This is a genomic window from Umezawaea sp. NPDC059074 (genome assembly GCF_042738955.1).
Lineage (GTDB): Bacteria > Actinomycetota > Actinomycetes > Mycobacteriales > Pseudonocardiaceae > Umezawaea.
Window position 1 is genome coordinate 55,222 of record NZ_JBHYHC010000019.1, and the last position, 47,396, is coordinate 102,617.

Below are 47,396 nucleotides of genomic sequence, written 5' to 3' on the forward strand. Positions count from 1 at the left end.
CGGACATGGCGACCAAGGGCAACCTCAAGAGCTTCACCCTCGGCTTCGTCACCGCCTGGGGCTGCAAGGCGAGCTGGTTCGGCGCCTACGACCCGCGCACCGGCTGGCAGGCCGAGGAGATCGCGAAGATCCGCGCGGCGGGCGGCGACGTCAAGGTCTCCTTCGGCGGCGCGAGCGGCATCGAGCTGGCCCAGAACTGCACCACGGTCACCACCCTCGCGAACGAGTACGACGCCGTCGTCAAGGCCTACAAGCTGAACTACATCGACCTCGACATCGAGGGCGCGGCAGTAGCCGACCCCACCTCGGTCACCCGCCGCTCCCAAGCCTTGGCGATCGTCCAACAACGCAACCCAGGTCTGAAGATCTCCCTCACCCTGCCGGTACTGCCGGAAGGCTTGGACGCCAACGGCCTCAACGTCGTCAAGGCAGCGAAGACAGCAGGCGTCACCCTGGACCTGGTCAACATCATGGCCATGGACTACTATGCGGGCCCCAAGGACCAGGGCGACCAGGCCATCAAGGCCGCGAAATCAACCCAGGCCCAGATCAAGACCCTCTACGGCCTCTCGGACGCCGCAGCCTGGAAGAAGATCGGCGTCACCCCGATGCTCGGAGTCAACGACTCCCGCAACGAAATCTTCTACACCTCGGACGCCACCCAACTCGTCACCTTCGCCAAGTCGGTACACCTGGGCATGCTCTCGTTCTGGGAAATGACCCGCGACCGCAACGCCTGCAACGGCAGCCTCGTCAACTGCACCAACGTCCCGCAAACCGCCTACCAGTTCTCAAAAATCTTCGCGGGCTACACCGGCTGACCACACCTGCTGTGTGACTGCCTGACCGAGCACACACCTGCTGTATGACTGCCTACCGGCGCACGCCTGCTGTTGAGAGGCCGGCTTTACTTGGGGGATTTGAGCCTTAAAATTAGTCGGGCTTCCGGCTTCTCCACCTGCCGTTTTGGCCCGACCAAGGCTCAAATCTAGGGGCCCCAAGTCAAGCCGGCCGTCGCCAACACCCTTCCAACGATGCCGCAGCCCAGACCCTTCCAACATTCCGGGAGCAGGACCCCAAGCCCCCTCACCCCACGTGAACCCAAAACTACGCTGGGCCACCTGGCGGGTGCTCCCTCGTCTTGTCGGTGCAACGTGGTTCCATCATTCCCGTGGTCGCCAACTCTTCCCCCTTGCTGGTGCGCCGGTCCCCCGAGACCAGCCCCCGCCCGGAGTGGGACGACCCCGCCCGCAAGGTCTTCTCCCACCCCTCCGGCTTCCTCCGCGTCCTAGGAGGCCCAGGCACCGGCAAGACCACCCTCCTCGCCGAAGTAGCAGCCCAAAGGGTCCTCACCCAAGGCGCGGACCCCGAGAACATCCTCGTCCTCACCGCCAACCGCCAAGCCGCGGTCACCATGCGAGCCAGGATCACCCGCCTCCTCACCGAGGCGAACCCCACCGACACCACCCTCCGCACCGTCCGGGAACCCCTCGTCCGCACGGTCCACTCCTACGCCTTCGCCGTCCTCCGCTCCCAAGCCGTCCTCGCGGGCGACCCCCCACCCCGCCTCCTCTCCGGCCCGGAACAGGACGCCCTGGTGAGGGAACTCCTCGCGGGCGACATCGAAGACGGCGCCCTCAAGTGGCCCGAACGCCTCCGCCCCGCCATCGGCCTCCCCGGCTTCACCGCCGAACTCCGCGACCTCCTCCTCCGCGCCACCGAACGCGGCCTCGGCCCGGAGGACCTCCTGGAACTCGGCTACGCCCAGGGCCGCGACGAGTGGATCGCCGCGGGCCTGTTCGGCAGGCAGTACGAGGAGGTCCTGCTCCTCATGGGCGGCGACTCCTCCCCGAACCTCGCCCCCGCCCTGGACGCCGCCGAACTCGTCGACAGCGCCCTCCTCGCCTTCCACGCCGACCCCGAACTCCTGGAGGCCGAACGCCGCCGGGTCCGCCACCTGTTCGTCGACGACGCCCAGCACCTCGACCCCCAGCAGTTCGAACTCCTCAGGCGGATCGGCGACACGGCTCACGAGTTCCTCCTCGCGGGCGACCCGGACCAGGCCGTCTTCTCGTTCCGCGGCGCGGACCCCGACCTCCTCGCCGACGCCGACCCCGAGGACCGCGCCACGGTCGTCCTGACCCAGGGCCACCGGATGACCCCCGAGGTCCGGGCCGCCGTGCACGGCTTGGCCGCCCGCCTGCCCGGCCGGTCGCCTGCCCGTGAGGTCCTGGGCACGAAGGGCGAGGGCACCGTCCAGGTCCGCCTGCTGGCGTCCGCGGCCCAGGAGGCGAGCTGGGTGGCCGACCAGCTCCGCCGCGCGCACCTGATCGACGAGGTCCCGTGGTCGGAGATGGCCGTGATCGCCCGCTCGGCGACCAGGTCGCTCCCCGTCCTGCAACGCGCCCTGCTCGCGGCGGGCGTCCCGGTGGCCGTCCCCGGCGACGAACTCCCGCTGGCGCAGCAGCCCGCGGTCCGCCCGCTGCTGGCCGTCCTGCGCTGCGCCGCCGCTCCCGGCACCCTCGACGAGGACACCGCCGCGATGCTGCTCTCGTCGGCGCTCGGCGGCGCGGACCCGTTGGCCCTGCGTCGCCTGCGCCGCGGCCTCCGCCGTCTGGAGATGGCGGCGGGTGGCGACCGTCCTAGCGGTGAACTCCTGGTGGAGGTCATCGAGTCCAACGACCGCCTGGCCGCGCTGGAGGACGCCGAGGCGGCCCCGGCCCGGCGGATCGCCGGACTCATCACCGAGGCCCGCAAGGACATCGCCGCCCACCGCAGCGTCGAGGTGGTCCTCTGGAACCTCTGGCAGAACTGCCACCTGGAGTCCCGCTGGGTGGCGCAGTCGTCCCGCCGGGGCACCCCCGGCATGCAGGCGGACCGCGACCTGGACGCGATCGTCGGCCTGTTCGAAGCGGCGGCGAAGTACGTGGACCGCCTCCCCGGCTCCACCGTGGAGGGGTTCGCCGACTACCTGGCGGCGCAGCAGATCGCGGGCGACTCCCTCGCCGCGTCCGCTCCGGTCGGCGAAGCCGTGTCCGTCCTCACCGCGCACGGCTCGGCCGGTCGCGAGTGGACGGTCGTCGCCATCCCCGGCGTGCAGGAGGGGAGTTGGCCGGACCTCCGGCTCCGCGGCTCGATCCTCGGCGTGGAACGGCTCGTCGACCTCGTCGGCGGCATGGACCCGGCGGACAAGGTGTCGGCCGTGGCCCCGCTGCTGGCCGAGGAGCGACGGCTCCTGCTCGTGGCGGCCAGCCGAGCCCGCCGCACCCTCATGGTCAGCGCCGTCCGAGGTGAGGACGAACAACCCTCCCGCTTCCTCGACGAACTCGACGACCTCACCACCGACGCCGTCGAACGCCCGACCTTCACCCCGGAACGCGGTCTCGTCCTGGCCGAGCTGGTGGGCGAACTCCGGCGCGTCCTCTGCGACGACGACACCGAACCCGAGCGCCGCCAACGCGCGGCCGTCCAACTCGCGCGCCTGGCCGAAGCGGGCGTGCCGGGAGCGCACCCGGACTCCTGGTACGGCCTGCCGGACGTGACCACCGGCGTTCCACTGTGGACGGAGGACCACACCGTCAGCGTCTCGCCGTCCACCATCGAGGTGTTGGCCAAGTGCCCGCTGCGCTGGGTGGTCGAGCGCCACGGCGGCCAGGACCCGGCCGAACTCGCCTCCATCACCGGCACTCTCGTCCACGCCCTCGCGCAGGCGGCGGCCAGCGGCGCGGACGAGAAGGAGCTGCGCGTCAAGCTCGACGAGGCCTGGAACGCGGTCGACGCGGGCGCCCCCTGGTTCTCCCGGCGGGAGCGCATCCGGGTCGAGAAGATGCTGGACACCTTCCTCGACTGGCTCACCTCCAGCCGCACGCAGCTCACGCAGGTGGCCGTGGAGGAGGAGATGCTCGTCGACGTCCCCAAGCAGGAAGGCGGGCCCTGGCTGAAGGTCCGGGGCCGCGTGGACCGCCTGGAGACCGACGACGAGGGCCGCCCGGTGGTCGTGGACCTGAAGACCGGCAAGCAGCCCGTCTCCAAGGACGACGCCCAGGCCCACCCCCAGCTCGCCGTCTACCAGCTCGCCACCTCCCTCGGCGGCTTCACCCACCTCGGCCTGGGCACCGAGCCCGGCGGCGCGCGGCTGCTGTACGTCGCCAAGGAGGACAAGAAGACCGGCGCCGTCGAACGCTCCCAGGCCCCGCTGGACGAGCAGGGCGTCCTGGTCTGGCTGGAGGCCGTGCAGGACGCGGCGGGCTCCAGCGTCGGCCCGGACTACACGGCCAGGGAGAACGTGGACTGCGACCGCTGCCCGGCCCGGACGGCGTGCCCGGTGCACTCGTCGGGCAGACAGGTGGGACAGTGACGTCCGTGGACGTCGACCTCCGGACCAGGGCATGAGCTTCGCCAGCCCGTTCGAGGTGGCAGCCGCTCTCGGCCTGCCCAAACCCACCCCAGAGCAGGCCGCGGTGGTCGCGGCTCCGGTCGAACCGGCACTGGTCGTCGCGGGCGCGGGAGCGGGCAAGACGGAGACGATGGCCGCACGGGTCGTGTGGCTGGTCGCCAACGGCATCGTGACCCCGGACCAGGTTCTGGGCCTGACGTTCACCCGCAAGGCCGCCCGCCAGCTCGCCGAGCGCATCCGCCTGCGCCTGCGCCGCCTCGCGGGCTCGGGCCTGCTGGACGAACTCGACCCCAGCGGCGAGCGCCGAGCCGCGGTGCTGACCGCCGAACCGGTCGTCCTGACCTACCACGCCTACGCGGGCCGCCTGGTGACCGAGCACGGCCTCCGGCTCCCGGTGGAGCCCGGTGTCCGCCTGCTCACCGAGACGTCGTCGTGGCAGCTCGCGCACCGCGTGGTGTCGACGTGGACCGAGGACCTGGACACCGACAAGATCCCCGCGACGATCACCGGCTACCTCCTGGCCCTGGCGGGCGAACTTGGTGAGCACCTGGTCCAGCCGGAGGCGCTCAAGGAGCACGCCGAACGCCTGATCGCGCTGATCGAGAACGCCCCCAAGACGGCCCGGCAGAAGGACGGCCTGCCGGAGAAGCTGCGCGACATCATCGCCGCCCAGCGCCTGCGGGTGAACCTGCTGCCGCTGCTGGAGGCCTACCAGCAGCGCAAACGCCGGGAAGCGGCGATGGACTTCGCCGACCAGATGAGCCTCGCCGCCCGTCTCGCCAGCGAGCACCCGGAGGTCGCGCAGGGCGAGCGCGAGCGGTACCGGGCCGTGCTGCTGGACGAGTACCAGGACACCGGGCACGCCCAGCGCGTGCTGCTGCGGTCCCTGTTCGGCCGGGGCGAGCCGATGCCCGTCACGTCCGTCGGCGACCCGGCGCAGGCGATCTACGGCTGGCGCGGGGCGAGCGCGGCGAACCTGCCCCGGTTCACCACGGACTTCCCGGCGGGGGAGGACAAGCCCGCCACGAAGTACGGGCTGCTGACCAGTTTCCGCAACCCGCCCGAGGTGCTGACGCTGGCCAACGCCGCCTCCGCGCCGCTGCGCGCGGCGGGCCTGGACGTCGACGAGCTGCGGGCCCGCGACGGGGCCGGGCCGGGCGACGTGCGGCTCGCGCTGCTCCCGGACGTGCGGCAGGAGCTGGACTGGCTGGCCGACTCCGTCGCGGAGCTGTGGGAGGAGCACAAGAACGAGGAGGACACCCCGCCCACGGCCGCCGTGCTGGTGCGGCGGCGGGCGGACATGGGCGCCATCGCGGCGGCGCTGCGGGAGCGCGGCCTGCCGGTCGAGGTCGTCGGCCTCGGCGGCCTGCTGGACGAACCCGAGGTGCGCGACCTGACGAGCGCCCTGCGCGTGCTGGTGAACCCCCTGGCGGGCACCGCCGCCGCTCGGCTGCTGACCGGATCCCGGTGGCGCGTAGCGGCTTTCGACCTCGCCGCCCTCTGGCAGCGCGCCCGTGAACTGGCAGGCGCCCCCAGCCGCCAGTCCGTTGTGGACGATCCGCTGTCGGTCCTCGCGGACGCCCTGCCCGGCGAGCACGCCGAACAGGCGGGCCTGGCCGACGCCCTGGACGATCCGGGCGACCCGGCCGCGTACTCGCCCGAGGGCTACCGGCGCGTCCGCAGGCTGGGCGGCGAGCTGGCGATGCTGCGGCGCAGGCTCGACCAGCCGCTGTCGGAACTCGTCGCGGACGTGGAGCGCACGCTGCTGCTGGACATCGAGTCGATGGCCCGCCCCGGCGGCGTCGGCCGCGCGCACCTGGACGCGTTCGCCGACGTGGTCTCGGACTTCGCCGCCGCCAGCCCGTCGGCGACCCTGCCGTCGCTGCTGGACTACCTGTACACGGCCGAGCACGCCGAGGACGGCCTGGAGCCCGGCGAGGTCGAGGTCGCCGAGAACCGCGTGCAGATCCTGACCATGCACTCCGCCAAGGGCCTGGAGTGGCACATCGTCGCCGTCCCGCACATCGTGAAGGACGTCTTCCCCGGCCGCCGCAAGACGTCCTGCTGGCTCAAGGCCGTCGCCGAGCTGCCCGCCGACCTGCGCGGCGACGCGGCGGACCTGCCGAAGCTGCGGATCCCCGGCGGGGCGAACCGCAAGGAGGTCGAGGACGCCCTCACCCTGCACGCGGAGGAGTTCGAGGAGCGGCGGCTGGTCGAGGAGCGCCGGCTCCTCTACGTGGCGCTGACCCGGTCCGAGCACAGCCTCCTGGTGTCCGGGCACTGGTGGGGCGAGACCGGCGAGAAGGTCAAGGGCCCATCGCCGTTCCTGGTCGAGATCCACGAGGTGCTCAAGACCGCGGACCCGTCACCCGGCGACATCGTCACGTGGGCCGACCCGCCCGCCGAGAACGAGTCGAACCCGCTGACCGGCGAGGTGAAGACGGCCGAGTGGCCCGCCGACCCGCTCGGCAAGCGGCGCGTGGCCGTCGCGGCGGGCGCCGAGATGGTGCTGGCCGCGCTGGACCTGCGGGTCGAGTCCGCCCGCCAGGCCCGGTACGAGCCGCCCGTCGACGACGACGCGCCACCGCCCGAGGACCCGCCGGACTTCGAGCCGCCCCCGGACGACGAGTACGACCTGCCGGAGCCGCCCGAGTTCGACGACGGCCCGCCGCCCGAGGACGAGCCCGAACCCGACTTCGACGTCCCCGAACCCGCCCCCGCCCCGGTCGTGGCCGACGTCGAGGCTGAAGCCGTCGAGGAGCAGCCGGAACCCGAGCCCGTGGTCGTGGACGAGCTGGACGAGGTCGCGCCGCTCGACGAGGAGGACGACCTCGACCCCGAGGGCTGGTCGCGGGACGTGGACGTGCTGCTCGCCGAACGCGCCGCGGCGGCCAACCGGCGTGAGCGCGTGGTCATGCCCGAGCACCTGTCGGTGAGCCAGCTCGTCGAACTGGCCGCGGACCCGGACCAGCTGGCCCGCAGGCTGCGCAGGCCGCTGCCGTTCCCGCCCAACCCGATGGCCCGCCGCGGCACGGCGTTCCACACGTGGCTGGAGAAGCGGTTCGGCGCGAGCAGGCTCCTGGACATCGACGAACTGCCCGGCGCCGCCGACGACGGCGCGGCACCGGACACCGAGCTGGAACGCCTCCAGCGCGCGTTCCTGGCCAGCGAGTGGGCCGACCGGATGCCGCACGACGTCGAGGTGCCGTTCGAGGCCGAGGTCGACGGGATGTCCGTGCGCGGCCGGATGGACGCCGTGTTCGCCGACCCGGACGGCGGCTGGACCGTCGTCGACTGGAAGACCGGGGCCGTGCCGGACGCCGACAAGCTGCCCGCGCTGTCCGTCCAGCTGGCCGCCTACCGGCTCGCGTGGGCGTCGCTGGCGGGCGCGGACGTGGACAGCGTGCGGGCGGCGTTCCACTACGTGCAGCACGACCACACGCTGCGGCCGACGGACCTGCTGGACGCGGACGGCCTGCGAGCCCTGATCCGGTCCGTGCCGGACGGCTCTAGGACGTGACGCGGGAGGCCGGGACCTCTTTGAGCACCCGGTCGTAGAGGACCTCGAGCAGCCAGCGGCCGAACAGCGACGGGCCGAACTCGGTCGAGCGGTCCTCCGGCGGCACGAGCAGCTCGGCCGCGCCCGATTCCTCGACGGCCACGACACCGATGCCGTAGTAGTCGAGTTCGATGAGGGGCCACGACTCGCGCCCCTGCGGGCCCGGCAGGACGACCGCGCACGGCGCGAGCGTCATCAGCGTCCCGCACGACTGGAGGGCGCGGTCGACGGTGGACTCGCCGACGAGGACGCCGACCAGTTCCACGGCCGACACCGGCAGCTGGTCGTGCACGGTCGGCTCGAACCAGGAGCGGAACCACGACGGGTCCGCCTGGGGCGGCCAGCCGTTCGCGGTCCGCCACTCGTGCACGTCGTCGCGCACCCGCACGACAGCCGACACCTGGTGGCCGAGCACGGCCACGTCGGGTACGACGATGCCGCGCCAACCAAGTGCCGTCGCGGCTTGGTGGAGGAGCGGTTGCACTCGGGCATCCTATGGGTCGTTGCGGGGTCAAGGACAGTGGTCAACAGCTGTGAGTGCTTCCCCCACAGCCGAGTGTGATCAGATCACACCCATAGGCGTTCCGGCGGTGCCGAGTGGCAGCGGTCTCATACCGCCGAACGGCGTACCCGGAGCGCCCAAATGATCAAGGGAACCTGGAGCGGCAGCCTTCCCCACGCGATCGCCTTCGCCTTCGGGGCCTTGTCGCGGTAGTCGAGGGCCATCTTCACGTTGGCCGGGAACACCACCGCGAACAGCCCCGCCGCGAGCAGTCCGCCGAGCTTGCGGGTCTTCGGCGCGGCCACCGCGGCCGCCACCGCCAGCTCCGCGACCCCGGACGCGTAAGTCCAGGTCCGGGGCTCGCCGGGCAGCGCGCGGGGCACGATCGCGTCGTACGGCCGCGGCTTGGCGAAGTGCGTCACCCCGGCGGCGCCGAGGAACGCGGCCAGCGCGAGCGCGGACCGCGAACGGGACTGGGTGCCATCCATGCCGCAACACTGTCACGACGCCCGTCCCGCCGCGCGAACGGGGGTTTATTCTTCGCGATCGTGACCGCTGATCCCGTGAATCACGAACCGCCGGAGCGCGCGGCGGTCGCCGCCCTCGCCGAGGAATTCCTCGTTTCCCTCCGGGAGTGGATCGCCATCCCCTCGATCGGCGCGGACCCGGCGCACCACGGCGACGTGGCCCGCTCGGCGCACTGGCTCGCCGACGCCCTGCGCGCGGACGGGTGGCCGGAGGTCGCGGTCTGGGACGAGGGACCCGCCCTGCCCGCCGTGTACGCGTGCTGGCCCGCGGAGGACCCGGCCGCGCCGACGGTGCTGGTCTACGGGCACCACGACGTGCAGCCGGTCGACCCGCTGGAGGCGTGGGAGCACCCGCCGTTCGCCGGGGTCGTCGTCGGCGAGGAGCTGATCGGGCGCGGGGCCAGCGACGACAAGGGGCAGGTGGCGATGCACCTGCTCGGCGTGCGCGCCCACTTGGCGGCGACCGGGGCGACGGCGCCCGCCGTGACGCTGAAGTTCTTCGTCGAGGGCGAGGAGGAGTCCGGGTCGCCGCACCTGGCCGACCTGCTCGCCGGGCACACCGCGGACCTCGCCTGCGACCTCGTGGTGTTCACCGACACCCCGCTCTACGCGCGGGACGCGCCGACCGTGAACACCGGCCAGCGCGGGGTCCTGGGCGCGGAGGTCGTGTTCACCGGCGGCACGTCCGACGTCCACTCCGGCCGCGTCGGCGGCGGCATCCCGAACCCGGCCACGGCCATCGCCCGACTCGTCGCCGCCCTGCACGACGCCGACGGCCGTGTCCAGCTCCCCGGCTTCTACGCCGACGTGGTCGAGCCGACCGCCGTCGAACGGGCGGACTACGCGGCCCTCCCGTTCGACGAGGCCGACTGGCTCGCGGCCACCGCGGGCGGGGCGCGGGCTGTGGCGGGGGAGAAGGGGTGGTCGACGTTGGAGCGGGTCTGGACGCGGCCGACGGCCGAGGTCAACGGCATCAGCGGCGGCTACACCGGGCCGGGGCTCAAGACCATCGTGCCGCGCGACGCGTCGGTGAAGCTGTCGTTCCGGCTCGTGCCCGACCAGCAGCCCGCCCGCATCGCGTCGGCTCTGCGGGAGTTCGTCGCCGCCCACACCCCCGAGGGCGTCACCGCCGAGGTCCGGTTGCGCGGCGACGGCGTGCCGCCCTACGCGGTCGACGTGACCCACCCCGCGAACGTGGCCCTGTACGACGCCGTCCAGCAGGCCTTCGACCAGCCCGTTCGGTACAGCCGCACGGGCGGCTCCGGACCCGCCGCCGTCCTGCACGACGTCCTCGGCGTGCCCGTCGTCTACCTCGGCGCCACCTTGCCGGATGATCGCATCCACGCTCCGAACGAGCGGGTAGTCCTGCCCCTGCTGCTACGAGGCGCCGAAGCCGCCGCCCGGTTGTGGCGATCACTCCCTGAGAGGCTGTCATGATTCGGCGGCTCAACCCTGCCGACCGGCTCACCGACCGGCCCGACCACTCGTTGGTCGGCGTCATCCGGATGCCGGACGCACCGGAAAGCCCAGCCCGCGCCATCATCAAACGGGTCGTCGGCGCCACCGCCGCCCTGTTCGTGGCCGTGCTGATCGTCTACCTCGACCGCGACGGCTACCGCGACGTGAACGGCGACGGCCTGTCCTTCCTGGACGCCGTCTACTACGCCACGGTCTCCCTCTCCACCACCGGCTACGGCGACATCGCCCCGGCCAGCTCCTCGGCGCGCCTGGTGAACGTCCTGGTCATCACCCCCCTGCGGGTGCTGTTCCTCATCGTCCTGGTCGGCACGACCCTCGAAGTCCTCACCGAGCGCTCTCGGCAGGCTTTTCGCATTCAGAAGTGGAGGACCAAGGTGCGCAACCACGTGGTCGTGGTCGGGTACGGGACCAAGGGCCGCTCCGCGGTCAGCGCGCTGCTCGGCGACGGCGTGTCCCCCAGCCACATCGTGGTCGTCGACACGGTCCAGGAGTCCCTCGACTCGGCGTCCTCGATCGGCCTGGTGACCGTGCACGGCTCCGGCACGCGCAACGACGTCCTGCGGGTCGCCGGGGTGCCGAACGCGCGGGCCGTGGTCGTCGCCGCGAACCGCGACGACACGGCCGTCCTGGTGACGTTGACGGCCCGTGAGCTTGCCCCGAAGGCCCAGATCGTGGCGTCGGTGCGGGAACGGGAGAACGAGCACCTGCTCCGGCAGTCCGGCGCGGACTCCGTCGTGGTGTCGAGCGAGACCGCTGGCCGCCTGCTGGGCATGGCCACGTCCACGCCGTCGGTCGTGGACATGGTCGAGGACCTGCTCACCCCGGACGCGGGCCTGGCCATCGCCGAACGCGACGTCGAACCGTCGGAGATCGGCGGCTCCCCCCGCCACCTGCCGGACATCGTGCTCGGCGTGGTCCGCAACGGCACCCTCTACCGCGTCGACGCCTCGGCGGCCGACGCCATCGAGGCCGGGGACCGCCTGCTGTACATCAAGAAGGTGACCCCGCCGGACGAGTCGTGAGCGTCAGCGGGCGCTGAGCGGCAGGGACAGCACGAAGGCCGCTCCCGGCTCGCCGGGGTCGGGGGCGGCGCACGTGAGGTCGCCCCCGTGGGCTCGGGCGACGCCGCGGGCGATCGCCAGGCCCAGGCCCGAGCCGCCGTGGCGGCGGTCGCGGGCCTCGTCGAGTCGGGTCAGGCGGTCGAAGATGCGTTCCCGGTCGGCGAACCCGACGCCGGGGCCGTTGTCCTTCACGGTGATCGTCGCGCGGCCCGCGAAGACGCCCACGTGCAGGCGCACCTTGCCCTCCGGGCCGGTGGCCTGGCGGGCGTTGTCGGAGAGGTTGACCAGCACCTGCGCCAGGCGTTGCGGGTCGCCCACCACGGACACCGCGATGCCCTCGGCCTCGATGTCGAGGTCCGGGGCGAGCAGCCTGCTGCGGGACACCTCGGCCTCGGCCAGCGCCAGCAGGTCCACGGATTCGAGCTGCAACTCCAGGCCCGCGTCGATGCGGGCCAACGCGAGCAGGTCGTCGACGAGCCGCCCCGCACGGCGGGATTCGCGCACCAGCAGGAGGTTCATCCGGTCGCGCTCCTCCGCGCCCGCCTCGTCCAGACCGGTCTGCATCAGGGCCTCGGCGACGGCCTGCACGCCCGCGATCGGGGTGCGCAGCTCGTGCGCGGCGTCCGCGACGAACCGCTTCGTCCGCTCCTCCGACGCCCGCGCGGTCGTCTCCGCGCCCTCCAGCGAGTCGAGCATGTCGTCGAACGCGGCGGCCGTGCGACCCAGCTCGTTGTTGGTGCGCAACGGGTTCAGCCGCCTGCCGCGGTGGCCGCCGGTGATCGAGCGGGCCAGCGTCGTCATCGCGTCCAGCGGCGCCAGCGCGCGCTGCACCACGAAGATGAGGGCGCCCGCCGTGACCGCGAGCGCGCCGAGGCCGACGGCCAGCAGCAGGTTCCGCAGCCGGATCTGGGCGGCGGACAGGACCGACGTGTCGCCGTAGAGCTTGATCGTCGACCCGTCCGGCAGGGCGCGCGTCACGGACCGGAAGCGGTCGCCGTTGTCCGGCTCGCCGCCGAACGTCGTGCCGTCCTGCATGGTCAGCAGCACCTGCACGCCCATGCCGTCGACCTTGTGCACCAACTGGTTCCCGGAGTACTTCTGCGTCTTCGCCAACTGCTGCGCGGTGCGCGCCCGGTCCAGCAGGACGGTCTCGATGTCGCGGCTGGACTGCGACGCGAACAGCGCGTCCACGGTGAACACCAGCGTCACCATGACCGCGAACAGCACGATCATCACCGACAGCGTCACCCGCCGCCGCAGCGAGACCGTCTTCAGCCTGCTCACGGCTCGTCGGCCCGCAGCACGTACCCCAGGCCGCGCACGGTGTGCAGCAGGCGGGGACCGTTCTCCTCCAGCTTCCGCCGCAACGCGCTCACGTGCACCTCAACCAGGTTCGGGTCGTAGTCCTCGTAGCCCCACACGGCCGTGAGGATCTGGGTCTTGCCGACGACGCGCCCGCGCTGCGCCGCCAGGTAGCGGAGCAGCCGCAGTTCCGTCGCCGTCAGCTCGACCGGCTCGGCCCCGCGCAGCACGACGCCGGAATCGGCGTCCACCACCAGGTCGCCGATCTGCACCGTCGACGGCGTACGACCCAGCCTACGCAGCACCGCGCTCACCCTGGCCACGAGTTCGGCCAGCACGAACGGCTTCACCAGGTAGTCGTCCGCCCCGCGGTCGAGCCCGCGCAACCGGTCCGCCACCCCGTCCCGCGCCGTCAGCATCACCACGCCCGCGCCGCTGGACCGCCGCACGACCTCCAGCAGCGCGAACCCGTCGCGCCCCGGCAGCATCACGTCCAGCACCACCAGGTCCGGCCGGAACCGCGCGAGGTCCGCCTCCAGTTCCCGGCCGTCCGCCCGGACCTGCACCTGGTACCCGGCGTCGCGCAGCGCGGACCCCACGGCGGCGCCGATCGCCTCGGCGTCCTCGATGACCAGCACCCGCGCAGCAGTAGACACCTCTGCATTCTGCTGCCACGGACCGGTCGCGCGCTCAGGGAACGGTTCGGCTTCAGCTACCGCTCAGTTGATCATCAACTGCCGGGCGGGGTTACCGGGGAACGGCCGGTCTGCGACGATCCTCCGCGTGGCGGTGAGGCGTAGCCCGGTGACCTGGGGGCTGGTCCTGCTGGTCATCGCGCTGGTGGGACTTGGCACAGCGGTCGCCGTGTGGTGGCCGCTCTCCGGCGCGGGCGAAAACGCTGGTCAACGCGTCGAGGCCACGGTCGTGAAGCCCGCGTCCTGCGGCGCGAGGGACCTCGACCGGATCGAGGTCACCGTCGACGGCAAGGTCCGCCAGGCGAAGCTCGACGGCTGCGGCCACCGCGAGGGCGAGAAGCTCGACGTCCTGCTCCCGTCGGACACCGCCGGCGACTTCACCGCGCAGACCGCGGGCGCGGTGTCGGACAGCGCGCCGTTGTCGAAGCGCCTGGAAACGCTGATGCTGTGCCTGAGCGGGTTGGCGGGCGGGTTCTACGTGTACCTGATCAGCCGCCCGGTGCCCCGGCTGCGGTCGGCGACGGCGGGCTAGCCGACTTCGGCGGCGGGGGCGGCGTAGGTGTTGCAGGCGTCGGTGGTGTTGGCGTCGAAACCGCTGAGCGCCCAGTTGCCCTGGTTGACGGGGCTGCCGTGGGCGTTCTTGTCGGGGGCCTCCTCCATCGCGTACTGGAAGTCCTCCTCGGCGCGGTTGGCCAGCTCGCGGCTGATGGAGCCCTTGCCCGCGGCCGCGCCGAGGAACATGCCCGCGAAGCAGTTCGCCTGGAGCTCGATGCGCCGGGACATCTCCAGGCCCGCCGGGGTCTTCTCGCCCGCGTTGACGATCTTCACGTCGGCCGCGCGCAGCATGCCGGACATGGCCTGGACGTGGTGGCCGTACTCGTGGGCGAGGGTGGCGAGGTGGGTGGCCGGGCGGTCGCCGCCGCCGTTCTCGCGCAGCCTGCCGGTCGGCATGTAGATCATCCGGTTGCGGCCGCAGTAGTACGCGACGGCGTCCTCGGAGGCCGGGGCCGCGCCGCACGGGCCGTCGGACAGCTCGGGGGAGGCGTCCAGCGACGGCGGGTCGAACGGCAGGTTCGCGTCCTTGAGCACCGGTCCCCACGCGGCGTCCAGGCACTTCACGCCCGCGGCGTAGTAGGCGGCGAGCTGGTCGTCGGAGGTGCCGAACTTGGGCAGGTCGCAGGTGATCTCGGGCAACGACCGGGGGGTGACCAGCAGCGGGTGGTCCTCCAGGCGTTGCACGGCCCGCGGGCGGACGGGCTCGGTGCTCGCCGACGACGGGGTCGCGGCGACCGGGGCCGCCACGGCGCGCCCCGCGACCGGCTTCGCGCTGTCGATACCGCTGATCAGGCCCAGCCCGAGCACCGAGCACAGGACCATCGTGAGCACACCGGTCAGCACGGCCGGGTTGTTCTTCTGCTTGGCGGTCACCTTCGCGGGAGCGGGGACGACCGGCGGTTCGTCCAGCTCACCCAGGTCCAGCACGCCCGCGAACACCACGGTGTCGGCGTCGTCCGGATCGCGCACCACCGGCGGCACGGCCGGTTCGGCATCGGGCTCGGTCTCGGCAGCCGGTTCAGGCGCGCTCAGGAACTCGGTCGGCTCGGCCGCGCGGAAGATCTCCGGCACCCCGAACGTCGAGGCCACGGGCGCGGCCACCGAAGGCTCCACGGCCTCGGACGACTCCGCGACCTTCGCCTCGGCCGCCGGGACGGCGAAGAACTCCATCGCCTCGGCCGTCAGGAACGTCTCGGGCTGCTCCTCGGGCTTCTCCTCGGGCACGGAGGCCGCCACGGGCGACGCGAAGAACTTGGTCGCCTCGGGATCGCCGTCACCGGAGGGCTTGCCGTCCTCGACCTCGACGGGCGCGAAGAACTCGGTGGGCTCCGGAGCCTCAGCCGAGGGCGCGTCGTTCTCGGTCGACCGGGGCTCGGGGGCGGGCTCCTGGTCCTCCGGCTCGACCGGCGCGAAGAACTCGGTCACCGCGGGCTCGGGGGCTTCGGCGGGCGGCTTGTCGTCGGACTCGGCCCGCGCGAAGAACTCGGTCACCTCAGGCTCGAGAGCTTCGGCCGACGGCTTTTCGACCTCGATCGGTGCGAAGAACTCGGTCGCCGCGGGAGCGTCGGGGGAGGGCTTGTCGTCCTCGGCCGACCGGGGTTCGGGAGTGGGCTCGTCGGTGTCCGGAACCGGTTCCGCGGAAACCTCGGCCTCCACCGGGGTCTCGGTCTCCGGCGTCACGACGTCGTCGGTCCCGCCAGCCGACGCCACGGGTTCGTCCGTCCCCGACCCAGCCTCCACAGCCACCCCGCCGTCACCCTCGACCAACCCGTCCAGGTCCCCGCCAGCCCCACACTCGACCACACCGCGGCCGCCCCCACCCGCCGAAACGCCGAAGACCCGACTAGCTGACGCTCTGCGGATCCGCCAGCCACGTGTTGCAGGCGCTCGTCTCGTTGTTCGTGAAGCCGTTCATCACCCATTCCGCGTTGCGCTCGGGGGCGCCGTGGTCGCGGTTGGGGTACACGGGGTAGTCGCCCCTGGTGCTCGCGTCGCGCAGCGCCACGTCGATCACGTCCCTCGGGATCGCGCCGTGCGAGAGGGGCGCGAGGCTCATCCCGCCGAAGCAGGTGGCCTGCAACTCCTTGCGCCGGTTCAGCTCGAGGCCCGCCGGGGTGTCCCAGCCGCCCTTGTCGTACTGCGCCTCGCCCGAGGCCCGCAGGATCCCGGACAACCACTGGATGTGGTGACCGTACTCGTGCGCGAGCTGCCCGAGGTACTTGCCGGGGTGGTTCGGGTTGTTCGCGCCCTGCTCACCGGCGTAGTAGTTGGCCGTCCAGTAGATCGTCCCGTCGCAGTACATGGCGGTCCGGTCCGGGCCCATCTGGCCGCACGGGTTGGTGATGGCGGACGTGACGATGACCAGCTCGACCGGCTGGTACGGCAGGTTGGCCTTGGTGAACGACGGCTTCCACATGTTCTCGATGCACGGCAGCGCCGCGCGCAGGAAGGTGTCCTGGCCCGCGGGGGAGTAGTCCATGCCCGGCAGGGCGCAGCCGTCGATGTCGAACGCCCCGAGCCCGGCCTTGTGGATCGGGTTGTCGCCGAGCTTGATCACGGCCTTGGGGCCCGCGGGCTTGGAGGAGGTGCCCGACGCCGTCGGGGCCTTGCTCGTGCTGGCGCGCGCGCCGGTCGTCGTCGCGACGGTGGTCGTGGTCGTCGGCTGGGGCGTGTAGCTGTACGTCGAGTACCCGGAGTAGCCGGCGTCGCTGGCGCGGTTGGGCGTGCCGGTGGCGGCGACCACGCCGATGAGCGCGATCCCGAGGATCGCGACGGCGAACAGGACACCCGCGACCAGCGGGCCGTTGTTCTTCTTAGGAGGGTAGGGCGGGTACTGCGGGTACGGGCTCCAGCCGAGGCCGCCGGGAGGGCCGGGAGGGGTGGGGCCCTGCGGGGCGCCGAGGGGGGCTTGGAACCGCGCGGGCTGCTGGCCCCACGCGCTGGGAGGGGTCGAGGCGATCGGGGGCGGCATGACCGGCCGCGGCGGGGGCAGCGGGGGCCCGGCCTGCCTCGGGCCGTGGCGCAGACCGGGCCACTGGGACTGCGGGGGGCCTTGGCCGGGCGGCGGTTGCCGGGGGTGCAATGGCGCGGGCACCGGAGGCGGCCCTACCGGTCGGGGCGGCGGCCAGCCACCCGGCGGCGGTGGTTGCGTCATTGGTTGAGGTTCCCCCATTATCGCTTCTACCCGAATCAGCACAAGAGCATAGGCGGACTCCGCTATTGTCCGCGGCCGTGTTGAAAAACTGGGGAGTCGCGTTGATCGGCGCGGTCGCGTTGTGCGGTTTCGCGGGTCCGGCGATCGCCCAACCCTCCAGTGGCCAGGCGCTTCCCGGCGCGTTCGGCACCGACGTGCGGCTGAAGTTGGAACGCGACGGCACCGTCACCGTCACCGAAGTCGTCACCGTGCCGGAAGGCAGGTCCGCCCACCGCGCGGTGCCGCTGCGGATCGCCGTCGGCGACAACCGCGACCGGGTGTTCGAGATCAAGGACGCCTCCGTCGAGGGCTCTGGCTCGGCGTCCGCGAACGCCGAGGAGTTCACCGTCTCGGTGAACTCCGGCACCTCCACTATTCACTACGTGCTGGTGGGCGCGGTCGCTCAAATCGGCGACACTTTGGAGTTGCGCTGGCAGCCCGCCAGCGGGTGGGACACGACCCTCGACTCGGTGTCGATGTCGGTCATCGCGCCGGATGCGCCCAGGTCGGTGACGTGCCTGGCCGGTCCGCCCGGCTCGTCGTCGCCGTGCACGACCGCCGAACTCGGCGACGGCCGCGGGGTGCGCGCGAAGGAGATCGCGCTCGCGCCCGGCGACCGGGTCGACATCGCCGTCGGCCTCCAGGACGGGGCAGCTCCCGCCAACGCCAGGGTCGTCGAGAGCACCGGACTGGCCGCCGCGTTCGCGCTCACCCCGTCCAGCGCCATCGCGCTGGTGGCGCTCGTGCTGCTGCTCGCGGGCGGGTTCACCCTGCTCTGGTTCCTGCGCGGCCGCGACGCCCGCGCGCTGGCCGCCGACGTCGGCCAGGTCAACGTGCTGGTCGCGGGCTCCGACGGCGGGGTCGCGTTCGCGTCGCCGGACGGCGTGCTGCCCGGCCAGGTCGGCACGGTCGTGGACGAGCACGTCGACGTGGTGGACGTGACCGCCACGATCATCGACCTCGCCGTCCGCAACTACCTGTGGATCTCCGAGGTCGGCTCCCCCGGCGGGGTGCTGGACTGGACGCTGGTCCGGCGCAACCCGGTCGACGCGTCGCTGTCGGGCTACGAGCGGGCCGTGTTCGAGGCGCTGCTGCCCGACGGCGTGGACTCGGTGCTGGTCTCCGAGCTGCGCAACCGCAAGATCGACCTCGCCGAGGTCCGCGACCGCCTCTACACCGACGTGGTCGACAAGAACTGGTTCACCCGCCGCCCGGACGCCGTCCGCGGCCGGTGGTCGCTCTACGGCGTGGCGCTCGCCGTCGCCGGGGTCGGCCTCACGGTCGGGCTCGCGCTCAGCGGCGGCGCGGCCCTGCTCGGCCTGGTCGTCGTGGTCGCGGGCCTCGCCCTCACGTTCGGCGCCCGCTCGATGCCCGCCCGCACCAAGCGCGGCAGCGTGCTGCTGGAGCACGTCCGGGGCCTGCGCGGCTACCTGCACGCGGTCACGCCCGGTGACATCCCCGAGGCCGACCGCGAAATGGTCTTCTCCCGCTCCCTGCCCTACGCGGTGGTGCTGGGCGCCACGGACCGCTGGCTCGGCACGTTCGCGCCACTCGCGTCCGGGGCGGGCGGCACGCCGGGGCTGTACTGGTTCGGCGAGTCCGAGGGCAGCCCTGACCTCGGTCGCTTCGCCCGGCACTTCCCGGCGTTCCTCGGCGCGCTCGACGGTGTGCTCGCCCAGGCGGGGCACCTCCGATCACTCCGGGGTCAGAAGCCGTAGGCTGCTTTCATGGCGCTACCCGAACTGCACAGGTTCACGCTTCCCAACGGACTGCGGGTGGTGCTCGCCCCCGATACGAGTGCCCCGGTGGTCGGCGTGAGCGTGCACTACGACGTCGGCTTCCGGTCCGAGCCCGAGGGGCGCACCGGCTTCGCGCACCTGTTCGAGCACTTGATGTTCCAGGGCAGCGAGAGCCTGGAGAAGCTCGCGCACTTCCGGCACGTGCAGTCCTCCGGCGGCACGTTCAACGGATCGACGCACCCCGACTACACCGACTACTACGAGGTGCTGCCGTCGGCGGCACTGGAGCGCGCGCTGTTCCTCGAAGCGGACCGCATGCGCGCCCCGAAGATCACCCAGGAGAACCTCAACAACCAGATCGACGTGGTGAAGGAGGAGATCCGCCTCAACGTGCTGAACCGGCCGTACGGCGGTTTCCCCTGGATCCTGCTGCCGCCCGTGCTGTTCAAGACGTTCCCGAACGCCCACAACGGCTACGGCGACTTCACCGACCTGGAGAACGCCACCGTCGAGGACTGCGCGGCCTTCTTCGACACCTACTACGCGCCCGGCAACGCCGTGCTGACCGTGGCGGGCGACTTCACCGTCGAGGGCGCGACCGCGCTGGTCGAGAAGCACTTCGGCGACGTGCCCGCGCGCACGGTGCCGGAGCGCCCGTCGTTCGCCGAGGACGCGCCCAAGGGCGAGATCCGCTCCGAGCACACCGACCCGCACGCGCCGTTCCCGGCCGTGGCGATCGGCTACCGCGTCCCGAACCCGGTGACCGAGCTGGACGCCTACCTCGCCTACCTGGTGCTGGCGGGCGTGCTGACCGACGGCGACGGCTCCCGCCTCCAGCAGCGGCTGGTGCACCGCGACGCCATCGTCACGGACATCAACGCGGGCTGCGGCCTGTTCGGCCCGCTGGAAGCGCGGGACCCGGACAGCTTCACCATCACCGCGATCCACGCCCCGGACGTGCCCGTGGAGCGGGTCATCGCCGCGCTGGACGAGGAGCTCCAGCTCATCGCCGAGCAGCCCCCGACCGCGGAGGAGCTGGCGAAGGTGACCGCCCGCTGGGCGTCCACCATGCACCGCGAGCACGACCGGCTCACGAACCGCACCCTGGGCCTCGGCTCGGCGGAGCTGCTGTTCGGCCGCGCCGAGCTGATCCACGAGCTGCCCGAGCGCATCGCCGCCGTGACCGTCGACGAGGTCGCCGCCGCCGCGAAGGCCCTGCGCCCCGACTCGCGCGCCATCCTGATCGTCAACCCCGCCGGAGGTACCGAGTGAGCGCCCCAGTGTCGCACCGCAGCGCCGAGCAGATCGGCCGCACGGAGCAGGGGCCCCGCCCGCTTCCGGAGCTGAGCGAGCAGCGCGCGCCCGCCGACCTGTCCACTGTGGACACGACGATCGCCAACGGCCTCCGGGTGGTCGCGGTCCGCCGCGCGTCCGTGCCGATGGTCGAGGTCCGCCTGCGGATCCCGTTCGCCGACCCGGCGGCGACCAGCGTCGGCTCGCAGCACTCGGCGTGGGGCGAGGTGCTGGCGAACACGATCCTCACCGGCACCGCGACCCGCGACCGGATCGCGATCGACACCGAGCTGGCGCTGGTCGGCTCGGAGCTGGACGCGGTCGTCGACCCGGAGCGGCTGAGCATCTCCGGCAGCGTCCTGGCGACCGGCCTGGACACCGTGCTCGACGTGATCCGCGACGTGCTGACCGGCGCGACCTACCCGGCCGACGAGGTGGACCGCGAACGCGACCGCCTCGTGGAGCGGATCGCGCTGGCCCGCTCGCAGCCGAACGTGATCGCCCGCGAGGCCCTCCAGAAGCACCTCTACGGCGACCACCCGTTCGCCAAGGAGATGCCGGAGGCCGACGAGGTCGCGCGGGTCACCCGCGACGAGGTCGCCGCGCTGCACACCAGGGCCGTGCTGCCCAAGGGTTCGGTGCTGGTGCTGGTCGGCGACATCGACCCGGACGCCATCGTCGGCACGGTCGAGTCCGTGCTGGCCGGGTGGACCGGCGAGGGCACCGCCGTCACGATCAGCCCGCTGCCCGAGGTCACCCCCGGCGACGTGCGGCTGATCCACCGGCCCGGCGCCGTGCAGTCGCAGATCCGGCTGGCCGCCCGCGCGGTCGAGCGGACCGACCCGAAGTACCCGGCGCTCCAGATCGCGAACCTGGTGTACGGCGGCTTCTTCTCGTCGCGCCTGGTGGAGAACATCCGCGAGGACAAGGGCTACACCTACAGCGCCCGCTCGCACCCGGAGTTCACCCCGCACGGCGCGAGCCTGATGATCGACGCGGACACCGCGAGCGACGTCACGGCCGCCGCCCTGCTGGAGACCCGCTACGAGCTGGCCCGCCTGGGTCTCGTGCCGCCGTCGGCGGACGAGGTGGACGTGGCCCGCCGGTACGCCATCGGCTCGCTGCTGACCGCGACCTCGTCGCAGGGCGGCCTCGCGTCGTTCCTGGTGAGCCTGGCCGGTCTGGGCCTCGACCTCGACTGGTTCGTGGCGCACCCGGAGCGGCTGGCGAAGGTCACCGTGGAAGAGGTCGCGGCGGCCGCGCTGGAGTTCTTCGCCCCCACCGCGTTCACCGGCGTCCTCGTCGGCGACGCGGACAAGCTGGCGCCGCAGCTGAAGGCGCTGGGTGGAGTGACCCTGCCGTGACCGGTCCGTTCGAACTGCTGGACCTCCCGGCGCTCTCCCGGTTCACCGTGGACCGCCGGGAGCCCCTGCGAGCCGACGCGGAACGCCTGACCGCCCTGTGGCCGAAGGCACGGGTGATCGCCGTGGACAAGCGCGGCCGCACGATGGTGGCGGACAAGGGCACCCGGATCGTCGACCAGTCCGCACTGGAGTTCGGCGACAACCCGCCGGCGGACGCCGTGCTGCTCGGCGAGCAGGACGGCGTCGCCTACTGGGGCGTCCCCCTGCCGGACGACCCGACGGAAACCCAGATCAGCCCGGCCAGGGCCTGGCAGTTCCCGGACCTGACCGACGACCCGCAACTGCTGGACCTGCGGGCCGTGGGCGCGCTCCTGGACGACACCGGGGCGGGCCTGCTGACCTCGGCGGTGGCGGCCTTCGCGTGGCACCGCAACGCGAAGTTCTGCGCCCGCTGCGGCTCACCGACGGAGTCGGTCAAATCCGGCTGGGCCCGCGTCTGCACGAAGTGCTCCCACGAGGAGTACCCCCGCACCGACGCGGCCGTCATCTGCCTGGTCCACGACGGCGTGGGCGGCAACGGCGAGAACGTCCTGCTGGCCAGGGGAGCGGGCTGGCCGGAAGGCCGCTACTCGGTCCTCGCGGGCTTCGTCGAGGCGGGCGAATCCCTGGAAGCCTGCGTGGCAAGGGAAATCGTCGAAGAGGTCGGCGTGACGGTCACCTCCATCCGCTACCTGGGCAGCCAACCGTGGCCGTTCCCCAGGTCGCTGATGGTCGGCTTCACCGCCATCGCCGACCCGGCGGAACCACTGGTGCCAGCGGACGGCGAGATCGCCCAAGCCAAGTGGGTCAGCCGTGACCTGGTCCGCCAGGCCTTGGCCGAACCGGGCAGCGTAGAAGACCTCCTGCTGGCACCAGGCGCGTCGATCGCCTACCGGATGATCTCCTCCTGGGCCGCGGCCACCTGAGCAAGTCACCGGTGCGGTGGTGTCGACCACCGCACCGGTGAACCGCCGTCAGTGGCGGTGACCGTAGGTCTTCGCGCGGCTCATCATGTCCCGCAGGTTCGCGGGCGCGTTGTAGCCGAAGGTCTGCTCGAAGGACTGGTAGCCCTCGATCGAGGACGCGGCACTGCGCGGCACCATCTGCTCGGCAAAGGCCGTGAACGCCGCCTCGACATCCCCGCGAGAGTCCACGATCGCCAGCGCGAGCTGCGCGCCGTCGTAGAGCGCCCAGTTGGCCCCATCACCGTCCGGCGGGGTGAGGTGCGCGGCGTCGCCGATCAACATGACACCGGGAACGCGGTCCCACGTGTGCCCCAACGGCAGCCCCCAGATCGGCCGCGCGACCGGCGTGGTCTCACCCCTGGTCACCAGCTCCAGCAACTCCGGAGCCCACCCCGGCCCGAGCTGCCGGGCGACTTCCCCGAGTGCCTGTTCACGGTCGGAGAAGTCGACAGTCCGCATCCACTCCAGGGGCTTCTTCAACACGACGTAGGTGTGGATGACGTCGTTGGCCTCGCGGTGGCCGAAGATCCCCCTTCCCGGCTCCATCGCCAGCATCGCCCCACTGCCGACCAGGGCCGCACTGCGCTGGTGGCGCACCTCGACGTCGTGGAGGAACGTCTCCACCCACACGGTCCCCAGGTACTCGGGCGAGGCCCCGTTGAGGTGGTCCCGAACCCGCGACCAGGCCCCGTCAGCGCCGACCAGCACATCGGTCTCCGTCGACGACCCGTCGGCGAAGGTGACCGTGTGCCGTTCGCCGGACGAGATGGACACGGTCTTGTGACCCCACTTGATGGTGCCGGGCGGCAACGACTCGACGAGAATCCGCCGCAACTCCCCGCGCAGCACTTCCGGATTGCCCAACTCCCCGTCGTCAGGAATCTCCCCGACAACCTCTCCGTCGGACCCGAGGAACCGCATGGCCTCACCCCCCATGTTGACGATCGACCGGAACTCCTCAAGCAGCCCGCACTCCCGCAGAGCGACCTGCCCGTTGAAGTCGTGGATGTCGAGCTGCCCACCCTGAGCACGCCCGGTGGGCGAGGCCTCAGCCTCGTAGACGGTCGAGGCGATGCCGTGGACGTGCAGCACACGAGCGAGGACCAGCCCCGCCAGCCCGGCCCCGATGATGGTGATCGATCCGTTCACTGCACTGGCTCCTCGCGTCAGGTGATGGGTCTCCCATCATCATGCCGCAAAGTTATTTTGTCGCAAAACTATGATGCGTCACATAGGATCCCACGGGACGGAGAGGAGGTCGGCCATGCCTGAAGCCGAGCCGAACGGGCCGAGCGAGCAGTACGAGCACGTGCTGCGCAGCCTCACGGCCTTCAGCGCCACACGGAAGGAACTGGCACGGGTCTTCGCCAAAAGCGTGCGCATCCACACCACGGACGCCGACGCGGTAGTGCTGATCATCGAGGCCGAAGACAGAGGCGCACCACTGACCCCGGCACGCCTGGCCGAACGCGTAGGCCTATCCCCAGGCGCAACCTCAATCCTGCTAGGACGCCTCGAGCAAGCAGGACACATCGAACGCACCAGGGAAGAAACCGACCGACGAATCGTGACCCTGCGCTCGACAACAACAATCAACGCCAAAGCAGACGCCTTCTTCGAACCACTGCAACAACAACTTGATCAGGCACTAGGCGAATTCACCAAGGAACAACTAGCCCTAGTAGCCCGCGCAGCCGACAACCTCCGCACCACCATGGAGACCTACCTCCGCGACAGCGACACCACCCCATAGACCCGACTGCCCATCTGCCAGAGCTCGCAGAGCCGATTGCCTACCTGCTGGGGCTGGCTGGTTGGTACGTGTCCGATTTTATTTGGGGGATTTGCCCCTTAAAATTGGAGATCGGGCAGGGCTTTGGGGCACTGCCTTTTGGCCCGATCAAGGGGCAAATCTAGGGGCCCCAAATCAAATCGGACACAGCGGGCTGGAAAACGAAGCCGCCAGGCGACCAAGCTGGAAGCCGAAGCCGCAGTTCACCCCTCCCGCAGCAACTCACCCCACGGCATCCCCGCCACCACATCGGCATACCGCGTCCAAGTGATCTCCGGCAACGCGGGAACCGCCACGTCCAACCCCACCTCACTGAAGTACCGGAACATCAACGCCAAATCCATCGAATGCCGCTCCACCACCTCCATCGGCGGCCGATGATGCCGAATCGGCGACCCGATGGCCGCCGTCAACACCGAAGCCATCGCCGCAGGCGTAGTCACCTCTCCCGCCAAATCCATCCGCACCCGGTCAAACCGCCCAGGCTGCTCCAACGCCAACACAGCCACAGCGGCGATATCGGCAACAGCCACCAGGTGCATCGGAGCATCGGAAGGCATCGGCAACCCGAGCACCCCCCGCCGCAGCCCGCTCAACGACCACTCACCGAACTTGTCATCCACGAACGCGGCGGGTCCGAGCACCGTCCACCGCACAGACCCAGCCGCCAAGTGCTCCTCAATCCGCTGCTTGCTGTCGAAGTGCGGAATCCCCGTGCCCCGGTCCGCATTGGCGGCCGACGTGAACACGATGTGATCCACACCCGCCGCCGCATCGACCAACGCGATCCCCTGCCGAGTCTCGGTGGCCGGATCAGTCCCGAACGGCGTGGTCACCGCGAACACAGACCCAACACCGACCAACGCGGCCGACAGCGACGCCGGATCGTCAAAATCCCCTCCAACCACCTCCGCCCCCGCCGCCCGCAACCGCCCGGCGGCAGCACCGCCGGGATCCCGCGTAAGAGCACGCACAACATGCCCACGAGCAAGCAGCAATCGAGCAACAGCGCCGCCCTGAGCGCCAGTGGCACCAGTAACCAAAGTTGTCATGCGAAAAGATTGACACTGAAAACGTCCCGGCGTCAAACGAATTGCTAGGATGACCGCCATGACCGAGCCGAGCGACGCCCTGCTGGCCTGGCTGTACGCCCACCAGGGCGTGGAGGCGTCCCAGTCGGCGATGAGCGACCGCATGGAAGCCGTAGCGGGCTGCTCGCTGCTCGAGCACTCGGCCCTCTACCGGCTGAAGATGAACGGCGGCAGACTCCGCATGCTGGACCTGTCCGATCTGCTCTCGGTGAGCCCGAGCGGCGTGACGCGCCTGGTCGAACGCCTGGTGAAACGCGGCTGGGTAGCCCGCGAACAGCCGCCGGACAACCGCAGACTGGTCTACGCCGTCCTGACCGAGCAGGGCAGGCGGATGGTCGAGGACGTCACGGCCGCCGCCTACCGCGACACCGTGGCCGCCGCCTTCTCCGACCACCTGGACGACCGCGACATCGCCGACCTCAAACGCGTCGGCCGCAAACTCCTGGAAGCCCACGGCCGCTGGGACGAACAGCGCTTCGCGACGGACTGAGAAAACGGACCGGGAAACGGAGAAGGGGGCAGGAGGTCCGCCAACCCCCTGCCCCCTTCAGCCCTGGCGTGCTACGCCGTCACGGTCCACTTCTGGTTGGCCGCACCCGTGCAGGCCCAGATCTGGGCCAGGGTGCCGTTCGCCGAGGAGTTGCCGGTCGCGTCCAAGCACTTGTTCGTGGCCGGGTTCACGATGTCGCGGGACGACGTGACGTTCCACTTCTGGTTGTTGCCGCCCGCGCAGTCCCAGATCTGGAGTTTGGCGCCGTCGGCGACGCTGTTGTCCTTGATGTCCAGGCACTTGCCGAGCACGCGGATCGTGCCGTCGGTGCCCACGGTCCACTTCTGCGCGGTGCTGCCGTTGCAGTCGTAGAGCTGCACCGCGGTGCCGTTGGTGCTGCTCGCGCCCGCGACGTCGAGGCACTTGCCGCCCAGGCCGGTGATCGTGCCGCCGGTGGCGGGCGGGGTGCCGCCCTGCGTGCCGTTCCAGGTGAACGTGGCGGTCGTGCGGGCGGGCAGGCTGTAGTTGAACGACGAGTTGCCCCAGTTCACCTTGACGTTCTGGGTGCTGCCGGTCGTGTTGTACGCGATGAGGGCCTTCGAGCCGTCGGTGTTGCGCCACGCGACGTTCTTGACCGACCCGTTGTCGTTGGACTCGATGCGCTGCGCGCCCGGCTTCACGAACTTGGTCAGGTGGCCCATCGTGTAGTACTCGACGTTGTAGGTGACCTGGCCGCGCTTGCCGTCGTTGTTGTGCACGGTGATGAAGCCGGTGCAGGTGCCGCAGCCGCCGTTGTGCGGGTTCATCTGCTCGTCGAGCGCGAGGCTCCACTTGACGACCGAGCTGCCCCAGTTGCGGGTGTAGTCGATGATGTTGAACATGTCCTCGCGGTGCTGGTCGCCGATCCAGGTGCCGCCGGAGTGCTCGGTGTCGAACGCCTTGACGTTCGGGAACTCGTTGTGCGCGGTGGTCTGCGCGGAGACGTCACCGACGTAGCCGTGCCACGCGATGCCGCCGAACAACGGGTCGTTCACGATCGCCGGGTCTTGGAGCTGCGGCTTGACCCACGTGTTGTAGCCGTCCCAGTTCCAGTCGTAGATCAGCACCTTGGTGTTGATCCCGGCCGCCCGGAACGCGGGGTAGATGCCGTTCTTGGTGAAGTTGATCAGGCCCGCGGTGTTCCACTGCATCGACGGGTAGCCGGGGCAGCAGCCCGGCTCGTTCTGCGGCGTCACGTAGTCGATCGGGATGCCCCGCGACTGGTAGGCCTGCACGTACTTGGCGAAGTACTGGCCGTAGGTGCCGTAGTACTCGGCCTTCAGCCAGCCCTGGCGCATGGAGTTGTTGTCCTTCATCCACGCGGGCGCGCTCCACGGGGACGCCATCACGCGCAGCGCCGGGTTCAGCTCCTTGGCGCGCTTGGTCAGCGGCAGCACGTCGGCGAGGTCGTGGTCGATCTTGAAGTCGTTGACGTCGCAGCACGTGTCGTCGTAGGAGTAGTCGAACCGCGCGAGGTCCGTCGACGCCATCGGGTTGCGGGTCATCGACAGGCCGATGCCGTTGACCGGGTCGAACAGCTTCTTCATCGTGTCTTCGCGGGTGGCGGCGCTGAGGTAGCCGCTGCTGTTCATCAGCCACGCGGCGCTGTCGGTGAACGACGCGCCACCGCCCTCGAACGTCTGGTAGCGGGTGTTCTCGTTGACCGTGATGGTCTGGCCGCCGGTGCCCGTGCCCGCCGCGAAGGTGACCGGGGTCTGCGGCTGGAGACCCCTCGTCACCTGCGTCCCGCGGTCGGCGCTGGTGGTGGTCGTCAGCCACACGTTGACCTGTTCGCCCGCGGCCTGCGCGGGCGCGTTCGGCACGGCGACCACGGCTGCCGCCAGCAGCGTGGCGCCGAGGGCGGAGAGTAGGGACCTTCGAGGCTTCGGCATGGCAGGGTTCCTCGTTCCGTACTGGACAGCTGAGCAGGGCAGCTGGGGCGTGGTGGCGACCTTGCGTTACCGGGTTCAGGGATCGGCTGGCATAGTCGGGGTGTCCGGCATCACGCCTTATTTCAAGATGTGATTTAACCCATGTGACCTCAGGGCGTCAAGGCTTGGCAAAGGGGAGTGCAGTGCAGCGGAGCAAGCGGACGATGCGCGACTTGAGGACGAGCAACCGCGCCCGCGTGTTGCGCAGGCTGTACTTCGACGGCCAGTTCAGCCGCCACGAGCTCGCGGGCGCGACCGGGCTGAGCCAGGCGTCGGTCAGCAACGTCGTCGGCGAGCTGGTCGAGGACCAGGTCGTGGTCGAGGCGGGTCTGGTCGGCTCCGACGGCGGCAGGCCCCGCGTGCTGCTCCGCGTCAACCCCGACCACGCGTGCGTGGTGGGCGTCGACGTCGGCGAGACGCACGTGCTGGTCGAGGTCTTCGACCTCACCCTGCGGCGGCTCGCCATGAGCACGTTCCAGATGGACACGATCGCCAACCGGGGCGAGGCCGTGGTCGAGCGCGTGCTCGCGGGCCTCGCCCAGTGCGTCGAGGACAGCGGCGTGGACCCCGGCCGGATCCTCGGGGTGGGCGTCGGCGTTCCCGGTCTCGTCGAGCGCGGGTCGGAGCTGCTGGTCCACGCCCAGACCGTCGGGTGGAACGGCGTGCCCCTGGAGCGGATGCTGCGCGCCGGGACGGACCTGCCGCTGTTCATCGACAACGGCGCGAACACGCTGGGTCAAGCGGAGATGTGGTTCGGCGCGGGCCGGGGCGCGCGCAACGCCGTGATCGCCCTCATCGGCTCCGGCGTCGGCGCGAGCGTCATCGCCGACGGCGTGCCGTACCGCGGCGCTTCGGGCGGCGCGGGCGAGTGGGGCCACACGACGCTGTCGCTGGACGGCAGGCCCTGCCGGTGCGGCGCGCACGGCTGCCTGGAGGCGTACATCGGCGCGAAGGGCGTGCTGAGCAGGCACCGCGAGGCCGCGGGGCTGCCGCAGGAGATCGAGGACGAGGAAGTGGCGCTGCGCGACCTGCTCGCCGAGGACTCGCAGGCGGCGCGGGAGGTGCTGAACGAGACCGCCCGCTACGCCGGGGCGGGCATCGGCAACCTGATCAACATCTTCAACCCCGAGCGGGTGATAGTGGGCGGCTGGGCCGGCCTGCTGCTGGGTGAGCGGCTGCTGCCCGCCATCCGCGAGGTGGCCGCGAAGCACTCCCTGCACCACCCGTACCAGCAGGCGAAGATCAAGCTGTGCGAGCTGGGCACCGAGTCGGTCGCGATGGGCGCGGCGACGCTGCCCGTGGCGGAGTTCCTGGGCGCGGGCGGCGTGCGGTCATCCGCCCTGATGAGGCCCACCGGCTAGGGCCAGCGCGCGTTCGGCGACCTTCCGCACGACCGGATCGGCCTCGGGCCACGCCCCTCCGGCGAGGACGGCCGTCAGCACCTCGTCGGCGCGTGCGACGACGCCGTCGAACTCCTCGGCGGGAATGCCGTCGTACCGGCGGACCTGGGCGAGCCACTGGGACCGCCACGACATCTGGCCGGGCGGCACCAGCACGGGCCGCCCGTGCACCACCCGCAGCACCTCCGGCAACGACGTTCCGTCCACCCGGAGGTGCTCGTCCAACCGCACCACCGACAGCTGCCGCCGGGCCGGGGCGGCGACGTCCTTGTGCAGCACGGCGCTCAAGCCGCGGGCCATGTCCTCGTCGACGACCTGGAGGCTGAACGCGGAGCGCCCGCCTTCCAGCGTCTCCAGCGCCACGCGCCACAGCTCGGCCAGTCCGGGGAGGTCGTAGCGGTCGCGGAGGTCGTCGTCCAGCACCCGCCAACCCTAACGCCGCTGCCCGCTCGGGCACCGCCCGGTCTACCGCCTGGTTGAGCGATCAACGAATTGGCCGGACCGGACCGCCATATCACCCCGGTCCGCTCCCGACAAACGGCGGAGGTTCATCCGGGAAGCCGGGGAAGGTGGGTTCGGGCAGCCTTTGTTGATCATTATTGACCCGCCTGGATCAGCCGTGGTCAAGTCGTGCCCGAAGGTTATGCAGAGATTAAGGGTCCGGTGTTCGTGCTGGTGCCCGTCCCGACAGCGGGGAGGTCCCCAATGCGCTGGTGGCTTGCTCCCGCTTCTGCGACAGGACATTCACATGTGTGACCTGCTCGACGGCCCGAGACGCCCGGAACGATTCCGCGCGCGGAATACCGCGAACTCCGCGAATGCGTCAGCCGTGAAACACGGCGGCTACCACTACGGCGCCACCAGGCCCAACGCCGCCCCGGCCCAGGTCGTCTGGGTCCAGGCCACCCCAGGCCCCCTGCACGACCGCCGCCTCTGACCCGCCCGCCTGCCGCGCCTTCCCGACCCGACTCGTGACCGCTTGACCGATCACGAGGCTCGGCCGGTTCAGCCGCCCACGAGGCCACGCGGATCCAGCACGGTCCTTCGCCGCCCACGCCGAACCACCGGCCTGGCTCGCGGTGCTCACGAACCAGGCCCGCCGGCCACTACGGGTCCACTCGGTCCAGGGCCGCGCCGTCCCAGGTGGTTTGGGTGCAGGCCACGCCGCGGCCGTTGCGGGGGCGGAGGACGTCGTAGATGTGCATCCTCGGGATCTTGTCGGAGACGCCCCAGCCGCTCGGCCAGGTGATCACCCAGTCCATGTCGAGGTCCACCAGCAGCCCCAGCATGCGGGCGATGGTGGGGTCGTCGAGGCGCTCGAACGCCTCGTCCAGCAGCACCAGGCGGAGCGGGTCGAACGAGTCCGCGCCGCTGCTCACCGCGTCGTAGAACGACGCCGCCGCGGCGAACAGGGTCACGTACGAGATCAGGCGGGTCTCGCCGGACGACAGCTGCTTCAACCGCCGTTCCCGCGGGCCGCCGTCCGGGCCGGTGTCGCCGACGGTCACGGTGAACTGGTGCCACGTGCGGTAGTCCAGCGCCCGTGACAGGACCTCGGCGTAGTTGCCCGAGTCGGCGTCGCGTTCGGTCTCGATCCGCTCGGTGAACACCCGCCGCAGCGCCTCGTCCTGTTCGGGCGTGCGGTTGGCGAACGGTTCCCGCACCAGCGCGAGCGAGGTCCGCGTCTCCTCGTCCAGCGCGGACGACGGCTTCCACGACAGCTTCACGTGCACGCCCTGGCTCGACCGGGCCTTGCTCAGCACGTCGTTCATCCGCTTGCACAGGTCCTCGGCGACGGCGACCTGCCCGCGCAGCCACTCGGCCAGGTCGCGGATCAGGTAGTCGGCGAACACGCCCTGGTACTGCTCGTTGAGGAACCCGCGCTGGTCGGCCAGCTTCGCCGTCACCTGCCGCGCGGCCACGGCCACCGGCCGGGTGCCCTCCTCGCCGGTCACGGTCACCGTCAGCAGTCCCGCGTGCTGTTCGGCGGCGATGTCGTGGCTGCCCGCGAGCGAGGTCTGCAACGCCTGGAGCTTGGTGATCACCGTGGCCTCGCCCGCGCCCCGACGGTCGCCCGCCGCGGTGATGGCCTCCCGGATCGCGTCCAGGTCGCCGTCCACGTCCGGCAGCGCGGCGACCAGGATGCCGGGGGCCGCCACGGTCGCCTTGAACTGCTCGGCGACCCGCGTCCGCTCGCCCGAGGCGTCCTCCAGGGACGAGCGCGCCCCCTCCAACTGCGCTTCGAGCTTCGCGGCCTGCTCACGGGCCGACGCGACCTCCTCGCGCTTGGACTTGAGGTCCTCGCGGTACTTGCGCCGCGCCGACTCCAACGAGCCGAGCTGGTCCGCGATCTCGCGCGCCTCGCCGCCGATGGCCTCGGTCAGCTCCGCCAACGTCGTGGCCTGCGTCGTGTGGTCGACGCAGCGGGCCTCGGCGTCCGCTTCCGCCGCGGCCCGGTCCTCGCCCGCCGCGTGGTAGCGGCGGGTGGCGTCGGTCAGGTCCGTCACAGCTCCCTGGCACCCCCGCCGCAGCAGGTCGCCGAGCCGGTCGGCGGTCCGCTGCGCGTCGCCCGCGGCCTGCTGCGACTGCCGCAGCCCCTCGGTCTCCGCGGGCAGCCCCGCCTCACCGGCCTGCCGCACCAACTCGCCACGTGCCGCCTCGCCGCGGGCCTGGGCCTCCTCCAACGACGCCCGCAGCTCGCGCGCCTTGGCCTCGGCGCGGTCCGCCGACTCGCGGGCCGCCTGTTCCCGGCTGTGCTTGGCGATCAGGTCGCCGTCGGACGGGAACCCGTCCAGGTGCGCCTCCCACCGCGTCACGTGGTCGCGCGCGCCCGCCAGCTCGTCCTCGGCCGACCCGAGCTCGCCGCGCAGCTCCGCCAGCTCGTCCTCCAGCACCTCGATCCGCCGCCGCCGCGCGGACTCCCGCGCTCCCGCGCCGATGAACTCCGCGGCGGGCTTGCGCCACGCGCCGCCGAGCACCCCGGCCCGCCAGCGGCCGTCGGTCGACAGCGCCAGCCCGGCCCCGTCGTCCAGCGACACCGCCGCGAGCAGCCCCGCGACCACCTCGGCGGACACCACGGACCCCGGCTCCACGGCCGGGACCAGCACCGACGCCAGCGACGGCCCGGTCACGGCCTCCCGCGGCACCGCGGTCACGTCGTCGGTCAACGCCGACCCGTCGCCCGTCACCCACGCGTCCAGCAACCCGCTGGCCTGCAACGCCGACTCGAGCCCGGCTCGCCCGTCCTCGTTCACGGCGGCCTGGAAGTCGACCAGCCGGTAGAACGGCGTCCCCGTCCGAGGATCACGCGACGCGGACACGTACCGACCCGGTTCGGGCACCCGTTCCTTGCCCGACCGCAGACCGGCCAACTCGGCGTCGAGCTGGTTGATCCGCCCGCGCAAGTCCTTCTGCCGCACCACGAACGCCTGCGCCGCGTCCCGCGCCGACCGGACCAGGGGAGCGGTCCACTCGCGCGCCGCGGCCGTCACGGTCCGCGCCACCTCCGGGTCCACGGCCTCCGGCAGCTCGAACGCCTGGTTCGGCAGCCCGTCCGCCAACGGCCCCGCGCCGCACCAGCGCTCGACCTCGTCCAGCCACGTCCGCGCGACGACCGCCAGCTCCTGGCTCTCCTGGTGGCGCAGCGCGGAGGCCTCGGTCGCGCCGTGCTGCGCGTCCTTCGCCTTCTGCCGCAACGCCTCCACCTGCTGCTGCTCGCGGTCCAGCTCCCCGGCCCGCTGGTGCAGCGCGAGGGCGAGCGCGCCGCGCTGCCGGGCCGTCGACGCGATCTGCGCCGTCGCCGCCGCGGCCGTCTCCAACCCCGTCAGCACGGTGTCCGTCGCCGCCGTCGGCGGCACCCGCCGCTCGGTCGGCAGCGGGTCCGCCTCCGGGTCGGGCTTCGCCCGCACCAGGTGCGTCGTCACGGACGCCTCGGCGTGCGGCACCCGCGGCACGGCCGGTGCGAGCGACGAGTCCAGCCCGGCCGCGCGCAACTGCTGGCGCAGCGGCTCGGTCAGCTCGTCGGCCGACCCCAGCTCCTCGTGCAGCCTGCGCACGGACCGCAGCACGGCGTCGACCGCGCCGTCCTCCTGCTGCCGCTGCTTGGTCGCCATCTCCAGCGCCGCGATCGCCGACGACCGCTTCTCCGCCACCAGCTTCTCGCGGGTCTGGAGGTCCTGGAGGTCGCGGAACGCGGGGAGTTCCTTCAGCGCCGCGATCGTCTCCTCGGCCTGCCCCTCGCCGGTCTCCAACGCCGTCTGCGCGGACTCCGCCTCGGCCCGCGCCGTGCGCGTGCGCTCCAGGTTGCCGTCCAGCCGCGCGCACTCGCGCTCCAGCTTGCGCACGGCGTCCTCGGCCCCGCGCAGCCGTTCCGCCGACGACCGCAGCCCGCCGAACGCGTAGTCGGAGTACGTCTTGAGGAACGTGCCGAGCGCCGCGTCCGCCGACGACAGCCGGGTGATGTTCTCCCGGATCGACTCCAGGTCGTCGAACGACGTCGCCAGCTGCTCGACCATCGTCTGGTCCAGCGGCGGCAGCGCGTCCGACAGGATCTGCTCCAGCTGCCCCTCCAGCACCTTCAACCCGACGTCCGGGTTGCGCAGCGTCCGCTGGAGGTGCAGCAGGTCGCCGTACCGGGCGGCGGGCACGCCGTAGACCGTCTCGGCGATCTTCGCCCGGAACGCGGCGTCCTCCAGCACGCAGTCCGCGCCGATCGCCTCCCGCAGGTGCGCCGGGCCCAGCGGGATCCGCTCGTGCCCCGCCAGCTGGAGGTCACGGCCGACCCGCGCGGACGTGATGAACCGCCAGGAGTCGGTGATCGCCTGCGACGTCTTGGACGCCTTCACCCCGAGCCCGCAGGTCAGGAACTCCTCGACCCCGTCCACGACCCGGCGCAGCTCGATCCACGCGTAGCCGATCCGGTTCGGGCCGCCGTTGTAGTCGTCCAGCATCAGCCGCCGCAGGCTGACCGTGTCGAACCCCTTCGACCCGACCTGCCGCAGGTCGCCGTCCAGGCACAGCGGCAGCAGCAGCTCCAGCGTCCGCGACTTGCCGGACCCGTTGGTGCCCTGGAAGATCGCCCGCCCGCCGGAGAAGTCGAACGTCTGCTCGGTGTACTGCCACACGTTGACGATGCCGCCGCGGTGCAGCCGCCACCTGTCCCGCTCCTGCGTCACGACACGTTCTCCTCGTCGAACAGCGACCAGCTCGGCACTTCCGGCTCGATCGGGGCGGGGGCGGCGACCTCGCGCTCGGGGTCGCCGTCGGGTTCGGGTATCCACCGGTGAGCGGCCGGGTTGAGCAGCCAGCCCTCGTCGCACGGGACGGCGAGTCCCATGCGCCGCAACAACTTCGTGACCTGGACGACGAGCTTGTCCTGGTCTTCCACGATCTGCTTCGACCACGCGGCCGGGTAGTCCTCGACCAGCTGGTCGAGCACCTCGCGCAACCGCGCGGGCGACACCAGGTGCCGCCCGTCCGCGCGCGTGATCGGCTCGTCGTCCTCGTCGTACTCCAGTTCCAGCAACGACGGCAGCGCGAGCAACGCCAGCCGCGCGACCGTCGAGGAACCGGGGAAGTACATGTCCGTCAGGTAGTCCTCGGGGTCCGCCGCCAGCACGCCCTCCAGGCGCGACTCGGTGAACAGCCCGAAGCACTTCTCCAGCAGCACGGACTCCTTGCGCTGGTTGCGCCGCAACCAGTCCGCCTGCTCGGGCGGCAGGTCCGCGTACAGCACCAGCGGCGTCTCCACCAGCTTGCGCCGCACCGCGTGCTCGACCCCGCGCGGCCCCGGCCGGGCCGCCAGTGCCACCAAGCGCTCAGGCGAGTCCGCCTCCGCCACCGGCCCGGTCAGCAGCTGCCCCAGCAGGTCCGTGTCGATCGTGATCAGCGCCTCCGTCTGGAGGTCCGCGCCGACCTGGCCCTCGGTCTCGTGCAGCACGCCCAGCGACACCAGGTGCCGCAGCGCCGCCGTCAGCGCCCGCCGGTCCACCACGTCGTCCACGACGTCGATCCCGGCCTCCCCGGCCGCCGCCCGCACGTCCGACACCAAGCGGGACAACAACGTCTGCCGCCCCACCCCGGTCAGCACGCCCAACGTCAGCGCCAGGTACGCGTACCCGCGCGGCGACATCCCCGGCACCCCGCGCGTGTCGTCCACGCCGGGCCCGGACTTGTACAGCCGCGCGAACCGCCGCTCCACCACCAGCCGGTAGCCGAGCAGCCCCGCGAACAGGTCCTGCAACGCGAACCGGTGCCGGTAGACGAGCGTCAGCAGCTCCCCGTCCGGCCCGTCGCCGCGCAGCAGCGGCCTGCGCAGCAGCGTCCGCGCGCAGCGCACCACGTTCGCCGCGTCGATGTCCGGGAGGTCGTCCAGCGGCGTGCTCATTCGCTCAACGCCAGTCGCGCGTCGTGCAGGGTCAACGTCCCGGCCTTCGAGGTGATCTTCGTGGTCTCGCCCGGCGCGTGGTCCACGGTCACCCGCAGCCCGCGCACGGGGTCCGCGGCCGACCCGGAGTCGACCGCGCTCTCGCGCTGCGCCATCGCCAGCGTCAGCAGCTCGCACAGCACGCCCAGCGCGTCGCCCGACAGCGTCGTCGACGCCAGCCGAGGCGCGGCCGACGCCAGCTCGGCGACCGACGCGGCCCGGTGCTCGTCCGCCTCGCGGGCCGCCGCCAGCAACGACTGCTCGGTGATCGGGTCGTCCAGGATCCGCGACGTCCGGCCGCGCGCGCCCCGGTCGCCCCGGCTGCGGACGCTGACCGTCACGTCCCGCACCGGCCCGTCGCGCCACGCCGTCCGCTCGTTGTCGCTGTCGTGCTCCGGTGCGGGCAGCACGTGCCGCGCCGAGTACAGCCCGAACGCCGCCGCGTACAGCTCGTGGCCCTGCTCGCGGGTGCCCGAGTCGAACCACGCGGCCAGTTTCAGCAGTTCCGCGCGCCGCCCCGGCAGCAGCCCGCCGCCGGAGGTCGCGCGCTTCACCGACGCCAGCAGCGACCCGATGGCCCGCGCGGTCGCCTCGCGCAGCGCCGTCACCTGGCTCGGGTGGCCGGGCCGGTCCACGAACCAGCCCGCCAGCTCCTGCCAGTCCGCCGCGGACCGGCCGCGCGCCCGTTCGACCTCGCCGCCCAGCCCGTCCGTGCCGCCGAGCAGCCGCAGCAGCTCGCCGCGCGCCTTCGCGAGACCCGCGAGGGCGTCCGCGATGGCCGGGGTGTGCCGCAGCACGTCCTCCACGACCATCTGGATGTACTCGACCAGCAGGTTGCGGAACCCGGAGATCTCCTCGGGCGCCAGGTGGTGCCGCGTCACGACCTGCCCGAGGTACGCGTAGAAGTCACGGACCGTGGCCGCCAGCTCGGCGTGCTGGAGGAACACCGTCGTCACCCGCTCGGCCAGCACCTCGCGCGACCGCCTGCCCTCGCCGGTCACCAGCGCCTCGGACAGCGCGCCGCCCAGCTCGCTCAGCCCGCGCTCGATCGCGGGCAGCAGCTCCCGCGACACCTCGCGCGCGCCCTCGGGCACCCGCAGCAGCTGGTCCACGTCCCGCTGCACCCGCACGGCGAGCTTGCTCACCTGGTACCGGACGCTGCCGTGCTGGAACTCGGCGATGCTCGTCGCCACGACCTCGCGACGGCCCTGGACCAGGTTCCCCCACTCCACGAGCTGCTTGAGCCGGTTGATCACGTTCTCGATCCGGGACTCGCCCGCGTCCACGGTGCCCAGCCGCTCGGCCCCCGCGAGCGCTCCGGCGACCTCGCCCGCGGACAGGTCGGCGAGCAGGGTGGAGGTGAACAGGCGCATGATCGCCAGGTACGTGCGCTGGTAGTCGCGCGCGTCCAGGTACGCGTAGAGCTTCAAACGGCCCGCGGGTTCCACGATCGGCCACCCTAATGCCGGGCACCGACAGTCCCGGACATCGGGAAGTCCGCCCCTAGCTCGAACGGGTGACAGCCGAAGCTATACGGTGCCCTTCGACTTCGGGGAGGTCTGCCTTGGGCGTGGGACGCGCGGCCGGATTGTTGCTGGGAGTAGCCGCGGACGCGGTCTTCGGCGATCCCAGGAGACACCACCCGGTGGCGTTCTTCGGGCGGGCGGCGGGTGTGACCGAACGGACCACCTACCGCGACAGCCGCACGGCGGGCGTCGGGCACACCGCGCTGCTCGCGGGCGGCGTCGTGGCGCTGGGCGTGGCCGTGGAACGGCTGAGCGGACGCAGCGAACTCGTGCGGACCGCGACCACGGCCGCCGCGACCTGGGTCGTCCTCGGCGGCACGTCGCTGGCCAGGGAGGGCACGGCCATGGGCCGCGAACTCGACGGCGGCGACCTGGCGGCTGCCCGTGAGCGCCTGCCCAACCTGTGCGGCCGCGAGCCCGCCGCGCTGGACACCCTCGCCATCGCCAAGGCCACCGTGGAGTCGGTCGCGGAGAACACGTCCGACGCCGTCGTCGCCCCGCTGCTGTGGGGCGCGGTCGCGGGCGTGCCCGGCCTGCTGGCCTACCGCGCGGTCAACACCCTGGACGCCATGATCGGCCACAAGTCGCCGCGCTACCTGCGCTTCGGCTGGGCCGCGGCCCGGCTGGACGACCTGGCGAACCTCGTCCCCGCCCGTGCCGCCGCCCTGCTCACGGTCGCGGCGGCCCCGGTCGTCGGCGGCTCGGCCAAGGAGGCGTGGGAGGTGTGGCGGCGGGACGCGTCGGCGCACCCCAGCCCCAACGCGGGCCAGGTCGAGGCGGCGTTCGCGGGCGCGCTGGAGATCCGCCTCGGCGGGCGCACGGTGTACTCCTACGGCGCCGAGGACCGCGCCGTGATGGGCCACGGCCGCAACCCCGACGCGGGGCACGTGACCAGGGCCGTCGAGCTGTCCAGGGTGGTGGGGGCGCTGTCCGCGGTGCTAGCCGCGGCCCTGGCGCTGGTCGCCCGCCGTCGCCAGTTCTGACTCGTCCTCGGCCAGCATCTCCGCGACCGACTTCCGCTTCGGCCGGGGCTCCGCGAGCGCCCCGCCCGGCTGGATCTCGCGCCAGCTGAAGTACGCCCAGCCGCCGATCGCCATCACGCCGAACGCGATCCACTGGAGCGCGTAGGAGAAGAACGGCCCGGACTCCATCCGCGGCAGCGGCAGCGCGTTCACCACGCCCGGCTGGCCCTCGAGCAGCTGGAAGTAGCCCGGCCGGACGTCCAGCCCGGCCGCGCGGCCGACCACGGCGGAGTTGATCGAGTACACCTGCCGACGCCCGTCCTCGGTGAACGCGTCGCGGTCGTCGGACTCCCCGGCACGCACCCACGCCACGGTCGTGACCTGGTCCGTCGGCGCGGCGGGCACCTCGGGCACGGTCACCCCGCTGGCGGGCGGCACGTACCCCCGGTCCACCAGCACGACCTGCCCGCCGTCCAGCCGGAACGGGGTCAGCACCTCGAACGCGGCCTCGCCCTGCACCGTCCGCAACCGGGCGATGGCCTCACCGGCGGGCAGGTAGCGCCCGGTCAGCGAGACCTTGTGCCACTCGATCTCGGCGTTCGGCCTGCCGAGCACCGAGTCGACCGGCACCGGGTCCGTCTTCATCGCGTTCGCCAGCGCGGTGTTCTGCGCCACCCGCTCGTCGTTGCGCCCGAACTGCCAGGGCATGAGCATCGTGAAGCACGCGCCCGCGAACACCCAGACGGCCAGCGTCAACGCCAGCCAGCCTGGCCGCAACAGGAACCGGAATCGCACGACCTCCACGGTAGGCGCAACCGGGATCAGGTGGTGACGAGGGTCCGCTCGAACCTCGCCTCGAACCCCTGGCCGGTGGGGGCCGCGCACATCACCCCGACCAGCGCCCGCGCGCCCGGCGGGAAGTACGCCAGCCGCAGCATCGTGACCGGCTCGTCGTCGCCGAGTCCGTACCGCACGGTCACCGCGTCCCCGGTGCGCTCGGCGGAGATCGTGACCCGGTCCGCGTTGGCGGTCGGGACGACGGACCAGTCCGAGACGCCCCTGGTCACGACCGCGCTGACCTGGAACCCGCCGTCCAGGAACTCGATCCCGGCCTTGATCCAGTTCTCCTCGTCGACCCACAGCGCGATTCCGGCCTGGTCGTACTGGTCGGCGTAGTCCGCGGAGAACGTGGTCCGCACCGTGCAGTCGCCGTCGACCCACCGCCCGCGCACGTGCCCGTTGCCGTGGATGAAGCCGTAGTGCGTGGTGCGCCAGAGGTCGGTGTCCGGGTCGGCTGTGACGAACAGCTCCCCGTCCTCGCCGGTCGACCACTTCGCGGGCTCGTTGATCCATTCGTCCATGGGTCCATCATCGCGCCGCGGCGACCAGTTGGGGGGCGTAGCTCCGGCCGAAGAGCACGACGTGCACGAGCAGCGGGAACAGCTGGTGCAGCCCGATCCGGTCGGCCCACCCGTCGGCCAGGGGCGTGACCTGCCGGTAGCCGTCCAGCACCCGGTCCAGGTGGGGGCAGCCGAACAGGTGGAGCATGGCCAGGTCCGTCTCGCGGTGCCCGCCGTGCGCGGCCGGGTCGATCAGCCACGCCCGGCCGTCGGCCGCCCAGAGCACGTTGCCCGCCCACAGGTCGCCGTGCAGCCGCGCGGGCGGTTCGCCGGGATCGTCCGCCCGTTCGGCCTTGGCCGTGACGAGCCGCGCTTCCCCCTCGGTGAGCAGACCGCGGTCGACCGCCGTGCGCAGGTACGGCTCGACCCGGTGCTCCAGGTACCACTCCGGCCAGCGCTCGCCGGTGGCGTCGCGCATCGGCGCGAGCCCGATGGCGGCCTCCACCGGCCCGTCCGGCGGGGGAGAGCCGAACCGGGGCGCGCCCGCGCCGTGCAGCACGGCCAGCTCCCGCCCGAAGGCCTCGGCGGCCTCTCGTCCCGGACTCCCGGTGGGCACGAAGTCCGTGACCAGCCAGGTCCCGCGCTGCCCGAGCACCCTCGGCACGGGCGGCCCGCCCGGCACGGCCAGCCACCGCAGCGACGCCGCCTCGGCGAGCGCGGAACCGGACTCCTTGGCCACCACCCGCCCGCCGTCGGCCAGCGCCACGACGTGCACGTCCCCGCTGATCGACCGGGCCGACCGGGCGTCCAGCCCGGTCAGCTCCGCTACAGCCGCTCGCGCACCCACGCCAACAGCCCCGGCATCGCGGCCTCGGTCATCGCCAGCACCCGGTCGAACCCCTCGCGGTCCCCGTAGTACGGGTCCGGCACGTCGACGCCGTCCGCGTCCGGGTCGAACGACCGCAGCAGCCGCACCCGGTCCGGGTCGCCCGACAGCCGCCGCAGCTCCCGCGCGTGCCCGGAGTCCAGCGCCACCAGCAGGTCCGCCCCGAGGTGGAGCTCCCCCACCTGCGCGGCGGTGTGGTCGGAGGAGTACCCCGCGTCCACGAGCGACTTGGCCGCCCGCTCGTCCGCCGGATCGCCGACGTGCCACCCGCCGGTCCCGGCGCTGGACACCTCGACCACGTCGGCGAGCCCGGCCCGCCGGACGTGCTCCCGGAACACGATGGCGGCGACCGGCGAACGGCAGATGTTCCCCGTGCAGACGAACGTCACATGCATCCCCCGACCCTAATCTCAGCGGCCTCTAAGCCGCCCCGCGCGACGATCACGCCGTGTCCACCACGACCGCTCCGACCCTCGGCCTGACGATCCCGGCCCTGGCGCACGCACTCCCGCGGGTGGAGGCCGAGATCCACCGCATGGCGACCTCGTCCTCCCTGCCGATCGTGAACGAGTTCTCCGGCCGCATCACCGCGGCGGGCGGCAAGCGCTTGCGCTCCGTCCTCATCCTCGCGAGCACCGTCGCCATGGCCGGCGACGTCACCGACCGGGCCGTCACCTCCGCGGCCTGCGTCGAACTGCTCCACGCGGGCTCGCTCGTGCACGACGACCTGATGGACGACGCCGCCGAACGCCGGGGCGTGCCGACCGTCAACGCCGCCTGGGGCCCCGGACCCGCCGTCCTGGTCGGCGACTTCATGCTCGCCCGCGCCAGCCAGGTGGCGCTGCGCGACATCTCGCCGTTCGCCGCCGAACGGCTCGCGGAGGCCGTGGCCGACCTCGTCGAGGGGCAGGTCATGGAGGTGCTCGACCTGCACGACCCGAACCGCGCGCCGGAGAGCGCGCTGCGGTCGATCGCCCTCAAGACCGGCGCGCTGTTCCGGGTCGGCTGCGTCCTGGCCGCGCACTGCGCCGACGCCGACGAGGCCACGACCGCGCGGATGGCCGAGTACGGCGCGAGCTTCGGGCTGCTGTTCCAGATCCTCGACGACCTGCTCGACCTCGCCTCCACCCGCCTGCGGCTCGGCAAGCCCGTCGGCAACGACCTCCGCCAGGGCGTCTACACGTTCCCGCTGCTCCGGGTGATGACCCCGGACCTGAAGGCGCTCCTGGCAGGCGACCCGGACGAGGTGCTGGCGGCCGTGCGCCGGGGCCCGATGGTCGAGGACACCCTCGCGTACTGCCGCGACCTGGCCCGCCGGACCGCGGCGGCGCTGCCCGAGCTGCCCGCCTCCGAGTCGGCCGACGTCCTGCGCGCACTGCCCTCCGCCTACCTGAACTGGGCAAGCGCGCTCATCGCCTAGAATTCCGGGCGATGACCAGCGAGCGCGCCCTCCTGCGCCACCACGGAGACGTCGACGCCGCCCCCGGCCTCGTCGACTTCGCCGTGAACGTCCGCCTGCCGCGCCCGCCGGACTGGCTGCGCGCCCGGCTCGTGGCGGCGCTGGACGACCTCGGCCGCTACCCGTCCGACCTCGCGGACCTCACGGCCCGCCGCACGGTCGCCGACCGCCACGGCCGCGAGCCGGACGAGGTGCTGGTGCTCGCCGGGGCCGCCGAGGGCTTCGCGCTGCTGCCGCTGTTGCGGCCGCGGCTGGCCGCCGTGGTGCACCCGTCGTTCACCGAGCCCGAGGTGGCGCTGGTCGACGCGGGCGTGCCGGTGCACCGCGTGCAGCTGCGCGCCGAGGACGGCTACGCGCTGCGCCCCGAGCTGGTGCCGGACGAGGCCGACCTGGTCGTGATCGGCAACCCCACCAACCCGACGTCCGTGCTGCACTCCGCTGCCGTGCTGGCGACGCTGGCCCGTCCCGGCCGGACCCTGGTCGTGGACGAGGCGTTCGCCGACACCGTGCCGGAGGAGCCGGAGTCGCTGGCGGGCGCCCGCCTGCCCGGCCTGCTGGTGCTGCGCAGCCTCACCAAGACCTGGGGCCTCGCGGGCCTGCGCGCCGGCTACCTGCTCGGCGACCCCGCGACCCTCGCCAGGCTCGCCCACCACCGTCCACAGTGGCCGGTCGGCAGCCTCGTCCTGGAAGCCGTCACGGCCTGCTGCGAACCCGCGGCCGTCGCGGAGGCCCGGCGGACCGCCGAGGAGACCGTGCCGCACACCGAGCACGCCGCCCGCGCGCTGGCCGACCTCCTCGTCGTGCCGCCGCGAGCGCCGTTCCTGCTGCTGCGGGTCGACGGCGGTCTTGCGCTGCGAGAAGCCTTGCGGGACAAGGGGATCGCGGTCCGCCGCGGCGACACGTTCCCCGGTCTCACCCCCGACCACCTCAGGGTCGCGACGCGGCCGCCGGGGGAGTTCGACCTGCTGGTCGACGCACTACGAGTCGCGCTGGAGGAACGGTGAGCACCACCCTCGGGCAGGTCGTCGCGGCACTGGAGGCCGTGTACCCGCCCAAGACCGCCGAGTCGTGGGACGCGGTCGGCCTGGTCTGCGGCGACCCCGCCGACCCCGTCACCCGCGTCCTCTGCGTCGTCGACCCGACCGAGGAGGTCGTGGACGAGGCGATCGAGGTCGGCGCGCAGCTGATCGTCGCCCACCACCCGCTGCTGCTGCGCGGCGTCACGGGCGTGCCCGCCGACGACCCCAAGGGCCACCTCGTCCACCGGCTGATCCGCGCGGGCGTGGGCCTGTTCTCCGCGCACACCAACGCCGACGCCGCCGACCCCGGCGTGTCCGACGCGCTCGCCGCGCTGCTCGGCCTCACCGTCACCGGCCCGCTGAGCCCCAACCCCGCACCGCCGCTGGACGTGCTCACCACGTTCGTCCCGCACGCCGACGCCGCCGACGTCCTCGCCGCCCTGCACGCCGCCGGCGCGGGCCAGATCGGCGACTACCGCGACGCCGCGTTCACCGTCGCGGGCACCGGCCAGTTCCGCCCGGTCGACGGCGCCACCCCGACCATCGGGACGGTGGGCGAGCTGGAGCACGTCGACGAGACCCGCGTCGAGGTCGTGCTCGAACGACGGCTGCGCACCCAGGTCGTGACCGCGCTCCGCGCCGCCCACCCGTACGAGGAGGTGGCCCTCAACCTGCACGAGATGGCCGACCTCCCGTCCACCACCGGCATCGGCCGCATCGGCGAACTGCCCGCCCCCGAGACCCTGCGGGTCTTCACCCAGCGCGTCGCCGACGCCCTGCCGGAAACGGTGTGGGGCGTCCGCGCCGCGGGTGATCCTGATCGCATGATCCACCGGGTCGCCGTCTGCGGCGGCTCAGGCGACAGCTACCTCACCGCCGCGACCGCGGCCCGCGTCGACGCCTACGTGACCTCCGACCTGCGCCACCACCCGGCCTCAGAACACCTCGCCCAAGGCCCCCACGCGCCGGCACTGGTCGACGTGGCCCACTTCGCGAGCGAGTGGCCGTGGTGCGACCAGGCGGCGGAAGTGGTCCGCGCGCGCTTCGACGGTACGGTCGAAGCACTCGTCTCCACCCGCCGAACCGATCCGTGGACTGTCGGTGCGACGAGCCGAACCAGGAGGACCAACTAATTGACTTCTCCACGCCTTGACCGACGGGGATTCCCCCAGTCGCCTGGGGGAGTTCCTGCTTCAGCGACCGCCGCCGGTCGGCGCGGGCGCGCGTCGCGGTCTTGCGCGGTCTCCACAGGCGGTGACCGCGAGCCCCGCGGCCAGGATGTTCCTCGCCGCGTTCACGTCGCGATCGTGGACGGCGCCGCAGGGGCACGTCCACTCCCGCACGGCGAGCGGCAGTTCGTCCCGGAGAGCTCCGCACGTGGAGCACGCCTTCGAACTGGGGTGGAACCGGTCGATCACGACCAGGTCGCGGCCGTACCAGTCGCACTTGTAGGCGAGCATCGCGCGCATCCGCGACCAGCTCGCGTCGGAGATGGCACGGGCGAGCCGGTGGTTCCTCACCATGTTCCGGACCGCCAGGTCCTCGATCACGACCGTTTGGTTCTCGCGGACGAGTCGAGTGGTGAGCTTGTGCAGCGCGTCGCGGCGTCGGTCGAAGATCCGGGCGTGCACGCGGGCGACCTCGCGCCGAGCCCTCTCCCGGTTCGCCGAGCCGGCTTCCTTGCGCGCCAGCCTCCGCTGTGCGAGCGCGAGCCGGTCCCGGCGCTCGTGACGCGGGTTGGCGACCTTCTCCCCGGTGGACAGCGTGACGAGGTGCGTGATCCCGGCGTCGACACCGACCACCCGATCAACGGCCGGGAAGTCGTGGACGGCGGTGTCGACCAGCATCGACACGTGCCACCGCCCGGCGCTGTCGCGGGACACCGTGACCGAGGTCGGCTCGCACCCCTCGGGAAGCGGCCGGGACCACCGGATGTCCAGCGGTTCGGTCATCTTCGCCAGCGTGAGCCCGCCGTCGCGCCACCGGAACGCCGACCGGGTGTACTCGGCGGACGCCTTGCCCTTCCGCTTGGACCTGAACCTCGGATAAGCGGCCCGTCGCTCCCAGAAGTTCACGAACGCCCCCTGCAGGTGGCGGAGCGACTGCTGCAGCGGCACCGAGGACACCTCGGCCAGGAACGCGAAGTCCGGGTCCTTCTTCCAGCCCGTGAGCATCGACGACGACTCGGTGTACGACACGCGCTGTCGATCGCGGCACCAAGCCGCGGTGCGGGCTTCGAGAGCCCTGTTGTAGACGAGCCGAACGCAGCCGAACGTGCGCAGGAGCTCCCGCGCCTGTGCGTCGGACGGGTAGCAGCGGTACCTGAAGGCCCGCTTCACCACCCGTCCACTCATGGTCGGACGGTAGCGCGTCCCCTAGTAAGTTCTTGCACATCCCTACGAACAGGGCGGTTCCCCTCCGGTCTCAAAACCGGGGTGTCCGCCGGTTTGGAATTCTGATGAAGGCCGATCCCGCCGTGCAGCGCAGGCTGCTCCCGCTCGCCGAGGTCGATGCCGAACTCTCGCGCGTCGACCACCGCAGGCGCACGCTGCCGGAGATCGTGGAGATCGCCGAAGCGGAGAAGCAGCTGCGGGCGAAGACGGACGCGCTGACCACGATCGAGACGACGCTCGGCGACCTGACCCGCGACGTGAAGCGCCAGGAGACCGAGATCGACCAGGTCCGGGCGCGCGAAGAACGCGACCGGAAGCTGATGGCAGGCGGCACGGTCGGCGCGAAGCAGCTCACCGAGCTGGAGCACGAGCTGGCCACGTTGGAACGCCGCCAGGCGGCGCTCGAGGACGACCTGCTGGAACTGATGGAACGCCGCGAGGCCGTCGAGGCGGACGTGCAGCACGCGCGGGTCGAGCTGGACAAGGCGACCGAGGCGCTGGCCGACGCGGCTCGGCGTCGGGACGCGACGCTGGCGGACCTCGACTCGATCGAGGCGAAGCGGAAGGCCGACCGCGAGAAGGCCGGGGCCGGGTTCCCGGCGGACCTGCTGGCGCTGTACGAGAAGGTGCGGGCGCACAAGGGGATCGGGGCCGGGTTGCTGCGGTCCCGGCGGTGTGGGGCTTGCCGGATCGAGCTGGACCGGAGCGCGTACTCGGCGGTTCGGGAAGCGGCTCCGGACGAGGTGCTCCGGTGCGAGGAGTGCGGGGCGATCATGGTGCGGACGGCGGAATCCGGCCTGTGAAGGTCGTCGTCGAAGCCGACGGCGGGTCGCGGGGGAATCCTGGGCCTGCTGGGTACGGGGCTGTCGTCCGGGACGCGGTCTCGGGTGAGGTGCTGGCCGAGCGGTACGGCGGGTTGGGGCACGTGACCAACAACGTCGCCGAGTACCAAGGGTTGATCGCCGGCCTTCGGGCTGCGGGTGAGTTGGGGGCCGAGTCCGTTGAGGTGCGGATGGACTCGAAGCTGGTGGTCGAGCAGATGTCCGGGCGGTGGCAGGTCAAGCACCCCTCGATGAAGCCGTTGGCGGCTGAGGCTCGGGGGTTGGCCGCTGGGTTCGGGCAGGTGGGGTATTCGTGGATTCCTCGGGAGAAGAACAAGGACGCTGACCGGTTGGCTAACCGGGCCATGGATGAGCAGGCGGGCCTCACCAAGCCCGCCGCTCCGGCTCCGGCCCCGGCGTCCTGGTCCGGCGCGGGCGGCACCCCCACTCGCTTCCACCTGCTCCGGCACGGCCAGACCGAGCTGTCGGTGGGCCGCCGCTACTCCGGCCGCGGCAACCCGCCGCTGACCGAGGTCGGGCGGGGGCAGGTTGCTGCTGCTGCTCAGCGGATGGCGAAGGTTGAGGACATCAAGGCCGTCGTCAGCTCACCTCTGGGCCGCACGCGGGAAACCGCCGAAGCCGTCGCCACGGCGCTCGGCGCCGAGGTCGTGGTGGTCGACGGGTTGATCGAGACCGACTTCGGCGCGTGGGAGGGCCTCACCTTCACCGAGGCTGCCTCGCGGGATCCGGAGTTGCACCGGCGGTGGTTGGGCGACACGTCTGTGGCTCCGCCTGGTGGGGAGAGCTTTGACGCTGTGCACCAGCGGGTGCGTCAGGCTCGCAACTCGTTGATCGCGGAGTACGGCGGGGTGGACGTTGTCGTCGTCAGTCATGTGACGCCAATCAAGACGCTGCTGCGGATGGCGCTTGATGTGGGGCCTAGCTTGTTGTTTCGCCTTCACCTGGATTTGGCGTCACTGTCGGTAGCGGAGTTCTACCCGGATGGACATGCTTCCGTTCGGTTGGTCAACGACACTTCGCATCTGGGGTGAGGTGGGTTGTTCGTTCGGGGGGCTAACCCCCGATTGCGCCAATTATCCCACCCTTTTTCGCTTTGTAAAGGCTGGAAATACGCCTTGTCAAATCGAAAAAGG

General features: G+C 72.0%; 37 protein-coding genes (1 of these 37 running past the window's edge). 19 read left to right on the forward strand and 18 right to left on the reverse strand.

All coding sequences use genetic code 11. The features are described 5' to 3' along the window. From ACFWW9_RS11745 to ACFWW9_RS11755, 3 genes are all read left to right on the forward strand, one after another. Window positions 1-821, forward strand: partial view of a chitinase gene (locus ACFWW9_RS11745; RefSeq protein WP_390374844.1) — the 3' portion only. The gene continues 142 nt to the left of window position 1, outside the view; only the last 821 of its 963 coding nucleotides appear in the window; its start codon lies off the left edge, out of view; it ends in the stop codon at window positions 819-821. A 350-nt stretch (window positions 822-1,171) separates the two neighbouring features. Then, the gene (locus tag ACFWW9_RS11750) at window positions 1,172-4,357 is read left to right on the forward strand and encodes an ATP-dependent helicase (protein WP_390374847.1); all 3,186 of its coding nucleotides are present in this window, start codon (window positions 1,172-1,174) and stop codon (window positions 4,355-4,357) included. 31 nt (window positions 4,358-4,388) lie between these two features. Then, window positions 4,389-7,916 (forward strand): ATP-dependent helicase, encoded by a 3,528-nt coding sequence (locus tag ACFWW9_RS11755; RefSeq protein ID WP_390374850.1) that lies wholly within the window; start codon window positions 4,389-4,391, stop codon window positions 7,914-7,916. On the opposite strand, the gene ACFWW9_RS11760 is transcribed toward ACFWW9_RS11755, so the two are convergent. Then, window positions 7,906-8,439 (reverse strand): hypothetical protein, encoded by a 534-nt coding sequence (locus tag ACFWW9_RS11760; protein ID WP_390374853.1) that lies wholly within the window; start codon window positions 8,437-8,439, stop codon window positions 7,906-7,908. The genes ACFWW9_RS11755 and ACFWW9_RS11760 overlap by 11 nt on opposite strands. A 125-nt stretch (window positions 8,440-8,564) precedes the next feature. Next, a complete protein-coding gene (locus tag ACFWW9_RS11765) occupies window positions 8,565-8,945 on the reverse strand; it encodes a hypothetical protein (protein ID WP_390374856.1) in 381 nt (126 codons plus the stop codon). 75 nt (window positions 8,946-9,020) lie between these two features. Between ACFWW9_RS11765 and ACFWW9_RS11770 the strand changes: the two genes are divergently transcribed. Both ACFWW9_RS11770 and ACFWW9_RS11775 read left to right on the forward strand, forming a co-directional pair. Then, complete coding sequence (locus tag ACFWW9_RS11770) at window positions 9,021-10,421, forward strand: M20/M25/M40 family metallo-hydrolase (RefSeq protein WP_390374859.1); 1,401 nt, start codon at window positions 9,021-9,023, stop codon at window positions 10,419-10,421. Beyond that, a complete protein-coding gene (locus ACFWW9_RS11775; RefSeq protein WP_390374862.1) occupies window positions 10,418-11,485 on the forward strand; it encodes a potassium channel family protein in 1,068 nt (355 codons plus the stop codon). The genes ACFWW9_RS11770 and ACFWW9_RS11775 overlap by 4 nt, the downstream gene beginning before the upstream one ends. A 3-nt stretch (window positions 11,486-11,488) precedes the next feature. Here the strand turns inward: ACFWW9_RS11775 and ACFWW9_RS11780 are convergent, their stop codons facing one another. Both ACFWW9_RS11780 and ACFWW9_RS11785 read right to left on the reverse strand, forming a co-directional pair. After that, window positions 11,489-12,808: a sensor histidine kinase gene (locus tag ACFWW9_RS11780; RefSeq protein WP_390374865.1), complete on the reverse strand. Its 1,320-nt coding sequence runs from the start codon at window positions 12,806-12,808 to the stop codon at window positions 11,489-11,491. Beyond that, complete coding sequence (locus tag ACFWW9_RS11785; protein ID WP_390374868.1) at window positions 12,805-13,482, reverse strand: response regulator transcription factor; 678 nt, start codon at window positions 13,480-13,482, stop codon at window positions 12,805-12,807. The genes ACFWW9_RS11780 and ACFWW9_RS11785 overlap by 4 nt, the downstream gene beginning before the upstream one ends. A 127-nt stretch (window positions 13,483-13,609) precedes the next feature. Here ACFWW9_RS11785 and ACFWW9_RS11790 point away from each other — a divergent pair, with 127 nt between their 5' ends. Further along, window positions 13,610-14,053, forward strand: a complete 444-nt coding sequence (locus tag ACFWW9_RS11790) for a hypothetical protein (protein WP_390374871.1) — start codon at window positions 13,610-13,612, stop codon at window positions 14,051-14,053. On the opposite strand, the gene ACFWW9_RS11795 is transcribed toward ACFWW9_RS11790, so the two are convergent. Both ACFWW9_RS11795 and ACFWW9_RS11800 read right to left on the reverse strand, forming a co-directional pair. Next, window positions 14,050-15,822 (reverse strand): neutral zinc metallopeptidase, encoded by a 1,773-nt coding sequence (locus tag ACFWW9_RS11795; protein WP_390374874.1) that lies wholly within the window; start codon window positions 15,820-15,822, stop codon window positions 14,050-14,052. The two genes, ACFWW9_RS11790 and ACFWW9_RS11795, sit on opposite strands and share 4 nt — an antisense overlap. A 97-nt stretch (window positions 15,823-15,919) precedes the next feature. Next, window positions 15,920-17,170, reverse strand: a complete 1,251-nt coding sequence (locus tag ACFWW9_RS11800; RefSeq protein ID WP_390374877.1) for a neutral zinc metallopeptidase — start codon at window positions 17,168-17,170, stop codon at window positions 15,920-15,922. Window positions 17,171-17,307: 137 nt separating this feature from the next. On the opposite strand from ACFWW9_RS11800, the gene ACFWW9_RS11805 reads away from it, so the two are divergent. Genes ACFWW9_RS11805 through nudC form a run of 4 tightly spaced genes read left to right on the forward strand, consistent with a single transcriptional unit; the run spans window position 17,308 to window position 22,630 of the window. Beyond that, window positions 17,308-18,987, forward strand: coding sequence for a DUF2207 domain-containing protein (locus tag ACFWW9_RS11805; protein WP_390374879.1), 1,680 nt, complete (start codon window positions 17,308-17,310; stop codon window positions 18,985-18,987). 9 nt (window positions 18,988-18,996) lie between these two features. After that, window positions 18,997-20,280 carry a M16 family metallopeptidase gene (locus tag ACFWW9_RS11810; protein WP_390374881.1) on the forward strand — a complete coding sequence of 428 codons (1,284 nt, stop codon included), beginning with the start codon at window positions 18,997-18,999 and terminating at the stop codon, window positions 20,278-20,280. Next, window positions 20,277-21,665, forward strand: coding sequence for a M16 family metallopeptidase (locus tag ACFWW9_RS11815; protein ID WP_390374882.1), 1,389 nt, complete (start codon window positions 20,277-20,279; stop codon window positions 21,663-21,665). Before ACFWW9_RS11810 ends, ACFWW9_RS11815 begins: the two co-directional genes overlap by 4 nt. After that, window positions 21,662-22,630 carry an NAD(+) diphosphatase gene (gene nudC / locus ACFWW9_RS11820; protein WP_390374885.1) on the forward strand — a complete coding sequence of 323 codons (969 nt, stop codon included), beginning with the start codon at window positions 21,662-21,664 and terminating at the stop codon, window positions 22,628-22,630. The genes ACFWW9_RS11815 and nudC overlap by 4 nt, the downstream gene beginning before the upstream one ends. A gap of 48 nt (window positions 22,631-22,678) precedes the next feature. Here the strand turns inward: nudC and ACFWW9_RS11825 are convergent, their stop codons facing one another. Then, window positions 22,679-23,818, reverse strand: coding sequence for an FAD-dependent oxidoreductase (locus ACFWW9_RS11825; RefSeq protein WP_390374888.1), 1,140 nt, complete (start codon window positions 23,816-23,818; stop codon window positions 22,679-22,681). 115 nt (window positions 23,819-23,933) lie between these two features. Here ACFWW9_RS11825 and ACFWW9_RS11830 point away from each other — a divergent pair, with 115 nt between their 5' ends. Next, on the forward strand, window positions 23,934-24,422 hold the full coding sequence (locus ACFWW9_RS11830) for a MarR family winged helix-turn-helix transcriptional regulator (RefSeq protein ID WP_390374891.1): 489 nt from the start codon (window positions 23,934-23,936) through the stop codon (window positions 24,420-24,422). Between the two features lie 242 nt (window positions 24,423-24,664). Here the strand turns inward: ACFWW9_RS11830 and ACFWW9_RS11835 are convergent, their stop codons facing one another. After that, window positions 24,665-25,657, reverse strand: coding sequence for an NmrA family NAD(P)-binding protein (locus ACFWW9_RS11835; RefSeq protein WP_390374894.1), 993 nt, complete (start codon window positions 25,655-25,657; stop codon window positions 24,665-24,667). On the opposite strand from ACFWW9_RS11835, the gene ACFWW9_RS11840 reads away from it, so the two are divergent. Continuing rightward, complete coding sequence (locus ACFWW9_RS11840; protein WP_390374896.1) at window positions 25,572-26,042, forward strand: MarR family winged helix-turn-helix transcriptional regulator; 471 nt, start codon at window positions 25,572-25,574, stop codon at window positions 26,040-26,042. The genes ACFWW9_RS11835 and ACFWW9_RS11840 overlap by 86 nt on opposite strands. A 71-nt stretch (window positions 26,043-26,113) precedes the next feature. On the opposite strand, the gene ACFWW9_RS11845 is transcribed toward ACFWW9_RS11840, so the two are convergent. Further along, a complete protein-coding gene (locus ACFWW9_RS11845; RefSeq protein ID WP_390374899.1) occupies window positions 26,114-27,973 on the reverse strand; it encodes a lectin in 1,860 nt (619 codons plus the stop codon). 203 nt (window positions 27,974-28,176) lie between these two features. Here ACFWW9_RS11845 and ACFWW9_RS11850 point away from each other — a divergent pair, with 203 nt between their 5' ends. After that, a complete protein-coding gene (locus ACFWW9_RS11850; protein WP_390374902.1) occupies window positions 28,177-29,373 on the forward strand; it encodes an ROK family protein in 1,197 nt (398 codons plus the stop codon). Here ACFWW9_RS11850 and ACFWW9_RS11855 read toward each other — a convergent pair. The 4 genes from ACFWW9_RS11855 to ACFWW9_RS11870 all read right to left on the reverse strand — a co-directional run bounded on the left by ACFWW9_RS11855 (window position 29,344) and on the right by ACFWW9_RS11870 (window position 37,284). Continuing rightward, the gene (locus ACFWW9_RS11855) at window positions 29,344-29,835 is read right to left on the reverse strand and encodes a hypothetical protein (RefSeq protein ID WP_390374905.1); all 492 of its coding nucleotides are present in this window, start codon (window positions 29,833-29,835) and stop codon (window positions 29,344-29,346) included. The genes ACFWW9_RS11850 and ACFWW9_RS11855 overlap by 30 nt on opposite strands. Before the next feature lie 683 nt (window positions 29,836-30,518). Continuing rightward, window positions 30,519-34,586: a TIGR02680 family protein gene (locus ACFWW9_RS11860; protein ID WP_390374908.1), complete on the reverse strand. Its 4,068-nt coding sequence runs from the start codon at window positions 34,584-34,586 to the stop codon at window positions 30,519-30,521. Continuing rightward, complete coding sequence (locus ACFWW9_RS11865) at window positions 34,583-35,797, reverse strand: TIGR02678 family protein (protein WP_390374910.1); 1,215 nt, start codon at window positions 35,795-35,797, stop codon at window positions 34,583-34,585. The genes ACFWW9_RS11860 and ACFWW9_RS11865 overlap by 4 nt, the downstream gene beginning before the upstream one ends. Continuing rightward, window positions 35,794-37,284 carry a DUF2397 domain-containing protein gene (locus tag ACFWW9_RS11870; RefSeq protein ID WP_390374913.1) on the reverse strand — a complete coding sequence of 497 codons (1,491 nt, stop codon included), beginning with the start codon at window positions 37,282-37,284 and terminating at the stop codon, window positions 35,794-35,796. The genes ACFWW9_RS11865 and ACFWW9_RS11870 overlap by 4 nt, the downstream gene beginning before the upstream one ends. Before the next feature lie 116 nt (window positions 37,285-37,400). Here ACFWW9_RS11870 and ACFWW9_RS11875 point away from each other — a divergent pair, with 116 nt between their 5' ends. Further along, window positions 37,401-38,345, forward strand: a complete 945-nt coding sequence (locus ACFWW9_RS11875) for a cobalamin biosynthesis protein (protein WP_390374916.1) — start codon at window positions 37,401-37,403, stop codon at window positions 38,343-38,345. On the opposite strand, the gene ACFWW9_RS11880 is transcribed toward ACFWW9_RS11875, so the two are convergent. The 4 genes from ACFWW9_RS11880 to ACFWW9_RS11895 are packed head-to-tail and all read right to left on the reverse strand — an operon-like array spanning window position 38,301 to window position 40,945. After that, window positions 38,301-39,119: an SURF1 family protein gene (locus tag ACFWW9_RS11880; protein WP_390374920.1), complete on the reverse strand. Its 819-nt coding sequence runs from the start codon at window positions 39,117-39,119 to the stop codon at window positions 38,301-38,303. The two genes, ACFWW9_RS11875 and ACFWW9_RS11880, sit on opposite strands and share 45 nt — an antisense overlap. Window positions 39,120-39,145: 26 nt before the next feature. Then, the gene (locus ACFWW9_RS11885; RefSeq protein WP_390374923.1) at window positions 39,146-39,685 is read right to left on the reverse strand and encodes a DUF1349 domain-containing protein; all 540 of its coding nucleotides are present in this window, start codon (window positions 39,683-39,685) and stop codon (window positions 39,146-39,148) included. Window positions 39,686-39,692: 7 nt separating this feature from the next. After that, complete coding sequence (locus ACFWW9_RS11890; RefSeq protein ID WP_390374926.1) at window positions 39,693-40,511, reverse strand: fructosamine kinase family protein; 819 nt, start codon at window positions 40,509-40,511, stop codon at window positions 39,693-39,695. Next, window positions 40,490-40,945 carry a low molecular weight protein-tyrosine-phosphatase gene (locus ACFWW9_RS11895; protein ID WP_390374929.1) on the reverse strand — a complete coding sequence of 152 codons (456 nt, stop codon included), beginning with the start codon at window positions 40,943-40,945 and terminating at the stop codon, window positions 40,490-40,492. Before ACFWW9_RS11895 ends, ACFWW9_RS11890 begins: the two co-directional genes overlap by 22 nt. Window positions 40,946-40,998: 53 nt before the next feature. Between ACFWW9_RS11895 and ACFWW9_RS11900 the strand changes: the two genes are divergently transcribed. Genes ACFWW9_RS11900 through ACFWW9_RS11910 form a run of 3 tightly spaced genes read left to right on the forward strand, consistent with a single transcriptional unit; the run spans window position 40,999 to window position 44,161 of the window. Beyond that, window positions 40,999-41,970 carry a polyprenyl synthetase family protein gene (locus ACFWW9_RS11900; protein WP_390374932.1) on the forward strand — a complete coding sequence of 324 codons (972 nt, stop codon included), beginning with the start codon at window positions 40,999-41,001 and terminating at the stop codon, window positions 41,968-41,970. 11 nt (window positions 41,971-41,981) lie between these two features. Next, complete coding sequence (cobC, locus tag ACFWW9_RS11905) at window positions 41,982-43,013, forward strand: Rv2231c family pyridoxal phosphate-dependent protein CobC (RefSeq protein ID WP_390374935.1); 1,032 nt, start codon at window positions 41,982-41,984, stop codon at window positions 43,011-43,013. Then, complete coding sequence (locus ACFWW9_RS11910) at window positions 43,010-44,161, forward strand: Nif3-like dinuclear metal center hexameric protein (RefSeq protein ID WP_390374938.1); 1,152 nt, start codon at window positions 43,010-43,012, stop codon at window positions 44,159-44,161. Before cobC ends, ACFWW9_RS11910 begins: the two co-directional genes overlap by 4 nt. A gap of 60 nt (window positions 44,162-44,221) precedes the next feature. Here the strand turns inward: ACFWW9_RS11910 and ACFWW9_RS11915 are convergent, their stop codons facing one another. Next, window positions 44,222-45,382, reverse strand: coding sequence for an RNA-guided endonuclease InsQ/TnpB family protein (locus ACFWW9_RS11915; protein WP_390374941.1), 1,161 nt, complete (start codon window positions 45,380-45,382; stop codon window positions 44,222-44,224). Window positions 45,383-45,486: 104 nt separating this feature from the next. On the opposite strand from ACFWW9_RS11915, the gene ACFWW9_RS11920 reads away from it, so the two are divergent. Beyond that, entirely contained in the window at window positions 45,487-46,224 is a 738-nt protein-coding gene (locus ACFWW9_RS11920) for a zinc ribbon domain-containing protein (protein ID WP_390374944.1), read from the forward strand. Next, window positions 46,221-47,294 (forward strand): bifunctional RNase H/acid phosphatase, encoded by a 1,074-nt coding sequence (locus tag ACFWW9_RS11925; protein ID WP_390374947.1) that lies wholly within the window; start codon window positions 46,221-46,223, stop codon window positions 47,292-47,294. The genes ACFWW9_RS11920 and ACFWW9_RS11925 overlap by 4 nt, the downstream gene beginning before the upstream one ends. Window positions 47,295-47,396 lie beyond the last annotated feature (102 nt).

Coding starts and splice junctions, on each gene's coding strand:
- ACFWW9_RS11755 (WP_390374850.1), top strand. CDS start 4,389: ATGAGCTTCGCCAGCCCGTTCGAGGTGGCAGCCGCTCTCGGCCTGCCC.
- ACFWW9_RS11765 (WP_390374856.1), bottom strand. CDS start 8,945: ATGGATGGCACCCAGTCCCGTTCGCGGTCCGCGCTCGCGCTGGCCGCG.
- ACFWW9_RS11775 (WP_390374862.1), top strand. CDS start 10,418: ATGATTCGGCGGCTCAACCCTGCCGACCGGCTCACCGACCGGCCCGAC.
- ACFWW9_RS11810 (WP_390374881.1), top strand. CDS start 18,997: ATGGCGCTACCCGAACTGCACAGGTTCACGCTTCCCAACGGACTGCGG.
- ACFWW9_RS11830 (WP_390374891.1), top strand. CDS start 23,934: ATGCCTGAAGCCGAGCCGAACGGGCCGAGCGAGCAGTACGAGCACGTG.
- ACFWW9_RS11840 (WP_390374896.1), top strand. CDS start 25,572: ATGACCGAGCCGAGCGACGCCCTGCTGGCCTGGCTGTACGCCCACCAG.
- ACFWW9_RS11835 (WP_390374894.1), bottom strand. CDS start 25,657: ATGCGGTCGCTCATCGCCGACTGGGACGCCTCCACGCCCTGGTGGGCG.
- ACFWW9_RS11845 (WP_390374899.1), bottom strand. CDS start 27,973: ATGCCGAAGCCTCGAAGGTCCCTACTCTCCGCCCTCGGCGCCACGCTG.
- ACFWW9_RS11850 (WP_390374902.1), top strand. CDS start 28,177: ATGCGCGACTTGAGGACGAGCAACCGCGCCCGCGTGTTGCGCAGGCTG.
- ACFWW9_RS11865 (WP_390374910.1), bottom strand. CDS start 35,797: ATGAGCACGCCGCTGGACGACCTCCCGGACATCGACGCGGCGAACGTG.
- ACFWW9_RS11885 (WP_390374923.1), bottom strand. CDS start 39,685: ATGGACGAATGGATCAACGAGCCCGCGAAGTGGTCGACCGGCGAGGAC.
- ACFWW9_RS11895 (WP_390374929.1), bottom strand. CDS start 40,945: ATGCATGTGACGTTCGTCTGCACGGGGAACATCTGCCGTTCGCCGGTC.
- cobC (WP_390374935.1), top strand. CDS start 41,982: ATGACCAGCGAGCGCGCCCTCCTGCGCCACCACGGAGACGTCGACGCC.
- ACFWW9_RS11915 (WP_390374941.1), bottom strand. CDS start 45,382: ATGAGTGGACGGGTGGTGAAGCGGGCCTTCAGGTACCGCTGCTACCCG.
- ACFWW9_RS11920 (WP_390374944.1), top strand. CDS start 45,487: ATGAAGGCCGATCCCGCCGTGCAGCGCAGGCTGCTCCCGCTCGCCGAG.